Source organism: Antribacter soli (assembly GCF_021568775.1).
In the GTDB taxonomy this organism is placed as follows: Bacteria; Actinomycetota; Actinomycetes; order Actinomycetales; family Cellulomonadaceae; genus Antribacter; species Antribacter soli.
On record NZ_JAKGSG010000015.1, the window covers coordinates 1 to 43449 of the forward strand.

The 43449-nt window shown below is 73.4% G+C and carries 37 protein-coding genes; 34 read left to right on the forward strand and 3 right to left on the reverse strand.

Annotated features, from left to right (window positions below; translation table 11 throughout):
- Nucleotides 1-87: 87 nt before the first annotated feature.
- Nucleotides 88-1173, reverse strand: a complete 1086-nt coding sequence (locus L1785_RS04075) for a glycosyltransferase family 4 protein (RefSeq protein ID WP_236087863.1) — start codon at nucleotides 1171-1173, stop codon at nucleotides 88-90.
- Nucleotides 1170-2204 (reverse strand): alpha/beta fold hydrolase, encoded by a 1035-nt coding sequence (locus L1785_RS04080; protein ID WP_236087864.1) that lies wholly within the window; start codon nucleotides 2202-2204, stop codon nucleotides 1170-1172. Before L1785_RS04080 ends, L1785_RS04075 begins: the two co-directional genes overlap by 4 nt.
- Nucleotides 2205-2504: 300 nt before the next feature.
- On the opposite strand from L1785_RS04080, the gene L1785_RS04085 reads away from it, so the two are divergent.
- A complete protein-coding gene (locus tag L1785_RS04085) occupies nucleotides 2505-3488 on the forward strand; it encodes a DMT family protein (protein ID WP_236087865.1) in 984 nt (327 codons plus the stop codon).
- Entirely contained in the window at nucleotides 3485-4669 is a 1185-nt protein-coding gene (locus L1785_RS04090) for a glycosyltransferase (protein WP_236087866.1), read from the forward strand. The genes L1785_RS04085 and L1785_RS04090 overlap by 4 nt, the downstream gene beginning before the upstream one ends.
- Before the next feature lie 36 nt (nucleotides 4670-4705).
- On the opposite strand, the gene L1785_RS04095 is transcribed toward L1785_RS04090, so the two are convergent.
- Nucleotides 4706-5533 carry an RDD family protein gene (locus tag L1785_RS04095; protein ID WP_236087867.1) on the reverse strand — a complete coding sequence of 276 codons (828 nt, stop codon included), beginning with the start codon at nucleotides 5531-5533 and terminating at the stop codon, nucleotides 4706-4708.
- Between the two features lie 100 nt (nucleotides 5534-5633).
- Here L1785_RS04095 and L1785_RS04100 point away from each other — a divergent pair, with 100 nt between their 5' ends.
- From L1785_RS04100 to atpD, 32 genes are all read left to right on the forward strand, one after another.
- Nucleotides 5634-6623 (forward strand): stage II sporulation protein M, encoded by a 990-nt coding sequence (locus tag L1785_RS04100; protein ID WP_236087868.1) that lies wholly within the window; start codon nucleotides 5634-5636, stop codon nucleotides 6621-6623.
- Nucleotides 6624-6762: 139 nt separating this feature from the next.
- A complete protein-coding gene (locus L1785_RS04105; protein ID WP_236087869.1) occupies nucleotides 6763-8073 on the forward strand; it encodes a DUF7544 domain-containing protein in 1311 nt (436 codons plus the stop codon).
- A 16-nt stretch (nucleotides 8074-8089) separates the two neighbouring features.
- Complete coding sequence (locus L1785_RS04110) at nucleotides 8090-8842, forward strand: DUF4129 domain-containing protein (protein WP_236087870.1); 753 nt, start codon at nucleotides 8090-8092, stop codon at nucleotides 8840-8842.
- Nucleotides 8839-10035: a DUF4350 domain-containing protein gene (locus tag L1785_RS04115; protein ID WP_236087871.1), complete on the forward strand. Its 1197-nt coding sequence runs from the start codon at nucleotides 8839-8841 to the stop codon at nucleotides 10033-10035. Before L1785_RS04110 ends, L1785_RS04115 begins: the two co-directional genes overlap by 4 nt.
- Nucleotides 10032-11135, forward strand: coding sequence for an AAA family ATPase (locus L1785_RS04120; protein WP_308113252.1), 1104 nt, complete (start codon nucleotides 10032-10034; stop codon nucleotides 11133-11135). Before L1785_RS04115 ends, L1785_RS04120 begins: the two co-directional genes overlap by 4 nt.
- Before the next feature lie 10 nt (nucleotides 11136-11145).
- Nucleotides 11146-12516, forward strand: coding sequence for a DUF58 domain-containing protein (locus L1785_RS04125; RefSeq protein ID WP_236087872.1), 1371 nt, complete (start codon nucleotides 11146-11148; stop codon nucleotides 12514-12516).
- Between the two features lie 76 nt (nucleotides 12517-12592).
- The gene (mtrA, locus tag L1785_RS04130) at nucleotides 12593-13273 is read left to right on the forward strand and encodes an MtrAB system response regulator MtrA (RefSeq protein WP_236087873.1); all 681 of its coding nucleotides are present in this window, start codon (nucleotides 12593-12595) and stop codon (nucleotides 13271-13273) included.
- Between the two features lie 92 nt (nucleotides 13274-13365).
- Nucleotides 13366-15054, forward strand: a complete 1689-nt coding sequence (gene mtrB / locus L1785_RS04135) for an MtrAB system histidine kinase MtrB (protein WP_236087874.1) — start codon at nucleotides 13366-13368, stop codon at nucleotides 15052-15054.
- Nucleotides 15054-16823 carry an LpqB family beta-propeller domain-containing protein gene (locus L1785_RS04140; RefSeq protein ID WP_236087875.1) on the forward strand — a complete coding sequence of 590 codons (1770 nt, stop codon included), beginning with the start codon at nucleotides 15054-15056 and terminating at the stop codon, nucleotides 16821-16823. Before mtrB ends, L1785_RS04140 begins: the two co-directional genes overlap by 1 nt.
- 96 nt (nucleotides 16824-16919) lie before the next feature.
- Complete coding sequence (locus L1785_RS04145) at nucleotides 16920-17711, forward strand: ComF family protein (RefSeq protein ID WP_236087876.1); 792 nt, start codon at nucleotides 16920-16922, stop codon at nucleotides 17709-17711.
- A 262-nt stretch (nucleotides 17712-17973) separates the two neighbouring features.
- A complete protein-coding gene (gene hpf / locus L1785_RS04150) occupies nucleotides 17974-18627 on the forward strand; it encodes a ribosome hibernation-promoting factor, HPF/YfiA family (protein ID WP_236087877.1) in 654 nt (217 codons plus the stop codon).
- 51 nt (nucleotides 18628-18678) lie between these two features.
- Complete coding sequence (locus L1785_RS04155) at nucleotides 18679-19911, forward strand: winged helix-turn-helix domain-containing protein (protein ID WP_236087878.1); 1233 nt, start codon at nucleotides 18679-18681, stop codon at nucleotides 19909-19911.
- Between the two features lie 8 nt (nucleotides 19912-19919).
- On the forward strand, nucleotides 19920-21620 hold the full coding sequence (locus L1785_RS04160) for a cation:proton antiporter domain-containing protein (protein WP_236087879.1): 1701 nt from the start codon (nucleotides 19920-19922) through the stop codon (nucleotides 21618-21620).
- An 80-nt stretch (nucleotides 21621-21700) separates the two neighbouring features.
- Entirely contained in the window at nucleotides 21701-24673 is a 2973-nt protein-coding gene (gene secA / locus L1785_RS04165) for a preprotein translocase subunit SecA (RefSeq protein WP_236087880.1), read from the forward strand.
- A gap of 157 nt (nucleotides 24674-24830) precedes the next feature.
- Nucleotides 24831-25496, forward strand: coding sequence for a biliverdin-producing heme oxygenase (locus L1785_RS04170; RefSeq protein WP_236087881.1), 666 nt, complete (start codon nucleotides 24831-24833; stop codon nucleotides 25494-25496).
- Nucleotides 25497-25679: 183 nt separating this feature from the next.
- Nucleotides 25680-26981, forward strand: a complete 1302-nt coding sequence (locus L1785_RS04175) for a homoserine dehydrogenase (RefSeq protein WP_236087882.1) — start codon at nucleotides 25680-25682, stop codon at nucleotides 26979-26981.
- A 5-nt stretch (nucleotides 26982-26986) separates the two neighbouring features.
- Nucleotides 26987-28096 carry a threonine synthase gene (thrC, locus tag L1785_RS04180; RefSeq protein WP_236087883.1) on the forward strand — a complete coding sequence of 370 codons (1110 nt, stop codon included), beginning with the start codon at nucleotides 26987-26989 and terminating at the stop codon, nucleotides 28094-28096.
- A gap of 28 nt (nucleotides 28097-28124) precedes the next feature.
- A complete protein-coding gene (gene thrB, locus L1785_RS04185) occupies nucleotides 28125-29180 on the forward strand; it encodes a homoserine kinase (protein WP_236087884.1) in 1056 nt (351 codons plus the stop codon).
- A gap of 225 nt (nucleotides 29181-29405) precedes the next feature.
- On the forward strand, nucleotides 29406-31445 hold the full coding sequence (gene rho / locus L1785_RS04190; RefSeq protein ID WP_236087885.1) for a transcription termination factor Rho: 2040 nt from the start codon (nucleotides 29406-29408) through the stop codon (nucleotides 31443-31445).
- Between the two features lie 141 nt (nucleotides 31446-31586).
- Nucleotides 31587-31802 (forward strand): 50S ribosomal protein L31, encoded by a 216-nt coding sequence (gene rpmE, locus L1785_RS04195; protein ID WP_236087886.1) that lies wholly within the window; start codon nucleotides 31587-31589, stop codon nucleotides 31800-31802.
- A 115-nt stretch (nucleotides 31803-31917) separates the two neighbouring features.
- Complete coding sequence (gene prfA / locus L1785_RS04200; RefSeq protein WP_236087887.1) at nucleotides 31918-33006, forward strand: peptide chain release factor 1; 1089 nt, start codon at nucleotides 31918-31920, stop codon at nucleotides 33004-33006.
- Entirely contained in the window at nucleotides 32999-34000 is a 1002-nt protein-coding gene (locus L1785_RS04205; RefSeq protein WP_236087888.1) for a N5-glutamine methyltransferase family protein, read from the forward strand. Before prfA ends, L1785_RS04205 begins: the two co-directional genes overlap by 8 nt.
- Before the next feature lie 37 nt (nucleotides 34001-34037).
- Entirely contained in the window at nucleotides 34038-34703 is a 666-nt protein-coding gene (locus L1785_RS04210) for an L-threonylcarbamoyladenylate synthase (protein ID WP_236087889.1), read from the forward strand.
- Nucleotides 34700-35890 carry an MraY family glycosyltransferase gene (locus tag L1785_RS04215; protein WP_236087890.1) on the forward strand — a complete coding sequence of 397 codons (1191 nt, stop codon included), beginning with the start codon at nucleotides 34700-34702 and terminating at the stop codon, nucleotides 35888-35890. The genes L1785_RS04210 and L1785_RS04215 overlap by 4 nt, the downstream gene beginning before the upstream one ends.
- Nucleotides 35887-36348 carry a Cg1360 family ATP-synthase-associated protein gene (locus tag L1785_RS04220; protein ID WP_236087891.1) on the forward strand — a complete coding sequence of 154 codons (462 nt, stop codon included), beginning with the start codon at nucleotides 35887-35889 and terminating at the stop codon, nucleotides 36346-36348. The genes L1785_RS04215 and L1785_RS04220 overlap by 4 nt, the downstream gene beginning before the upstream one ends.
- 186 nt (nucleotides 36349-36534) lie before the next feature.
- A complete protein-coding gene (gene atpB / locus L1785_RS04225) occupies nucleotides 36535-37398 on the forward strand; it encodes a F0F1 ATP synthase subunit A (protein ID WP_236087892.1) in 864 nt (287 codons plus the stop codon).
- A 111-nt stretch (nucleotides 37399-37509) separates the two neighbouring features.
- Nucleotides 37510-37743: an ATP synthase F0 subunit C gene (locus tag L1785_RS04230; protein WP_236087893.1), complete on the forward strand. Its 234-nt coding sequence runs from the start codon at nucleotides 37510-37512 to the stop codon at nucleotides 37741-37743.
- On the forward strand, nucleotides 37743-38333 hold the full coding sequence (locus tag L1785_RS04235) for a F0F1 ATP synthase subunit B (protein ID WP_236087899.1): 591 nt from the start codon (nucleotides 37743-37745) through the stop codon (nucleotides 38331-38333). Before L1785_RS04230 ends, L1785_RS04235 begins: the two co-directional genes overlap by 1 nt.
- Nucleotides 38333-39148 carry a F0F1 ATP synthase subunit delta gene (locus tag L1785_RS04240; protein ID WP_236087894.1) on the forward strand — a complete coding sequence of 272 codons (816 nt, stop codon included), beginning with the start codon at nucleotides 38333-38335 and terminating at the stop codon, nucleotides 39146-39148. The genes L1785_RS04235 and L1785_RS04240 overlap by 1 nt, the downstream gene beginning before the upstream one ends.
- A gap of 58 nt (nucleotides 39149-39206) precedes the next feature.
- Nucleotides 39207-40832 carry a F0F1 ATP synthase subunit alpha gene (gene atpA, locus L1785_RS04245; RefSeq protein ID WP_236087895.1) on the forward strand — a complete coding sequence of 542 codons (1626 nt, stop codon included), beginning with the start codon at nucleotides 39207-39209 and terminating at the stop codon, nucleotides 40830-40832.
- Nucleotides 40833-40895: 63 nt separating this feature from the next.
- Nucleotides 40896-41801 (forward strand): F0F1 ATP synthase subunit gamma, encoded by a 906-nt coding sequence (locus tag L1785_RS04250; protein ID WP_236087896.1) that lies wholly within the window; start codon nucleotides 40896-40898, stop codon nucleotides 41799-41801.
- A gap of 77 nt (nucleotides 41802-41878) precedes the next feature.
- On the forward strand, nucleotides 41879-43363 hold the full coding sequence (gene atpD / locus L1785_RS04255; protein WP_236087897.1) for a F0F1 ATP synthase subunit beta: 1485 nt from the start codon (nucleotides 41879-41881) through the stop codon (nucleotides 43361-43363).
- Nucleotides 43364-43449: the final 86 nt, after the last annotated feature.

Consider the following 43449-nt stretch of genomic DNA (forward strand, 5'->3'; position numbering starts at 1 on the left):
CCCCCCCCCCCCCCACACCCCCCCCCCCCCCCCCCCCGGGGGGGGGGCGCCCCCCCCCCCCCCCCCCCCCCCGCCGCCGGCGGGGCGTCACCTCGGGGTCTGGGCGACCTCGACCAGGAGGTCCGCGAGCACGCGGGCCGAGGCGGCCCAGTCGAACTCCTTGGCCCGGGTGCGGGCCGCGGCCGAGCGGACCTCCCAGGTGACCGGGTCGTCGAGCTCGCGCACCGCGCGGGCGAACCCCTCGGCGTCGTCCGGGCCGACGTACGCGCCGGCGTCGCCCCCGACCTCGCGGAACACCGGGATGTCGCTGACCACCACGGGCGTGCCCAGGGTCATCGCCTCGACGAGCGGGATGCCGAAGCCCTCGTCGCGCGAGGCGGACACCAGGGCCGTCGCGCCGCGCAGCACCCGCCGGTACTCCTCGTCGGTCGCGCCGTCGTGGAAGACGAGGCTGCCCGGCGCGAGCGCGGTGAGGCGGGCGCGGTCGGCGGGCGTGACCCGGCTCATCAGGTGCAGCTCGTGGCCCGGCAGCAGCGCGGTCGCGCGCGCCAGGGTCTCGACGTTCTTGTAGGGCATGAACGAGCCCATGTAGACGAGGGACCGCGTGCCGGTGCCTGTCGGACCAGTGCGGGGCAGGTCGGCCTCCTCCTCCGGGAGCGGCTCGGGGGCGTTCGGCACGACCGTCACCGGACGGCGCGTGAGGCGGTGCCTGGCGATGAGGTCGCGCGTGGTAGCAGAGACCGTCACGACGGCGTCCGCGCGGTCCAGCAGCAGGCGCTGCGGCCACCACGCCAGGTGGAAGAGGCGCCACAGCAGCCTGACCGGTGCCGGGAGGTCCCGCGGCGGGGTCGGGTTCCGGTAGTAGATGAGGTCGTGCAGCGTGAGCAGGAGGCCGTAGTCGCGGCCCGCGCTGCCCATGGTCTGCATCGGGCTGAACACCACGTCGGGCCGCAGGCGGCGCACCTGGCGGGCGACGAACGGCTCGCGCCAGCTCGTCGGGGAGCTGATGAGGTGCCACGGCAGGTCCGGCAGGTGGGCGAGCTGACGCTCGTCGCTCACGAGGAGCTCCACAGGCAGCAGACGCGCCAGCTCGCTGACGAGGCCGGCCGTGTACCGGCTGATGCCGTCGTGTCGTCCCACGCGCACGTACCGGCAGTCGACGAGGACCTTCACGCGGCCCCCTCCGGGGTCGCCACCAGGTCGCCGGGGGCCACCAGGCCACAGGTTGGCACGCCGAGGAAGTCGCGCAGCGCCTCCGCCACCGCAGTCGGCGCCTCGTAGTGCGTGAGGTGCCCGACGCCGGGCAGCACCACGAGCCGCGCATCCCTGAAGACCGCCGCGAGGTCGTGCTGCGCGGCCAGGGGCGCGAGGTCGTCGCTGTCCCCGCCGACGAGCAGCGTCGGGACCGGTACCCGGGCCGCCCAGGTCGCCACGGTCCCCGTGACGGACGCGCCGAACGACTCCAGCAGGGTGCGCCGGTCGGCGAACCCGGCGAAGTACCGGTCGTGCTCCTCGTGGATCCAGCGGCGCAGCGTGCGGTCGCGCGTGGTCACCATGGCGACGCTGGCGACACGCGTCAGCAGCGGGTGCCGCAGCAGGCAGGTGCCCGCGCGCTCCGGCAGCGCGCCCGCCAGCCGGTGCAGCACGACCGTGCCGCGTGTCGCCAGGGCGTTCGGTCCGGTCAGTGCCGGCACGGGGATGGGGTTGACCAGCATGAGGGCGCGCACCGGAGGCGCGGCGTCCGTCGTCGGGCCGACGGCGGTGCCCAGCGGCCCGACGGCGGTGCCCGCGAGGGCCGCTGCCGCGACGATCGAGCCGAACGAGTGGCCGGCGAGCACCGCGTCGCCGTCGGGCGCCACCGCGGCGAGGAGGTCCCGCGTCCACCGGGCATAGCCCGCGACGTCGTGCGGGCCGTCGCCGAACCGCGGCGAGGCGCCGAAGCCGGGCAGGTCGGGGACGACCACCTGGATGTCCGCGCCGTCGCCGCTCGTGCCCGACCTGTTCGCGAGGTTCGCGACGATCGGCTCCAGCCCGTGGTGGTCCCCGCGGAACCCGTGCAGGAAGACGACGCGGTGCGCCGCGTCGGGCGCGCCGTACACCCAGACGCGGGTGGGGGCGCCGCGGAGCACGACCTCGTCGACGCGGACCGGCGTGCGCGCCACGAGGGTCGCGAACGGGGACGGGAGGGGGGACTGGATCGGCATCGCCGCCGAGCCTAGCGGCCCGGGCGCGGCCTGCCGTCATCCCCTGGTCGGATCCCGGGACCCACCCCAGGAGGGGAACGTAGGGGACGAAGTGGGGGGACTTCCCGATGTCCACGAGGGTGGTCGACCTGGCACGGTAAGGGTCATGCCGACGAGCCCTGCGCCCGCACGACCATCGCACGACACTTCCGTCACCTGCGATTCACCTCTGGGACATCCTCCTGACCATGGTGTTCCGGTAATGTCCGCCGGCATGAGGACCGCCGCGAAAGTCGTGCCGACCCTCGCGCAGGGCAGCTAGTGGGCGACGCGATCCTCGGCCACGGGGTGGCGATCGGCCTCGCCCTCCTCGGCGCCGTCTGCTTCGCCGGCGCCTCCGCGTTGCAGCACCACGCGGTGCGGTCCGGCGACCCCCGGAACCCGCCGACCGGCGACGGACCGGGTGAAATCCCGGGTGATGTTCCGGCCGACCGACCCGACGGCGCGCTGTCGCTGCGCCGCCTCGCCGAGATCGTGCGCCACCCGCGCTGGATCGCAGGCCTCGGCCTCGCCGGCGCCGGGTCGCTGACCCACGCGATCGCGCTGCTCCTCGCGCCGCTGCGGATCGTGCAGCCCGTCGGCGTGCTCGCCGTGCCGATCGCCGTGCTGCTGTCCTCCGCCCGCTCGCGCCGCCGCCCGGCGACCGGCGTGCTCGCGGGTGCGGTACTGAGCATCACCGGTGTCGCCGTGTTCGTCGCGGCCTCCGCGGGCACGGCGGCGAGCCACTCCCCGCCCGGCGCCGCGACGCTCGTCGCGGGCGTCGCCGTCACCGGCGTCGTCGCCGTGTTCGCCGCTGTCGGGCTGGCCCGGTCGGGCTGGTCCCGGTGCGTGGCGCTCGCGACCGCGGGGGCCACCGCGTTCGGGCTTGTGTCCGCGCTCGTCCGCGCGGTGTCCCAGTCGGTCGCCGCGGGAGACGTCGGGCTGCTCGACCCGCCCGTGGCGGGGGCCGCGGCCGGCGTCGTCGCCGCATTCCTCGTGGGCGGCTGGCTGGTGCAGCAGGCGTACGCGGCCGGCGCGCCCGAGGTCGTCATCGCCTGCCTCACCGTCGTCGACCCGATCGTCGCCGTGCTGCTCGGCGCGGTCCTCCTCGGCGAGGGCGCGGCCACGCCCCTGCTGACCTGGGTCCTGCTGGGCGGTGCGGCCCTCGCCGCGACCGCCGGCGTCCTGATCCTGGCCCATCACCATCCCGACGCTGTGGCCGCCCGCGCGGCCCGTCCCCCAGTCCTGAGAGGGAAGACCCTGTGAACTCGCTGCGCATCCTGGTCGGTGCCGAGACCTATCCGCCGGACGTCAACGGAGCCGCGCGCTTCGCCGGCCGGCTCGCGACCGGACTCGCCGCCCGCGGCCACGACGTGCACGTCGTGGCCCCGTCGCCCACCGGCAGGCCCGGGGTCGAGGTGCTGGACGGCGTCACGGTCCACCGGGTCACCTCGCGCCGGTACCAGCCGCTGGAGGCGTTGCGGCTCTGCACCCCGTGGGAGGCGGCGTGGGAGACGTCGGCGATCATGGCGCGGGTCGACCCCGACGTCGTGCACACGAACGGGCACCTGTCGCTCGGGCGCGGCGTCGTGAACGCCGCCCGCCGCAGCGGGCGGCCCCTGGTGGCGACGAACCACCTCATGCCCGAGAACATCGTGGACTACCTGCCGCTCCCGGCAGGGCTGCGCAGCGTCTTCGCCGGGTGGATGTGGCAGGACCTCGGGCGCGTGTACTCCCGTGCTCAGATCGTCACCGCGCCCACGCCGCGGGCCGTGGACCTGCTCACCGAGCGGGCCGGGCTGACCAGCGCGTTCGCCGTCTCGAACGGCATCGACACCGAGCGGTACCACCCGCGGGCCGCGGGGGAGGCCCGGGCCGGCGACGGCACGCCGACGATCCTCTTCGTGGGGCGGCTGGACCCGGAGAAGCGGGTGGAAGAGCTGATCCGGGCCGTCGCGCTCCTGCCGCGGGACCTGCCGGCCCGGCTGGAGGTCGTCGGCGACGGCGCCCGCCGCGCGGCGTGGACGGCGCTCGCCGACGAGCTGGGTGTCGCGGACCGCGTGCGGTTCCGCGGCCACGTCACGGACGACGAGCTGCTCGAGGCCTACGCGGGCGCGGACGTCTTCTGCATGCCGGGCGTGGCCGAGCTGCAGAGCCTCGTGACGCTCGAGGCGATGGCGGCGGGCCTGCCGGTCGTCGCGGCCGACGCGATGGCGCTGCCGCACCTCGTCCGTCCGGGCGCCAACGGCGAGCTCTTCCAGCCCGGCGACGTCGAAGAGCTGGCCGGGCACCTGGCCCGGCTCCTCGGTGACGCGGCGCTGCGCGAGCGGATGGGCGCGGCGAGCCGCGAGATCGTCGCGGTACACGCGATCGACGCGACGCTCGGCACCTTCGAGGCGCTCTACGAGAAGGTGCTCGACCGGGAGCCGGTGCTCGCGGAGAGCTGACGCAGCCGGGCGGGCGGACCCCCGACGCCGGGCGGGTCAGTCCCTCGGGTCGGGCACCGAGTAGGGCAGGCGGTGCAGCAGGGCCGCCTGCTCGCGCGCGCGGGACTGCTCGCGCTGGGCCGCGGCCCACTCGCGGTCCCGGCGCTCGGCGAGGACGGCGTGCAGGAACAGCTCCGGGTGGGTGCCGGGCGGCGGGCCGGGGGCCACGTAGCGCTCGACGCGCGCCGCGAGGTCGTCGGCCAGCCGCGCGCGCGAGGCTGGGGCGAGGCGGTCGGCGCGTCCGAGCAGGCGACGCGCGGCGAGCGCGAGCCCGTCCGGCAGGCGCCGCATGTCGGCGGTGTGGGCCCAGCCCGCCAGCGTGGGCGGCATGACGACCGGAGCCGACTCCTGCCGCCCGCCGCGCACCCGGATCGCGTAGGTGCCGGCGGCGAGGTCGCCGAGCCGCTTGCCCTTGGTGTTGCTCAGCGACACGATCGCGGCGATGCCCCCGGTGGTGCCCCAGAGCTCGATCACGCCCACCAGGGCACGCACGAACGCGTGGCGGAAGCGGACGGGTCCGCCGTCGTCCCGGACGATGCGGATGCCGGTGGCGAGCTTGCCGAGGGACCGGCCGCGCGACAGGGTCTCGACCGTCGTGGGGATGCCCACGGTGACGACGACGGTCACCACCACGAACGTGATGGCGGAAGCCGCGTCGCCCGTGAAGAGGCCGGGAACCAACCACTGCGCCGTGGCCGCGATCAGGGCCCACAGCAGGATCGCGATCACGACGAGGTCGAGCACCCAGCTCAGCGCGCGCGTCACGAACGAGGCGGGCCGTGCGTCGAGCACCACGCCCTCGCCGATGAGGATCCCGTCCTGCACGTACGCCTCCCGCCGGTCGCCCTCGCGGCCCGGCGACGTCCCGCCCGGCCTGGAGGATCATCCCACCACGGGCGGGCCCTCCTGTGGCAGGGTAGCGGCCGTGGACCTCGATGCCTTCGCCGCCGTGCACACCCCGGAGTGGGACCGCCTCGCGGCCCTGTCCCGGCGGCGCCGCCTGGACGGGGCGGAGGCCGACGAGCTCGTGCGGCTGTACCAGGCCGTCGCGACGCACCTGTCGACGGTGCGGTCCACGGCGCCGGACCCGGTGCTGGTCACGCGGCTGTCCGACCTGCTGAACACCGCCCGCACCCGGGTCGCGGGCTCGCACGAGCCGGCCTGGCGCGACGTGACGCGGTTCGCGGTCGTGTCGCTGCCCGCGGCGTTCTACCGGATCCGCTGGTGGATCCATGTCGTGACGTTGGCGTGCCTGGCCGTGGCGGTCGTCGCGGGCGTCTACGTCGCGACCGATCCTGACGCGCTCGCCGCGATGGGGCCGCCGAGCGCGCGCGAGGCGTACGTGGAGGAGGCCTTCGCGTCCTACTACGAGCCGGGCCCTGGGTTCGCCGGCGTCGTGTGGACGAACAACGCCTGGATCGCCGCGCAGTGCGTCGGCGGCGGGATCACCGGCGTCTACCCCCTGTACGTGCTGTACAACAACGCCGTGAGCATCGGCGCGACCGGCGGCATGATGGCGGCCTACGACGAGCTCGACCTGTTCCTCATGCTCATCTCGCCCCACGGGCTCCTGGAGCTGACGGCTGTGTTCGCCGCCGGCGCGGCGGGGCTCCGGCTCTTCTGGACCGTCGTCGACCCGGGGCACCGGCGTCGTGCCGTGGCGCTGGCCCAGGAGGGCCGCGCCCTCGTGACGACGGCGATCGGCCTCGCCGTGGCCCTTGGTGTGTCCGGGCTCGTCGAGGGTTTCGTGACCGGCTCGAACCTGCCCTGGGGCGTCAAGATCGCGATCGGCGTGCTCGTGCTGGCGGCCTTCTGGGCGTACGTGTACGTGCTGGGCCGCCGGGCGGTGGCCGCGGGCCACACCGGCGACCTCTCCGCCGACCAGGCGGGCGAGGTGGCCCCGGCCGCGGGCTGACCTGCGCCGATCCGGCGCCGGGCGCGCCCACGACCTGTCAGCCGCGTGTCAGCGGCACGTACTAGGGTTGCCGAGCACAGGGCACGGGCGCTGTGCGCGTGATGTCCTGGAAGCCAGTCACGATCACCGGAGCGAGCACATGACGACGCCCGAGACCGCACCCGACCAGCCCGTGGCACCTGAGCAGCCGACGGGTGGGTGGGGTGCACCGCCGCGCTACGGCCAGTACGCGCAGCCGCAGAGCGCGCCCGCGGACGGCGAGCAGCAGCCCTCCACGGAGCAGCCGGCGGCTCCGGGCGCCCCGGGCGCTCCCGCCCCGGCGGGCGCCCCCGCGGCTGCCGCCGGGCAGCCGCGCTACGGCCAGTACGCGCCCGCGCCCGGGCAGCCCCAGTACGGCCAGACGCAGTACGGGCAGGGCCAGTACGGGCAGGGCCAGCCGGGCCAGCCCCAGTACGGTCAGCCCCAGTACGGTCAGCCGCAGTACGGCGGCCTGCCCACCCCGTACGGCTCGGCAGTCTCCGTCGCGGACAAGCCCGGCATCGTCCCGCTGCGCCCGCTGACGCTCGGCGAGATCTACGACGGCGCCTTCAGCGCGATCCGGCACAACCCGCGCGTCGTGCTCGGCCTGAGCGCGATCGTCATCGCCGTGGCGACCGTCCTGGGCTTCGTCCTGGGCTACCCGTTCACGGGTGTCGTCGCGGACTTCTTCGGCTCGATGCCGGAGGCCGAGGACCTCATGGGCATGGAGGACATGCTCGGCTTCCTCTACACCAGCGGGATCGGCGCCACGCTCACGCTCAGCCTCGCGGCACCGCTCGTCAACGGCATCATCACGCTCTCGGTGGCGCAGTCGGTGATCGGGCGCAAGATCGCCGTCGGCGACGCGTGGCGCCAGGTCGGCCGCCGCGCCTGGTACCTCATCGGCTTCTCGCTGCTCGTCGCCCTGGCCTACGTCGTCGCCGTGGGCGTGATGATCGCGGTGATCGTCGGGGCCGCCGCGGTCGACGGCACCGCAGCGCTAGCGATCATCGCCGTCCTGGTCATGGGCCTGGGCCTGGTGGTGCTCTCCGTGTGGCTCGGTGTCCGCACCGGCCTGGTCCCGGCCGCCCTGGCGCTCGAGGGGCAGCCCTTCTGGGCCACCATCACCCGGGTGTGGAAGCTGACCCGCGGCCAGTTCTGGCGCCTGTTCGGCGTGTACCTGCTCGCGTACGTCATCGTCTACGTCATCGGGCAGATCATCGGCGGCGCGCTCGGCCTGCTCGCGGGCATCCTGTTCGCGGTCGGCAGCACCGGTGGTGGTGGTGCCGCCTACGGCATCGCGATCGTCGCGGCCTACGCCCTGCAGCTCCTCTTCCTCGGCGGCGTGGTCGCGCTCCAGTACATCGACCTGCGGATGCGCCGCGAGGGCCTCGACGTCGAGCTGGCGACCGCGGCCCAGGCCGAGCGGTGACGGGCGGTCGCGACGCATGAACCTCACGGCCGGAGCAGCGGGGCTGCTGCGCCTCGACGTGCCCGTCGAGCCCGACCGCGACACGGCGCGGGAGTGGTTGTTCGAGGAGCTCGCCAGGCCGGAGTACGCCTCCGACCGCACGCTGCTGCAGCGGATCGTGGACTGGTTCCTCGGGCTCTTCGACTTCCAGATGCCGGGCCTGACCGTGCCGCCGTTCCAGCTCGCGCTCGTCCTGGTCGGGATCGTCGCGGTGGTGGTGCTGATCGCCTGGTGGATCGCCGGCCCGGTACGGACCTCGCGGGCCCGGCGCCCCGTGGCGGCCGTCGTGGACGAGGACGACACGCGCACCGCCGTGCAGATGCGCGCCGCGGCCGACGCCGCGGCGCTCGCCGGCGACTGGTCCACGGCCGTAATCGAGCGATTCCGGGCCGTCGTCCGCTCGCTCGAGGAGCGCGTCGTGCTGGATCCCCGCCCGGGGCGCACCGCCCAGGAGGCGGCGGTCGACGCGGGCGTCCGGCTGCCCGCACTCGCGGCCGGCCTACGCCGCGGGGCAGGCCTGTTCGACGACGTCGAGTACGGCCAGCTGACCGCGCGCCCGCAGGACGACGTCGTGCTGCGGGAGCTCGACGCCGCGATCGCGTCCACGCGTCCCCTCGCGCCTGCCGGGACCGGCGCGGTCCTGGCGACGGTCGGTGCGCCCGTCGCCGCGCCGGACGCCCCGGCGGGGCCCGGAGGCACCCGCGGCGACGCGCCGGGGGCAGACCGATGACGACGACGACCGAGCCCCCCATGATCATCGGGGATGCGACGACGGCGGGCTCCCGCGCGCGCAGCCGCTGGCGCCGGGCGCGCTGGCCCCTGTCCGTGGTGGGCATCCTGATGCTCGCCGTGGTGTTCCTCGCGGTGTCCCGGCCGCCGAGCTCCGGCGTGCCCTACGCTCCCGACAACGCCGACGAGGACGGCGCGCGCGCCGTCGCCCGGGTGCTGGGTTCCCGGGGCGTGGACGTCACGTACGTCCGGTCCGTCGAGGACGCCGTGCGCGCGGCCGGGCCGGGCGACACCCTGCTCATCACGCCGAACCCCAGCGTCTTCGCCCCCGAGCAGGTCGACGCGCTGTCGGGCACGGAGGCCGACCTGGTGCTGCTCGCCCCGGAGTACGACCTCCTCTCCGCCGCGACCGACGCCGGCGTCGACAGCTACCCCTCGTGGGAGGACGGCGTGTACGAGCCGGCCTGCGACGCCGAGGTCGCCGAGGCCACCGGCCCGCTGGCCCTGCAGACGGGCCTGGAGACCTCCGCCGAGGGTGTCGTCCTGTGCTGGGTCAGCGCTGACGGCGTCGGAGCGTACGCGCGGGTGGAGCAGAACCGCCGATCGGTGACGGTGATCCACGACGGAACGCTCCTGCGCAACGACACGGTGCTCGAGGAGGGCAACGCGGCGCTCGCGCTGTGGTCGCTGGGCGAGAACGAGCGCCTCGTCTGGATGGTGCCCGACCCGTTCGACCTCAGCACCGGGCAGGAAGACCCCGAGCCCGCCACGCAGCTCTCGGTGGTGCTCCCGCCCGGCTCCGGCCCGGCCGCCGGGCTGCTCCTGCTCGTCGCCGCCTTCCTCGCCCTGTGGCGCGGCCGTCGGCTCGGTCCGCTCGTCACGGAGGACCTGCCGGTCCTCGTGCGCTCGGCCGAGACCACACGGGGCCGCGGCCGCCTGTACCGTGCCTCCCGGGCGCGCGGCCACGCCGCCGCCGGTCTGCGCGCGGCGGCGGCGGACCGCATGGCCAAGCGCCTGGGCCTCGCCCGCTCGTCCGACGCCGCCACCGTCGTGGACGCGGTCGTCGCCGCCACGAACCGGCCGACGGAGCAGGTCGCGTACCTGCTCTACGGCCCACCGCCCGCCGACGACGCCGCGCTCACCGAGCTCGCTCGTCACCTCGACACCCTGGAGAGCGAGGTCCACCGACCGTGACCGAACCGATCGAGACCCCGGCCGCACCCCCCGCGGGCGCCTCGGCGCCCGTGGCCGCCGCGGCCCCGCAGCAGGCGCCTGCCACGTCCGCCCCGCAGCCCGCCGCGGCCCCGAACGGGGCGCCCGCCGCGTCCGCCCCGCGGGCCCCGTCGCACGAGCTGCGCTCCGCGCTGGCGGCGGTCCGCACGGAGGTTGGCAAGGCCGTCGTCGGGCAGGACTCCGCCGTGACGAGCCTGCTCATCGCGCTGCTGTGCCGGGGTCATGTCCTCCTGGAGGGCGTGCCCGGCGTGGCGAAGACGCTCCTCGTGCGCACGCTGGCCGCGTCGCTGGACCTGGACACGAAGCGCGTCCAGTTCACGCCGGACCTCATGCCCGGCGACGTCACCGGCTCGCTGGTGTACGACGCGCGGACGGCGGAGTTCTCGTTCCGCGAGGGCCCGGTCTTCACGAACCTGCTGCTCGCGGACGAGATCAACCGCACGCCCCCGAAGACGCAGGCCTCGCTGCTGGAGGCGATGGAGGAGCGGCAGGTGTCGGTGGACGGCCTCCCGCGCCTGCTGCCCGACCCGTTCGTCGTCATCGCGACGCAGAACCCCGTCGAGTACGAGGGCACCTACCCGCTGCCCGAGGCCCAGCTCGACCGCTTCCTCCTCAAGCTCGTGCTGCCGCTGCCGGAGCGCGAGCAGGAGGTCGAGGTCCTCGCCCGGCACGCCGCGGGCTTCGACCCGCGCAACCTGCGGGCCGCCGGCGTGCGCCCTGTCGCGGACGCCGCGGTGCTGGAGGCCGCGCGTGCCGAGGTGGCCCGGGTGCAGGTCGCCCGGGAGGTCCTCGGCTACGCGGTCGACGTCTGCCGCGCGACGCGCTTCTCGCCGTCCCTGTCGCTCGGCGTCTCGCCGCGTGGCGCCACGGCGCTGCTCGCCGCGTCGCGGGCCTGGGCCTGGCTGTCCGGCCGTTCGTACGTGACGCCCGACGACATCAAGGCGCTCGCCCACCCGACGCTGCGGCACCGCGTGCAGCTGCGTGCCGAGGCCGAGCTCGAGGGCGTGACCCCCGAGGGCGTGCTGGACACGGTGCTCGCGTCCGTGCCCGTGCCCCGCTGAGGGGCGCCGCATGGTCGTGACCTGGCGGGCCGCCGCGCTCATGGCGGTGGGCATGGTCCCCGTCGTCGTCGTGCCGTCGCTCGGCACGGTTCTGCTCTGGTTCCTCGTCGTGCTCGCGGCGTGCGGCGCGGACGTCGCCCTCGCCGCGTCGCCGCGGCGCGTGGCGGTGCAGCGCCGGGTCCCGGCGTCGGTCCGCCTGCGCAGCCCTGCGCGGTCGGAGCTGGTCGTCACGAACGTCTCCGGCCGCCGGCTGCGGGCCGTCGTCCGGGACGCGTGGCCGCCGTCGGCGGGCGCCCAGCCGGCCCCGGCGGGCGCGGGCCGCGGGGCGACCGGTCCGGCGCCGGGCGGCGTGGGGCGCTACCGGGTGGACCTGCCCGACGGCGAGTCGGCGCGCCTGACCACCACTCTCGTGCCGACCCGGCGCGGCGACCGCGTCGCGGGCGGCGTGACGATCCGGACGTCCGGGCCGCTCGGCCTTGCCGGGCGGCAGGTCACGCTCCCCGTCCCGGGCCGGCTGCGCGTGCTGCCCGAGTTCGCGAGCCGCAAGCACCTGCCGTCGCGGCTCGCGCGCCTGCGCGAGATGGACGGCCGGGCGGCGGTGCAGATCCGGGGCGAGGGCACGGAGTTCGACTCGCTGCGCGAGTACGTCGTCGGCGACGACGTGCGGTCGATCGACTGGCGTGCCACCGCGCGCCGGCGCGACGTCGTGGTACGCACGTGGCGCCCCGAGCGCGACCGGCGGGTGCTGATCGTGCTGGACACGGGCCGCACCTCCGCCGCCCGCGTGGGCGGGACGGGCGAGGGGGCAGGCGGGATCGGCGCGCCGCGCCTCGACGCGAGCATCGAGGCGGCGCTGCTGCTCTCGGCCCTCGCCGGGCGGGCGGGCGACCGTGTAGAGCTGCTGGCCTTCGACCGCGCGGTGCGCTCGCGCGTCGCCGGGGCGGCCGGGCCGCGCCTCATGCCGGCCATGGCGGAGGCGCTCGCGACCGTCGACCCGGTGCTGCTCGAGACGGACTGGCCGGGCATCGTGGGGCAGGTGCGGGCCCGGATGTCGCAGCGGGCCCTGGTGGTGCTGCTCACCGCGCTGGACCCCGCCGTCGTCGAGGCGGGGCTCCTGCCGGTCGTGGACCAGCTCGCGCGCGACCACCAGGTCGTCGTGGCCTCGGTCGCGGACGAGGAGGTGGCGGCCCTGCGCGTGGGCCGGGACACCGTCGCGGAGGTCTACGACGCGGCCGCCGCCGCGCGCGGCGACCTGGAGCGCACCGCCGTCACGACGATGCTGCGCCGGTACGGCGCGGAGGTCGTGGAGGCCCTGCCCGACGACCTGGCGCCCCGCCTCGCCGACACGTACCTGGCGCTCAAGGCGGCGGGCAGGCTCTAGCGAGCCGCGGGTTCACCCGAACGCCCGCGTCGCGGCGCGCACCGAGGTCTCAGGGTCACCTGGCACACTGGGGGGCATGAAGGTTCGCGTCCTGGTCGTCGACGACGACACCGCACTGGCAGAGATGATCGGGATCGTGCTGCGCGGCGAGGGTCTGGAACCCGTGTTCTGCGCCGACGGCGACGCCGCTCTCGGCATGTTCCGCACCCACCAGCCGGATCTCGTCCTGCTCGACCTGATGCTGCCCGGCAAGGACGGCGTACAGGTCTGTCGCGAGATCCGCTCCGAGTCGGGCGTGCCGATCATCATGCTCACGGCCAAGTCCGACACGGTGGACGTCGTGCTCGGCCTGGAGTCCGGCGCCGACGACTACATCTCCAAGCCGTTCAAGCCCAAGGAGCTCGTCGCCCGCATCAAGGCGCGCCTGCGCCGCACGGACGACCCGGGCCCGGAGCGCCTCAAGGTGGGTGACGTCGAGATCGACGTGACCGGCCACACCGTGACCCGGGACGGCAAGCGCATCGCGCTCACGCCCCTCGAGTTCGACCTCCTCGTGGCCCTGGCGCGCAAGCCGTGGCAGGTGTTCACCCGCGAGGTCCTGCTGGAGCGCGTCTGGGGCTACCGCCACAGCGCCGACACGCGCCTGGTCAACGTCCACGTCCAGCGTCTGCGCTCGAAGATCGAGCGCGACCCGGAGAACCCCGAGATCGTCCTGACGGTGCGCGGCGTGGGCTACAAGGCCGGCGCACCGCAGTAATGCCCACGGCAGTGCCCTCACCGAGGCCTTCGGCAGCGCCCTCGCGGCGGCCCGGCACGAGAGCCGGGACGATCCTCACGGCGCGGCGCCTGGTGACCCGTGCGCACGTGTCGCTCGTGCGCGGGACCCGGCGCGTCGTCGACCGGTGGCGCTCCTCGATGCAGGTGCGGATCGTGACGACGGCGCTCGCCGTCGGCGTCGCTTCGATCGCCATGCTGGGGTTCTACCTGTCGTCGACGATCAGCAACGGGCTGTACGAGGACCGCGTGGACCAGGTCGAGCGGGAGAGCCTGGCCCTGACGCAGATGGTACGCACGACGTTCGCGGCGTCGTCGGCTCCCGAGCAGTCGGAGCTGATCGTGCTGGTGAACGGCATGCTCAGGCAGCTCCAGGCGAGCGGCAGCAGCGCCCAGGACTTCTTCCTCCTCCACGAGCCGGACATCACGACGCCGGTGATCGACCCGGTGTCCCGCGAGGAGTACCGGGACCTCATCACGCCCGAGCTGCGCGAGGCGAACCGGGCGTCGGACGTCCCCGTGCTGCAGCCGGTCGCGATCGCGGGGAGCGTGCCCGGCCAGGTGGCGCCGGGCGTGATGGTCGGTTCGACGGCCGAGGTGCCGACCCTCGGTACGTACGAGGTGTACTACCTGTACTCCCTCGAGGAGGAGCAGCAGACGCTCTCGTTCCTGCAGCAGGTGCTCCTGGCGGGGGCCGTGGTGATGCTCGTCCTCATCGGGGTCATCACGTGGCTGGTGACGCGGCAGGCCGTCCGGCCCGTGACGCGCGCCGCGATCGTCGCCGAGCGGCTCGCCGACGGGCACCTGTCCGAACGCATGCCGGGCGCGCGCGGCCGCGACGAGATGGCGACGCTCGCGCGGTCCTTCAACGAGATGGCGACGAGCCTGCAGGATCAGATCCGGCAGATGGAAGAGCTGTCGGCGATGCAGCGACGCTTCGTCTCCGACGTCTCGCACGAGCTGCGCACGCCGCTGACGACGATCCGCATGGCGAGCGAGGTGATCCACGAGTCGCGCGACGAGCTGGACCCGGCGGCGAAGCGGTCCGCCGAGCTGCTGCAGGAGCAGATCGACCGCTTCGAGTCGCTGCTCGCGGACCTGCTCGAGATCAGCCGGTTCGACGCCGGTGCGGCCGCCCTCGACGCCGAGACCCGTGACCTGCGGGACCTGGTGACGCTGGTGGTGGAGCAGGCGATGCCGCTCGCCGAGCGGAAGGAGGTGCCCGTGTCGGTGGAGCTGCCCGACGTTCCCGCGACCGCGGACATCGACCCGCGCCGCGTCGAGCGGGTCCTGCGCAACCTCGTGGTCAACGCGATCGAGCACGCGGAGGAGCGGCCGGTGGAGATCACGGTCGCCGAGGACCCGTGGTCGGTCGCCGTCGTGGTGCGCGACTACGGCGTCGGGATGACGAAGCAGGAGGTCGAGCACGTCTTCGACCGCTTCTGGCGGGCTGATCCGGCGCGCGCCCGGACCACGGGAGGGACGGGCCTCGGCCTCGCCATCGCGCTGGAGGACGCACGCCTGCACGCGGGCAGCCTCGACGCGTGGGGCAGGCCGGGCCAGGGCGCCAGCTTCCGTCTGACGCTGCCGCGTCGCGCGGGCATCGCGCTCCGGGAGCCGCCGGTCGCCGTCGTCCCGCCGTCGCACGGACCGCACGTGACGACCGGCCAGACCCCGGTGCTCCACCCGCCGACCGGCCCGAGCCCGACGACGATCCCCGACCTGGCCGTCGCCTTCGACCCCGACGACGCGGAGGTGCGCTGATGCTCAGGCCGGGCACTCTGGCAGCGCGCCGTCCCGCCGATGCCGGACGTGGGCGGCGCACCGCGCGACGGGTGGCCGCGGCCGTCGCCGCCCTGGTCGCCGTCGCGCCGGCGGCCCTTGCCGGCTGCTCGTCGATCCCCACGTCGGGTGACGTCCGGCTCGGCGAGGGCGGGGTGGTCGACGAGGGCGAGATCGTGAACCTGCCGTACGGGCCGCGCGACGGCGCCGACCCGCACGACGTCGTCGAGGGCTTCCTGACGGCCGCCCAGGCGGGCCCGAACAACCCTCAGCAGTTCACCACCGCGAAGGAGTTCCTCTTCGGGGACCAGGCGGCGGCGTGGGACCCGACGGCCACGGTCGCGGTGTACGAGGGCGACATCCTGGTCGAGGCCGACGCCGTGGACGAGAACGCGACCGTCGCGACGGTGCACGCCACCGTGTCGGTGGCGGCGACGCTGGACGCCCACGGCTTCTACACCGAGGAGGCGGTGCCGGTCCCGGTCGAGACCGAGTTCGGCCTCGTGCGGGAGGCCGGCGGGCAGTGGCGCATCAGCGCCCTCGACGACGGCATGTTCATCCTCGACGCCCTGTTCGCGACGTCGTTCCGTGAGACGCGCCTGTACTTCCCGACGACCGACCACAGGTTCTGGGTGCCGGACCAGCGCTGGTTCCCGAGGAACGGCTGGCGTACGGAGGCGGTGCGCGAGGTCCTGGCGGGCCCGCCGGCGTGGCTCCAGGGAGCCGCGGTCGGGACGGTGCCCGACGGTACGGCGCTCGACGTGAGCGCGGTGCCCGTCAACGAGGAGACGGGCCGGGCGGAGGTCCGGCTCACTGCGCCGTTCGCGCAGATGGAGACTGCGGATCGTGCCCTCTTCGCGGCGCAGCTCTCCGCGACGCTCGCCGACGGGCGGGCGACGCAGCCGGTCACCCTCTACGCGGACTCCGTCGAGCAGCCCGTCCCGGACGAGCCCGCGCCGAGAGCGGTACGCACCGAGGGCGAGCCGCTCGTCCTCCTGGACGGTGTCCTCCACACGGTCACCGACCGCAGGCTCGTGCCCTTCGAGCGGGACGTCACCTGGGACGGCGTCGCCGACCCGACGGCGCTCGCGGCCGGGCCTGCGGCCACGCCGATCGTCGTGCGGGACGGCACGAGCCGGATCGTCCGGCTGACCGACGGCGGAGGGGTGGTCACCACGGGCGCGAACCTCGTCGCGCCGTCCGTCGACCGGTTCGGCACGGTCTGGACGAGCGGCGAACCCGGCACCCTCCAGGCCGTCGACCCCGACGGGACGGTGCACGTGGTCACCGCGGACTGGCTCAGCGGTCGCGCCGTCACGGGCCTGCGGGTCTCACCGGAGGGAGCCCGGATAGCCATCGTGAGTGTCGGGCCGACCGGGCCGCAGATCGACGTGGCAGGAGTGGTCCGGGGGGTCGACGGCGTGCCGGGGCTGGGTGGTCCGGTCCGCGTCGCCAGGACGGTGCCCGACGCCCGCGAGGTCCAGTGGTCCGGCTCCACGAGCCTCCTGGTGCTCACCTGGGACGTGACGGGCAGGTCGGCGATCTGGTCGGTGGGTGTCGGCGGGCTGAGCACCTCCACCGGGCGCTCGCGCGAGCTGAGCGGCGTGGCGGGGCCGCAGCAGCTCGCGGCCGGCGTCAACGACCTCGGGATCTACGCGATCAACGAGGCGGGCACGCTCGTGGTCCGGCAGGTCTCCGGGCAGTGGGCCCGCATCCAGGACGGCGTGCGCCTGGTCGCGTTCCAGGGCTGAGCGGGCGACGGGCGCGCGGGGCGACCGGAGGGCGCGGCAGCCCGTCCCTGTGGACGGCTGCACCCACGGGCGCGCCCCGCACGGGACGCTGGTCCGGTGAACGCGCTGCGGGAGCTGTCCCGCCTCCTCCTGCCCGTCGCGTGCCCCTGTGGCCTACCGGACGTCCCGTGGTGCGCGGCCTGCGCGGCCGTGCTCGCCGGCCCGCCCGTCCGCGTCGAGGACGCAGCGCCGCGTCTCGACCGCCTCGACGGCGTCGCGCCCCTGCCTGTCTGGGCACAGGCGCGGTACGCCGGCCCGGTGCGGGACGTGGTGGTGCACTGGAAGGACCGCGGGCGGGCCGACCTCGACGGCTTGCTCGGCCGCGCGATCCGGCGGACGGCGGCCGCGTCGGCGGCTGCGCTGCCCGGGGGGCGGCTGCTCGTCGTCCCGGTCCCGTCGAGCGGGGCTGCGCGGCGCTCGCGCGGCCGGGAGCCCGTCCGTGTCCTCGCCCGGGAGGTCGCCGCGGGTCTGCGGTCCGCGGGAGCCGACGCGCGGCCGGTCGCCCTCCTGCACCGGCCGGGCCGGGCGCGGGACCAGGTAGGCCTGGGCACCCGCGCGCGGGGGCGCAACCTGGCGGCGGCGGTGCGGGTGACGCGCCGCGGGCGGGGCCTGCTGGACCCGGCGTCGCGCGCCGTGCGAGGTGGCGTTCCCGGGCGCCCTGGTGCGCCCGGGCGCGCGTCCGGCGCTCCGGTGCAGTGCCTCCTGGTGGACGACGTCCTGACGACCGGAGCGACTCTTGCGGCCGCCGAACGGGTGCTCGAACAGGCCGGCGCGGCGGTGCTCGGGGCAATTGTGCTGGCAGCGACGCCGCCGCCGGGACGGGCGTCGCGGGAGGGCCGGACGAGGTGACACCTTGGCGGATAGACGTCACGTCGTTTACCCGCCGCAGGGGGTGTCGTCCTCTCAGGTTCGGGGGTTAGCCTGATTGCTCGGCCGCGAGGAGCGCACAGCGCTCTTCCGACGATCGATGGGTGCTCAGTCGCAGGAGACGAGTCCCGGCGACGGGAGGTGGTAGGTGCCCGGCACCCGCAGGGGGTGTCCCAAGAAGATTCAGGGCGCGCGCCGGCCGGTCTGACCGGGTGGCGCACCACGATCGGAGCGGAGAACTCACATGGAGATCGTCGTCGTCGGCAGGCACACGGAGGTAGCGGACAGGTTCCGCCAGCACGTGGAGGACAAGCTCGCGAAGGTCGAGCTGCTGTCGCCCAGCGTGCAGCGAGTGGACGTCGAGGTCACGCACGAGAACAACCCGCGCCTCGCAGACCGCAGCGAGCGGGTCGAGCTCACGGTCCGGGCGAAGGGACCCGTGATCCGTGCGGAGGCCGCGGCGGACGACCGGTTCGGCGCCCTCGACCTCGCGATCGACAAGCTCAACGAGCGACTCCGCCGTGCCCGCGACCGGCGCAAGGACCACCGCAACAACTCCGTCCTCGCGCCCGTCGACGTCCGCCCCTACGAGGAGGTCGCCGAGCCGGCGCCCACGGCCACCAAGGCCGAGGTCAGCGCCCCGGCGGCCCTCGCTGAGGCGGGCGACACCGTGGAGACGACGCTCGGTGACTCGCCGGTGGTCATCCGGCAGAAGCTGCACCACGCCGAGCCCATGACGATCGACGACGCCGTCTACGAGATGGAGATGGTGGGGCACGACTTCTACCTCTTCATCGACAAGGAGACCGCGCGCCCGTCCGTGCTGTACCGCCGCAACGGCTGGACGTTCGGGGTCATCGCCCTCGACAGCCCGTGCACGGGGGCGCCACTCGGCTGATCCGAGCCCACGCGCCGGGTCTGTGTCAGTGGCAACGGGCACCATGTCCCCATGGAGTCCTTGTCCCTGTCGCAGGCCCGGCGCGTCGCTCTTGCCGCGCAGGGGCTGCACCGCGCCCGCCGTCCCGGCAACCCGCCCACGATGCGGCACGTCCAGGGGGTGATCGACCGCCTCGGTCTGCTGCAGATCGACTCGGTCAACGTGCTGGCCCGCGCCCACCTGCTGCCGGTGTTCTCGCGGCTCGGCGCGTACGACACGGCGCTCCTCGACCGCGCCGCGGGGCGCGCCCCGCGGCGCGTGGTCGAGACGTGGGCGCACGTCGCCTCCTTCGTGCCGCCGGAGACGTACCCCTTGCTGGAGTGGCGGCGGCGCGCGTTCCTCTCGCAGGCCTGGGGCGTGATCGCCGGCGTCCCGCTCGACCACACGGCCGAGGTGGACGAGGTGCGCCGCCTGGTCGCCGAGCGCGGGCCCGTCAGCGCCGCACAGATCCACGACTGGTTCGCGGAGAACGGCCGCGGCCACCAGCGCAGCCGCGAGGAGTGGGGCTGGAACTGGACGGTCGCCAAACGGGTCCTGGAGTTCCTCTTCTTCACGGGCGAGGTCACTTCCGCTCGCCGCAACGCGGCGTTCGAGCGGCTGTACGACCTGCCGCAGCGGGTGCTGCCGCCGCACGTGCTCGCGGCACCGCCGGTGCCGGACGACGTGGCGCTGCGCACGCTGGTCGAGATCGGGGCCCGCGCCCACGGGATCGGTACCGCGCGCTGCTTCAAGGACTACTTCCGGTTGCGCGGCAACGCGGCCGACCGGGCGGTCGCCGAGCTCGTGGAGGACGGGGTCCTGCTGCCGGTCCAGGTCGCGGGCTGGGACGAGCGCACGTATCTGCACCGGGACGCGCGGGTGCCGCGCCGGGCGGACGGGCAGGCGCTCCTGGCGCCGTTCGACCCGCTGGTCTTCGAGCGCACCCGCCTGGAGCGCCTCTTCGGCACCCTGTACCGCATCGAGATCTACGTGCCCGAGCCGAAGCGGGTGCACGGCTACTACGTGCTGCCCTTCCTCGAGGACGAGCGGATCACCGCACGGGTCGACCTCAAGGCCGACCGGCAGGCCGGCGTCCTGCGCGTCCAGTCCGCGCACCGCGAGCCGTGGGCGACGCCCGCCACATCGGCCCGGCTCGCCGCGGAGCTGCGCGAGATGGCGGGATGGCTCGGCCTGGAGGACGTGGTCGTCGCGGGTCGCGGCGAACTGGCGGCCGAACTCTCCGGCCACGCGCGCGCGACCGACTAGCATCAGGTATGGGGACAGCCGCCCTCTATCTGGGGGTCACGTTTGCCGCGGGCCTGGCAGCCGGTCTCGTCCGGCTCCCGCCACTGGTCGGCTTCCTCGTCGCGGGCTTCGTCCTCGGCGCCACGGGCGCGCCGGAGCTGCCGTACCTCGGGACCCTGGCGGACCTCGGCGTCACGCTGCTGCTCTTCGGGATCGGCCTGAAGTTCGACCCGCGCTCGCTGCTCCGCCGCGAGGTCTGGGCCACCACCGTGGTGCACATGGGGATCAGCGTCGCCGTCGCGGTCGGGTTCCTGGGCCTACTCATGGTCGCCGGCGTCGGCGTGCTCGCCGACGAGTCGCTCGGCAGCCTCGCGCTCGTCGGCTTCGCCCTGTCCTTCTCGTCCACCGTGTTCGTGGTGAAGCTCCTCGACGACCGCAGCGACGCGACGGCCCTGTACGGCCGCATCGCCATCGGCGTGCTCATCCTGCAGGACCTTGCCGCCGTCGTCTTCCTGTCGGTGTCGAAGGGCGAGCCGCCGAGCCCGTGGGCGGCGGCGCTGGTGCTGCTCGTCCCGGCCTCGTGGCTGCTGCGCCGGGCGCTGAGCCGAACCGGTCACGGCGAGCTGCGGGTCCTCTTCGGCGTGCTGATGGCGCTCGGTCCCGGCTACGCCCTGTTCGAGGCGGTCGGGGTCAAGGGCGACCTGGGCGCGCTCGTCATGGGTGCGCTGCTGGCCTCGCACCCGGCTGCCACCGAGCTGTCGCGGCACCTGTTCTCGCTCAAGGAGCTCCTGCTCGTCGGGTTCTTCGTCTCGATCGGGATGCATGGCACGCCCTCGCTCGGCGACGTGGGCGTCGCGGCGCTCCTGCTGCTCCTGCTGCCGGCGCAGGCCGTCGCGTACGGCGGGCTGCTGTGGCTGATGCGCCTGCGGTACCGCACGACGTTCCTCGCGTCGCTCGCGATGACCAACTACTCGGAGTTCGGGCTGATCGTCGTGGCCGTCGGCGCCTCGACCGGGCTCCTGACGGGGGACTGGGTGCCGACGGTGGCGCTCGCGGTTGCGGCGAGCTTCGTGCTCTGCGCGGCGGTGAACCGTCGAGGCGTCGAGATCGCCGCGTCGCTGGAGGAGAGCCTGCCGCTGCAGCGCCCCGAGCGCCTGATCCCGGACGACCGGCCCATCGACGTGGGCCGTGCGCAGGCCGTGGTGCTCGGGATGGGACGGGTGGGCCGGGCCGCGTTCGACCGGCTGCGCGGCGAGTACGGGCTGAAGGTGGCGGGTGTGGAGCACGACGGCGCGCGCGTGGGCGAGCTGCGCGCGGCGGGCGTGAACGTCGTGCGGGCGGACGCGACGGACCTCGACTTCTGGGAGCGGGTCTGTGCGGCGGGGACCGTGCGGGTGGCGGTGCTGGCGATGCCCGGCGAGAATGCGAACCTCCTCGCGATGGACCGGCTGCGCGAGGCCGGGTTCGCGGGCCGGGTCGTGGCTCTGGCACGGTACGCGGACGAGGTGGGCCACCTGCGGAAGGCGGGCGTCGACGAGGTGTTCCACCTCTACGGCACGGCGGGCGTCCAGCTCGCCGACTACGCGGCCGACCTCGCGCTGGGGGAGCGATGGTTGGAACCGGGTGAGGCGCGCGGTCGTTACCCCGAGAGCGAACCCGGCCCTCAGGTGCCGGGGGAGCGGGCCGACACCGGAGCCGGACGGCCTACGATGGACGACGGTGTGACCTGACCGAGCCCGTGCGGGGTGTCGCCTCGTAACGCCGAACCGACCGTCCCTTGACCGGGACGCTACCGACAACGGGAGAACGCGTGCCTTCCATCCTCGAGAAGGTCCTTCGCATCGGCGAAGGCCGGATCCTCAAGAAGCTGTCCTCGATCGCCGAACAGGTGAACAGCCTGGAGCCCAGCTTCGTCGAGCTCAGCGACGAGGAGCTGCGCGAGGAGACGGAGCGCTTCAAGGAGCGGCTCGCGCACGGCCAGTCGCTCGACGAGCTGCTGCCTGAGGCCTTCGCGACGGTGCGTGAGGCGTCACGGCGGACGCTGGGGCAGCGCCACTTCGACGTGCAGCTCATGGGCGGCGCCGCCCTGCACCTGGGCAACATCGCCGAGATGCGCACCGGTGAGGGCAAGACGCTGGTGGCCACGACGGCCGCCTACCTCAACGCCCTCGAGGGCCAGGGCGTGCACGTCGTCACCACGAACGACTACCTGGCGAAGTACCAGGGCGAGCTGATGGGCCGCGTCTTCCGGTTCCTGGGCATGTCGACGGGTGTCATCCTGTCCGGCCAGACGCCGGCGCAGCGCCGCGAGATGTACGCCGCCGACATCACCTACGGCACGAACAACGAGTTCGGCTTTGACTACCTGCGCGACAACATGGCGTGGAGCACGGACGACCTCGTCCAGCGGGGGCACCATTTCGCCATCGTCGACGAGGTGGACTCGATCCTCATCGACGAGGCGCGCACGCCGCTCATCATCTCGGGCCCGGCCTCCGGCGACGCCAACCGCTGGTACACCGAGTTCGCCAAGGTGGTGAACCGCCTGCGGGCGGAGGCCGACTACGAGGTCGACGAGAAGAAGCGCACGGTGGGCGTGCTCGAGCCGGGCATCGCCAAGATCGAGGACTACCTCGGCATCGACAACCTGTACGAGTCCCTGAACACGCCGCTGATCGGCTTCCTCAACAACGCCATCAAGGCGAAGGAGCTCTTCAAGCGCGACAAGGACTACGTCGTCCTCAACGGCGAGGTGATGATCGTCGACGAGCACACGGGCCGCATCCTCGCGGGACGTCGCTACAACGAGGGCATGCACCAGGCCATCGAGGCCAAGGAGGGCGTGGCGATCAAGGCGGAGAACCAGACGCTCGCCACGATCACGCTGCAGAACTACTTCCGCCTCTACGGGAAGCTCTCCGGCATGACCGGTACGGCCGAGACCGAGGCCGCCGAGTTCCAGGGCACGTACAAGCTGGGCGTGGTGCCGATCCCCACGAACAAGGCGCCGCAGCGCATGGACCAGGCGGACCTCGTCTACAAGAACGAGGACGGCAAGTTCGACGCGGTCGTCCAGGACATCGTGGAGCGCCACGCGTACGGCCAGCCGGTGCTCGTCGGCACCACGAGCGTCGAGAAGTCGGAGCTGCTGTCCGCCAAGCTGAAGAAGGCGGGCGTGCCGCACAACGTGCTCAACGCCAAGGAGCACGAGCGCGAGGCCGCGATCATCGCGATGGCGGGACGCAAGGGCGCCGTCACGGTGGCCACGAACATGGCCGGCCGCGGTACCGACATCATGCTCGGCGGCAACGCCGAGCACCTGGCGGTGAGCGACCTGGCGTCGCGCGGCCTGGACCCGGTCGAGACGCCCGAGGAGTACGAGGCCGCGTGGCCCGACGCCCTCGAGAAGGCGAAGGCCGCGGTGGCGACGGAGCACGACGAGGTCGTGTCGCTGGGCGGCCTGTACGTCCTGGGCACGGAGCGGCACGAGTCGCGCCGCATCGACAACCAGCTCCGTGGCCGGTCCGGCCGTCAGGGCGACCCGGGCGAGTCGCGGTTCTACCTGTCGATGCAGGACGACCTGATGCGCCTGTTCAACTCGGGTCTCGCCGAGGCGATGATGAACCGGGCGGGCTTCCCGGACGACATGCCGCTGGAGTCCAAGATGGTGACGCGCGGCATCCAGTCCGCGCAGGGCCAGGTCGAGGCCCGCAACTTCGAGATCCGCAAGAACGTCCTGAAGTACGACGACGTCCTGTCGCGCCAGCGTGCCGTCATCTATGCGGAGCGCCGCCGGGTGCTCGAGGGCGAGGACCTGCACGAGCAGGTGCAGCACTTCCTCACCGACGTCGTCACGGAGTACGTCACGAACGCGACCGCCGAGGGATCGGGCGAGACGTGGGACCTGGACGCCCTGTGGACCGCGCTGCGCGCCGTGTACCCGGTGTCGATCACGGTCGACGACGTCGTCGCCGAGGCCGACGGCGCGGACCGCCTCACGGGCGAGATGCTGCTCGAGGAGATCCTGTCCGACGCCCGCGTGGCCTACGAGGCCCGTGAGGAGACCCTGGGCTCGCCGGCGATGCGCCAGCTCGAGCGCCGCGTGGTGCTGTCCGTCCTGGACCGCAAGTGGCGCGAGCACCTCTACGAGATGGACTACCTCAAGGAGGGCATCGGCCTGCGCGCGATGGCCCAGCGCGACCCGCTGGTCGAGTACCAGCGCGAGGGCTTCCAGCTCTTCCAGGCGATGACCGACGCCATCAAGGAGGAGTCGGTCGGCTTCCTCTTCAACCTCGAGGTCACGGTGCAGCAGCCCGGCGCGGACGCGCCCGAGGGCGGCGTCGTGGCGGTCCCCGGCGGCGTCGCGACGCCCGACGGCTCGACGGTGGACGGGGCGCCCGTCGTACCGGTGGTCGCCCCGGCCGCGCCCGCCGCGCCGAAGGCCCCGGTGGCCGTCCCGGCGAGCGCGCCGCGCCAGGCGGCCCCGCCCACGCAGCCGATCCTGCTGGCCAAGGGTCTGGACGCCCCGGCCCGTCAGGTCCCGCTGACGTACTCGGCCCCGAGCGACGACGGGACCGGCTCGGCGTTCAGCTCCCGCGGCGGCGCAGGCTCCACCGCGCTCTCCGGGGGTGACGCCGCCAAGCGCGCGCGGCGCGACCTGCACGGCGAGGCGGGTGCGCCGGAGAGCGACGGCCGCACGTTCCCGGGCACGCCGCGCAACGCGCAGTGCCCGTGCGGCTCGGGCAAGAAGTACAAGCTCTGCCACGGCCTGAACGAGGCCTGAGCACCACCGCGTCCGACGGCGACCGCCCCCTCCGGGGCGGTCGCCGTTCTGCGTCGGAGGTGCGGACGGACGAGGTTAGGTTTGCCTAATATCGGTCTGCTAGGCTCGGCGCGATCTGACGATCTGTCAGGTCCTGAGCGCCTCCTGAGGAGCAACCGTGGCTGCTGCCGCCGACGTCCCCTTCCCGACCCCGCTGTCCGTCCTGCTCCGCGAGGGCACCCGGGCCGAGCATCGCGAGGCGGAGACGGAGTCGTTCGTCGAGCGGCTCCTCGCCGGCGAGCTGGACGTCAGCGCCTACGCCGACCTCGCCGCGCAGCAGCTCGAGATCTACACCGCGGTGGAAGAGGCGAGCGAGAGCCACCGCGGCGACCGGCGCGGCGGTGCCCTGGTGTTCGACGAGCTCACCCGCGTGCCGTCGATCGAGCGGGACCTGGCGCACCTGTACGGCGCCGGCTGGCGCACGCAGATCGACGTGCTGCCGGCCACGCGCTCCTATGCGGCGCGCATCCGCTCCGTCTGTGGCCGTCTCCCGGAGTACGCCGCGCACGCCTACACGCGCTACCTCGGCGACCTGTCCGGCGGCCAGGTGATCCGGCGCATGCTCGAGCGGCACTACGGGCTGTCCGGCGACGGGCTCGCCTTCTACACCTTCCCGGACATCCCGAAGGCCAAGCCGTTCAAGGACGTGTACCGCGAGCGCCTCGACGGCCTCGAGCTGGACGCGGCCGAGGTGGAGGTCGCCGTGGCGGAGGCGCAGGAGGCGTTCCGCAGCAACCGGGCGATGTTCACCGAGCTGGGGGAGCGGCACCGCCCGCGCGCGTGACGGGGCCGGGCGTCCTGCCGGCGACGGCGACGGCGGCGCCACGGGGTCCGGCGGGGCGAGCGGGGCGGGGTCGAAGGATGGACCGCTCCGCCGCGTGTCGGACCTCGCGGCTATCCTGAGCGCGTCCGCCCCGACGGGGCGCGCCCACCACCGGATAACCCCTGACCGGAAAGCAGGACACCCGTGCCCGGACCCAGCGTCACCCCCCTCCGCGTCGCGCTGCTCGGTTGCGGAGTGGTCGGAACGCAGGTCGCGCGCCTGCTCCTCGAGCACGGCGAGGACCTGGCCGCGCGGGCCGGGGCGCCGCTCGAGCTGGTCGGCATCGCGGTGCGGAACGCCGCCGTGCAGCGCGACAGTGCGATCCCGCGGGAGCTCCTCACCGAGGACGCGGAGACGCTGGTGTCGGGCGCGGACATCGTGATCGAGGTGATGGGCGGCCTGGAGCCGGCGCGCACCCTGCTGCTGCGGGCCATCGACGGCGGCGCCGCCGTCGTGACGGCGAACAAGGCGCTGCTGGCGGAAGACGGGCCCACGCTCTACAAGGCGGCGGACGCCGCGGGCGTCGACATCTACTTCGAGGCCGCGGTGGCGGGCGCGATCCCGATCGTGCGCCCGGTGCGCGAGTCGCTCGCGGGCGACCACGTGCGCCGCGTGCTCGGCATCGTCAACGGCACCACGAACTACGTCCTGGACCAGATGGCGAGCGGTGGCCTGTCGTTCGAGGAGGCCGTGAAGCAGGCGCAGGATCTCGGCTACGCGGAGGCAGACCCGACGGCGGACGTCGAGGGCTTCGACGCCGCGGCCAAGGCGGCCATCCTGGCGAGCCTCGCGTTCCACACGCGGGTGTCGGCGGACGACGTGGCCCGCGAGGGCATCACGCACGTGACGGCCGACGACGTGGCCTGGGCGGAGCGCACGGGCCACCGGGTCAAGCTGCTGGCGATCGCGGAGCAGACGGAGGAGGGTGTGTCGGTGCGGGTGCACCCTGCCCTCGTGCCGCTGGAGCACCCGCTGGCGAACGTGCGAGGTGCGTTCAACGCGGTCTTCGTCGAGGCCGACGCGGCCGGGCCGCTCATGTTCTACGGTCAGGGCGCCGGCGGCCGGCCGACGGCCTCGGCGGTCCTGGGCGACGTCGTCTCGGCCGCGCGGCATCGCGTGCTCGGCGGCAAGGGTCCCCAGGAGTCCGTCTACGCGGCGCTGCGCATCCTGCCGCCCGACGCCGCCGTGACCCGGTACCAGGTGCGCATGGTCGTCGCCGACCGGCCGGGCGTCCTCGCCCAGGTGGCGGGCGCGCTGGCCGATCACGGCGTCTCGATCGACACGGTGCGTCAGGCCGGTGCGGAGCCGGGGGACGAGACCGGCACGGCGAGCCTGCTGCTCACGACCCACGCGGCGCGCGAGGCCTCGCTGGCGGCGACGGTCGCCGCCGTGCGGGAGCTCGAGCCCGTCCACGAGATCACGTCCGTCCTGAGAGTCGAAGGTTGAGCCGCATGACCACCGCCCCAACGACCGCACCGGCCACCCACCAGTGGCGCGGGGTCATCGCCGAGTACGCCGACCGCCTGCCCGCGCACGTGCAGCAGACGATCGTGACGCTGGGCGAGGGCGGCACGCCGCTCGTCCCCGCGCCGGCGATCGGCGACCGCATCGGTGCCGAGGTCTTCGTCAAGGTCGAGGGGATGAACCCGACCGGGTCGTTCAAGGACCGCGGCATGACGACGGCGATCTCGGCCGCCGCGGCGCGCGGGGCCCGCGCCGTCGTGTGCGCGTCGACCGGCAACACGTCCGCCTCGGCGGCCGCGTACGCGACCCGTGCCGGGATGGTCTGCGCGGTGCTGGTGCCCGACGGCAAGATCGCGATGGGAAAGCTGAGCCAGGCGGTCGCGCACGGCGCACGCCTGCTGCAGGTCGACGGCAACTTCGACGACTGCCTGGTCGCGGCGCGCAAGCTGGCCGAGGCGCACCCCGTCGAGCTCGTGAACTCGGTGAACCCGGACCGCATCGAGGGCCAGAAGACGGCGGCGTTCGAGGTCGTGGACGTCCTCGGCGACGCGCCGGACATCCACGTGCTGCCCGTCGGCAACGCGGGGAACATCACGGCCTACTGGAAGGGCTACACCGAGTACGCCGACCTGGCGGCCGGCCCGGTGCGCGCGAGCCGGACCCCGGTCATGTGGGGCTTCCAGGCCGCGGGCGCGGCGCCGATCGTGCTGGGTCACCCCGTCGACGAGCCGGAGACGATCGCGACGGCGATCCGCATCGGCAACCCGGCGTCCTGGCGGCAGGCGGAGGAGGCCCGTGACGCGTCGGGCGGCGTCATCGAGGCGGTGACGGACGAGCAGATCCTCGCCGCCCACCGCCTGCTCGCGGCCGAGGTCGGTGTCTTCGTGGAGCCGGCGTCGGCGGCGGGCGTGGCGGGGGTCCTGTCCCGTGCCGAGCGCGGCCTGGTGCCCCCGGGCGCCCGCATCGTCATCACCGTGACGGGTCACGGTCTGAAGGACCCGGGGTGGGCGCTGCGCACCCCTGACGGCGGCGAGGTGGTCCCCACGAGGGTGACCGCCGACGTCGTCTCGATCGCCGACGCGCTCGGGCTGTACTGAGCAGCGTCCGGCAAGGAGAGGCAGGACCATGCAGCTCGGCGCCGACCATGTGCGCGTGCGGGTGCCCGCGACCAGCGCCAACCTCGGACCCGGTTTCGACGCCCTGGGGCTGGCCCTCGCACTGCACGACGAGGTCGAGGTGCGGCTCCTCGCACGCGACGAGGTCGTGGTCGAGGTCCAGGGCGAGGGTGCGGGAGAGGTGCCGGACGGGGAGGAGCACCTCATCGTGCGCGCGCTGCGCCGCACCATGGAGTACGCGGGTGCTCCGCCCACCGGACTTCACCTGACCTGCGTGAACGTGATCCCGCACGGGCGGGGACTGGGCTCGTCGGCCGCCGCAGTGGTGGCGGGCATCGTCGCGGCGCGGGCCCTGCTGGCGGACCCGCGGGCGCTCGACGCGGCGGCGGTGCTCCGCCTCGCGACCGAGTTCGAAGGGCACCCGGACAACGCTGCGCCGGCGATCCAGGGCGGGGCGACCGTCGCGTGGACGGGCGAGAACGGCCCGCGGGCGGTCGGGCTCGACGTCGACCCTTCGATCGAGGCGACGGTGCTCGTCCCCGAGCACCGGCTGGCCACGGCCCGCGCCCGGGCGGCCCTGCCGGCCAGGGTGGCCCACGCGGACGCGGCGTTCACCGCCGGCCGGGCGGCGCTGCTCGTGGAAGCCCTCGCCCGCCGCCCGGAGCTGCTGTTCGACGCCACGGAGGACCGCCTGCACCAGTCGTACCGCGCCGCGGTCCTCGGAGCGTCGAGCGAGCTGCTGCGCGGGCTGCGCGACGAGGGGCTCGCCGCGACGGTCTCCGGCGCCGGCCCCACGGTCCTGCTGCTGACCACGCCGGACCAGGCGGCGCGCCGTGATGCCGTTCTCGCCGACCTCATCGGCCCGACGAGCGCCTCCCGCGAGGGTCCTGGCGGGCCTGGGCAGGGCGAAGCCGAGAGTTCACCGACATCGGGATGGCGTACGCTGCGGCCCGGAATCGACCTGGTGGGCGCCCGAGCGCGGCGCGTGGCCGCCGGGTCGGAGCCGTCAGGCGCGCAGCGCGTCGTCTCCGGTCCGTCGGTGGTACGAGGTGGTAGGATGCAGTGAGCCTTTTGGGATGCGCGGCCCTTTTCATGGGACCTTGCAGTCATCCCCGGGCCGCCTCACGGGCGGCCGGCATCTCGCGAGAAGGCGGACAGCAACCCCCGTCAGCCGACGTCGTCGTACCACTGATGCGAGGTTTCCAGCGCCACGGCCGGATTGTGCCGGGCGCACACCACTGCGCGGCCCCCATCACCCACGCGGCCGCAGATCGAGGGGGAAGGGTCCTTCGTGACAGACACCACCGAATCAGCCCAGAGCACAGCAGGCCGCAGCCGCGGCACGGCGGGTGCACTGGGCGCCATGCGTCTCGCCGAGCTGCAGGCCCTTGCCACCGAGCTGGGCGTCAAGGGCACCTCGAAGATGCGCAAGAGCGATCTCGTCGACACGATCAGCGCCCGGACCGGCGACGGCGGCCCCGCCCGCAGCGGCGAGAACGGCAGTGCCCGGACGGCCGACAGCGGCCCCGCCCGTACCGGCGAGGCCGGAACGCGGACGACCGGCGCAACGACGCGCCGTGACGACGCGCCTGCCGAGACGCTCGACCGACCGGACACCGAGGCCAGCGTGCGCCGCGAGCGTCGGACGACCGAGGCTCCGGCCACCGCGAACGTGCCCGTCGCCGCCGCGACGACCACCACGGCCACGGCCGTCCGCGCCGGCACCGGCACCGGGGACGCGGACCGCGCCGCGCGCCTGGCCGAGCTGGCCGAGGCCGTCGCCGCGCCGCGTGAGCGCAGCTCGCGTCGCGCAGGCCGCGGCCAGGGCGCCCCGGAGGCGGGCGCCCCTGAGCAGAACGGCGAGGCGCGCCGTCAGCGCGACGGCCAGGGCCGCGACGGCCAGGGTCAGGGCGACCGCCCCGCGCGCGACGGTGGCCAGCAGAACCGCAACCAGCAGAGCCAGCAGGGCGCCCAGCAGGACCGCCGCCAGCAGGGCGGCACGACGTTCGCGGACGACGACGACGAGCGCGGCTCGCGGCGCCGTCGGGGCCGGGAGCGCAGCCGCGACCGCAAGCGCGGCAGCACCCGCACCGGCCGCGTCCAGGGTCCGGACGTGCAGGGCCTCGACGACGTCGAGGTGCGCGAGGACGACATCCTGCTGCCGGTCGCCGGTATCCTGGACATCCTTGACAACTACGCGTTCGTGCGCACGAGCGGCTACCTGCCCGGCCCGAACGACGTGTACGTGAGCCTGAACCAGGTCAAGAAGTCGGGCCTGCGCCGCGGCGACGCGATCGTCGGCGCGGTGCGCCAGCCCCGCGAGGGCGAGCAGCCGCAGCAGGGCAACAGCCCGCGCGCCAAGTTCAACGCGCTCGTCCGCCTGGACGCGGTCAACGGCATGGCGCCAGAGGAGGCGCTCGGGCGCCCCGAGTTCGGCAAGCTCACGCCGCTGTACCCGCAGGAGCGCCTGCGCCTGGAGAACCCGGCCGCGACCCGCCTCACCCCGCGTGTCATCGACATCGTCGCGCCGATCGGCAAGGGCCAGCGCGGCCTCATCGTCTCGCCGCCCAAGGCCGGCAAGACGATCATCATGCAGCAGATCGCCAACGCGATCACCGCGAACAACCCCGAGGTCCACCTCATGGTTGTGCTCGTCGACGAGCGGCCCGAAGAGGTCACGGACATGGAGCGGACGGTGAAGGGCGAGGTCATCGCCTCGACGTTCGACCGTCCGGCCTCGGACCACACGATCGTCGCCGAGCTGGCCATCGAGCGGGCGAAGCGCCTCGTGGAGCTGGGCCAGGACGTCGTCGTGCTGCTCGACTCGATCACCCGCCTGTCGCGTGCGTACAACCTCGCCGCGCCGGCGTCGGGCCGAATCCTCTCCGGTGGTGTCGACGCAGCGGCGCTCTACCCGCCGAAGAAGTTCTTCGGTGCCGCGCGCAACATCGAGAACGGCGGCTCGCTGACCATCCTCGGCTCGGCGCTCGTCGAGACCGGCTCGAAGATGGACGACATCATCTTCGAGGAGTTCAAGGGAACCGGAAACATGGAGCTGCGGCTCTCCCGGTCCCTCGCCGACAAGCGCATCTTCCCGGCGGTGGACGTCAACGCGTCCGGCACCCGCCGCGAGGAGATCCTCATGTCGGGCGACGAGCTCAAGATCGTCTACAAGCTGCGCCGCGTGCTCGGGGCGCTCGACCAGCAGCAGGCCATCGAGCTGCTGCTGGGCAAGCTCAAGGAGCACAAGACCAACGTCGAGTTCCTGCTGCAGGTGCAGAAGACGACGCCGGGCGCGTTCGTGGACGACAACGTCGGCCAGACGGTCTGAGCCGCATCCGTCAGCACGTCTGACATCACATCCGTCGGGACCCCGGCAGCGCCGGGGGTCTGGCACAATGGTCTGTCGGCCAGCCGGTTCACGGCTCGCGATGTGCGAGTCGACCCGGGGGCACCTCACCAAGGAGAAATCATGAAGGCCGGTATCCACCCCGAGTACGTGGTCACCGAGGTGACCTGCACGTGTGGCAACACGTTCGTGACGCGCAGCACCGAGAAGTCGGGCAAGATCAGCGCCGACGTGTGCAGCGCGTGCCACCCGTTCTACACGGGCAAGCAGAAGCTCCTCGACACCGGTGGCCGCGTGGCCCGGTTCGAGGCTCGCTACGGCAAGAAGGCTGCCAAGTAGCTTCCTCGCAGCGCCGGCGGTCCGGCCCGACAACCTCTCCAGGGGCAGTCGGGCGCGGGACCGCCGGCGCTGTCGCTTTGTCCCGCCTTTCTTCCCGTTGAGCTAGGAGCTCCTCATGACCGACTCGTTCTCCGGCGTCGGGCCGCTGCTCGACGAGCACGCCGAGATCGAGCGCGCGCTCGCCGACCCGGCCGTGCATGCCGACGCGGGCCGCGCCCGCACGCTCGGGCGCCGCTACGCGGAGCTGAACCAGGTCGTCGGTGCCTACCGGACGTGGGAGGCGGCGCGGGACGACGCCGCGGCGGCGGCCGAGCTCGCCGAGCTGGACGAGGGCTTCGCGGCCGAGCTGCCGGCCCTGCGCGCGGCCGAGGCGGAGGCCGCCGAGCGGCTGCGCCGCGTGCTCGTGCCGCGCGACCCGGACGACGGCCGCGACGCCATCCTGGAGATCAAGGCGGGCGAGGGCGGCGAGGAGTCGGCGCTGTTCGCGGGCGACCTGCTGCGCATGTACCTGCGGTACGCGGAGCGCCGGGGCTGGTCGACGCAGGTGCTGGAGGCCACGGAGTCCGACCTGGGCGGCTACAAGGACGTGCAGGTCGCGATCAAGGCCAGGTCCGTCCAGAGTCCCGAGGACGGGGTCTGGGCCAGCCTCAAGTACGAGGGCGGCGTGCACCGCGTGCAGCGGGTCCCGGTCACGGAGAGCCAGGGCCGCATCCACACGTCTGCGGCCGGCGTGCTGGTGTTCCCCGAGGTGGACGACCCGGGCGAGGTCGAGATCGACCCGAACGACCTGCGCATCGACGTGTTCCGCTCGTCCGGCCCGGGCGGCCAGTCCGTCAACACGACGGACTCAGCGGTGCGCATCACGCACCTGCCGACCGGCATCGTGGTCTCGATGCAGAACGAGAAGTCGCAGCTGCAGAACCGCGAGCAGGCGATGCGCGTGCTGCGGGCCCGCCTGCTCGCCGCGCAGCAGGAGGCGGCAGCGGCCGAGGCCGCCGACCTGCGCCGCTCCCAGGTGCGCACCGTCGACCGCTCCGAGCGCATCCGCACGTACAACTTCCCGGAGAACCGGATCGCGGACCATCGCACGGGGTACAAGGCGTACAACCTCGACCAGCTGCTCGACGGCGACCTGGAGCCGGTCGTCCGCTCCGCGATCGACGCCGACGAGGCCGCGCGCCTGGCTGCGGCGACCCATGCCTGAGCTCGAGGACGCTGTGCCCACCACGACGGACGGAGCCGTGCGGTGGGGGGCCGCAGCCCTCGCCGACGCCGGCGTCGCGACCCCGCGCGTGGACGCCGAGCTCCTGCTCGCGCACGTCCTGGGCGCGGACCGCGGCGAGGTCGTGCGCCTCGCCCTCCTCGGGACCCCGCTGCCCGACGACGTCCGGGCCGCGTTCGCTGACCACGTCACCCGCCGCGCGGCCCGGGTCCCGCTGCAGCACCTGACGGGGCTGGCGCCGTTCCGGCACCTGGAGCTGGTTGTGGGCCCCGGCGTGTTCGTCCCCCGGCCGGAGACCGAGTCGGTGGCCCAGGTCGCCGTCGACGAGGCGGCGCGCGTCGTCGCGGAGCGGGGGAGCGCCGTCGTCGTCGACCTGTGCACCGGGTCCGGCGCCATCGCCCTGGCCGTCGCGACCGAGGTGCCGGGCGCGGCGGTGCACGCCGTCGAGCTCGACGCCGCGGCCCACGCCTGGGCGGAGCGCAACGTCGCCGCCCTTCTCCTCGTGGGCGCAGAGAGTGCCGCCCCGGGCGGCCCGCAGGCGGCACCCTCTCCGCCCGCGGCGGGAACGCGGGTGCGGCTCGTGCGGGGTGACGCCAGGACCGCGTTGCGAGAGCTCGACGGCACCGTCGACGTCGTCGTCTCCAACCCGCCGTACGTGCCGCCGGGCGCGGTGCCGGTGGACCCGGAGGTCGCCGAGCACGACCCCGCCGTCGCGCTGTACGGGCTGGGCGCGGACGGGCTCGAGGTGCCGCGCGGCGTCACCGCCGCGGCAGCGCGCCTGCTGCGCCCGGGCGGCCTGTACGTGATGGAGCACGCCGAGGTGCAGGCCGCCGCGGCCCGCGCGATGGTGGACGCGACACCCGGCCCGGAGCCGGTTGCTGCGCCGGACGCGGCGCCCGGCCCGGCCTTCACGCCGGCCGAGACGCGTGAGGACCTGACGGGCCGGCCCCGCATGGTGGTCGCGAGGCGACGGTGAGGCGGGACATGTCCGGCGGACGTGGAAGACTGAGCGCGTGAGTGTGCCTGTACGTCCTGTCCTCGACGCGACGGACCCGCTGACCTGGGGGCCGTCGATCGACGAAGCCGTGAACGCGATCTCGCGCGGTGCCCTCGTGGTGCTGCCCACCGACACCGTGTACGGCCTCGGCGCCGACGCCTTCGACGCGACGGCGGTCGCCGCGCTGCTCGCCGCGAAGGGCCGCGGGCGCCAGATGCCGCCACCGGTCCTCGTGCCCGACGTCATGACCCTCGACGGTCTCGCCACGGACGTGCCGGACGACGCGCGGCGGCTCGTCGAGGCGTTCTGGCCCGGCGGCTTCACGATCATCCTGCCCGCCCAGCCGTCGCTGCAGTGGGACCTGGGGGAGACGCACGGCACCGTCGCGCTCCGCATGCCCGACCACCCGGCCGCGCTCGCGCTGCTGCGCCGGACCGGCCCGCTGGCCGTGTCCAGCGCCAACCTCTCCGGCAAGCCGGCCGCGACCGACGTGCAGGACGCGGTGGCGCAGCTCGGCGAGTCCGTCGCCGTGTACCTCGACGGCGGCACGGCCCCCGGCGGGGTGTCCTCGACCATCGTCGACGCGACGGGCCCCGTCCTCCGCGTCGTGCGCGAGGGTGCCGTCAGCCTCGACGACCTGCGCAGTGTGGCGCCCGTCGTCGCGCTGGGGGAAGACGCGTGAGGGTGTACCTGCTGCTGATGCTCGTGGCCGCCGCGGTCACGTTCCTGACCACGCCCTTCGCCCGGTGGGCCGCCCTGAAGACCTCGGCGATCTCCGCGGTCCGGGCACGTGACGTGCACGTCCTGCCGACGCCGCGCCTCGGTGGCCTGGCGATGATGTTCGGCATCGTCGTCGCGGTCCTGCTCGCCTCCCGGATGCCCTTCCTCGAGGGTATGTTCCGGGACGGGCAGGTGTGGGGCATCCTCGGCGGCGCGGGCCTCGTGTGCCTGCTCGGCTGGGCCGACGACAAGTGGGACCTCGACTGGCTCACCAAGCTCGCCGGGCAGGTCCTGGCGGCCGGCGTCATGGCGTTCCAGGGGGTCCAGCTCTACACGGTGCCCTGGCCCAGCGGGTTGACGATCCTGCCGGGGCAGGCCACGGTCGCGATCACGATCTTCGTCGTCGTGCTCGCCATGAACGCCGTGAACTTCGTGGACGGCCTCGACGGCCTGGCCGCGGGCATCATCGCCATCGGCGGCTCGGCGTTCTTCTTCTACACCTACGGCCTCACGCAGGTCGTCAGTGCGGACGACTACGCGAGCGTCGCGACGCTCCTGATGGCCGTGCTGGTCGGCGTGTGCGTCGGCTTCCTGCCGCACAACTTCTTCCCCTCGCGCATCTTCATGGGCGACGCCGGGTCGATGGTGCTCGGCCTCGTCATGGCGGGCGCCGCCATCTCGGTCACGGGCCGCATCCAGCCGGACATCCAGCCCGTCGAGGTGCTGTCCGGCGCCCAGTCGCTGCCGGCGTTCCTGCCGCTGCTGCTGCCCGTCGCGGTGCTGCTGCTGCCCCTGCTCGACATGGGCCTGGCCGTGCTCCGGCGCCTCGCCGCCGGCAAGTCGCCCATGGCGCCCGACCGCATGCACCTGCACCACCGGATGCTCGCCCTCGGCCACTCGCACCGCCGGGCCGTGGTCATCCTCTACGTGTGGACAGCCGTCTTCGCCTACACCGCCGCCGCCCTCGTGTGGCTGTCCTGGCAGGCGGTCCTGGTCTGGCTCGGTGTCGCGGTCGTGGTGGCGCTCGTGCTCACCCTCGGCCCGCTGCGGCACCGCGGGCGGTTCCTGGACGACGACGTCGCGCTGTCCGGCGCGATCCACAAGAGCCCGGTCACCGCCGGTGCTCCCCCCGAAGGAAGCGACCGATGACCGAGCCCACCCCTGTGTCCGAGACGAGCGGCTCGGCGGCGGCCGAACGCGCCGTGCTGCGTACTGCGCTGCGCGACGGGCTGATCCTGGTCGGCGCCCTCGCCGTTCTGGGGGCCGTGGTGGGTGCGCTGGTCGCAGGCGCGCCGGGCGTGTGGGGCGCGCTCGTCGGCGCTGCCGTCGTCGCCTTCTTCTCGGGCGTCACCGTGTGGTCGATGCTGTTCACGATCGGCAAGAGCGCCGCGACGACCGGTGCGGTCGTCATGGGCAGCTGGCTCGCCAAGATGATCGTGCTCATCATCGTGCTCGCCGTGCTGACCCGGACCGGGACCGAGTGGCTCACGCCCGGGGTCCGCGGGATCCTGTTCGGCGTCGTCGCCCTCGGGACGATCGGCTCCGCCCTGCTCGACTACCGCGCGGTGCACAAGGGCCGGGTGCCCTACGTCTCGCCCGAGGCGTGAACCGGAGCGTGACCCGCGGCTTGCCTGGGCCTTTTGCCCGGTTGATCGTGATCTGACCCGGTGTCGCGACACGCGTCACACCGGGGCGATCTCACACCCCCGGGCGCGGCCCGGTGCGGAACATACGTTAGGCTAACGGCGAATCCATGACGGCCAGGCCCGAAGGCGCGCCCGCACCGGTGTGCGGTGGTACGTGCCCAGCCTCTGACCAACCGGGGAGTCCTCCTGTCCACGCTCGCGACCTCTCTGCTCGCCGCCTCCGAGGCCGCCGACGGCGGTGAGAGCGCCTTCCACGCGCCCACCGTCGCGGATTTCTTCCCACCGGTGATCTTCTTCGACGGCACGCCGTTCGAGATCAACCGCATCATCCTGGTGCGCTTCCTCGCCGCCGCGGTGGTCATCACCCTGTTCCTGGTTGCCGCCTACCGCGCCAAGGTCGTCCCGGGGCGCTTCCAGAACGCGATCGAGATGATCCTGGACTTCGTGCGCCGCGGGATCGCGGTCGAGGTCCTCGGCGAGAAGAACGGCGCGAAGTACTTCCCGCTGCTGGCCACGATCTTCTGCACCGTGCTGTTCATGAACCTCACCGGCGTGGTGCCGTTCCTGAACATCGCCGCCAGCTCGACCATCGGCCTGCCGCTCGTCCTCGCGGCGTGGGTGTACGTCATGTACCTCACGGCGGGCATCAAGGCGCAGGGCCTGGGTGGCTTCCTCACCAGCTCCCTGTTCCCGCCGGGTGTCCCGAAGTTCCTGTACCTGCTCCTGACGCCGATCGAGTTCCTCCAGGTCTTCGTCCTGCGTCCCGCGACGCTCGCGATCCGACTCCTGGCGAACATGGTCGCCGGTCACCTCATGCTGGCGATCTGCTTCGCCGCCACGCAGTTCTTCATCTTCAACGCCGACGGCGCCATGAAGCTCTTCGGCGCGGGAACGCTCGTCGCGGGCCTGGCGTTCACTCTCTTCGAGGTCTTCGTCGCGGCGCTGCAGGCGTACATCTTCGCGATCCTCACTGCCGCGTACATCAGCATGTCCGTCGAGGCCGAACACTGATCGGTCGACGGTGCCCGGCGTGTGCCGGGTGACATCAGCAGGACAACCCAGCACCACCATCACACGCGACGCCGGCGTATCGAGCACCGGCGCCCAACGGAAGGAAAGTCAGTGGACGTCACCACTCTCGCAGAGGTCTCCGGCAACATCGGCACCGTGGGTTACGGCCTCGCCGCCGTCGGCCCCGGCATCGGCCTCGGCATCCTGATCGGCAAGACCATCGAGGGCATCGCCCGCCAGCCCGAGGTCGCCGGTCAGCTCCGCACGACCATGTTCATCGGTGTCGCCTTTGTCGAGGTGCTCGCGCTCCTCGGCCTGGTGGCTGGCTTCATCGTCCCGGCGTGATGATGGCCCTCACCCTCGGCTCGGCCGCGGTGAGCGCCGCCGCCGAGTCCACCGAGTCCACCGAGAGCAACATCCTCCTTCCGGAGATGTACGACATCACCTGGTCGATCGTCATCGTGGCGATCATCGGGGTGGTCTTCTACCGCTTCGCCCTGCCCAGGTTCCAGGCGGTGCTCGACGAGCGCACCGCGCTGATCCAGGGCGGCATCGCGAAGGCGGAGGAGGCGCAGCAGGCCGCCGACGCCGCGCTGGCCGAGCAGCAGGTGCTGCTCGCCGAGGCGCGCGCCGACGCTGCCCGCGTGCGTGAGGACGCCCGTGACGAGGGCAAGGCGATCGTCGCCGACCACCGGACGAAGGCCGCCGAGGAGGCAGCCCGGATCACGGAGACCGCGCACCGCCAGATCGAGGCCGAGCGCCAGGCCGCGGCCGTGTCGCTGCGGTCCGATGTTGGCACGCTGGCCACCGAGCTCGCGTCGAAGATCGTCGGCGAGTCCCTCGCGGACTCCGCGCGCCAGTCGCGTGTCGTCGACCGCTTCCTCGACGAGCTCGAGGCCGCCCAGGGCGTCGTCTCGACGAGCAAGGGGGCGTGATGCGCGGGACGAGCGGAGCATCGCTGGCTGCGGCTCAGGAGCGGTTCGAGCCCGTGCTGCGTGCTGCGGGCGAGGGCGCGATGACGCTCGGTGAGCAGCTGTTCACCGTGGTGTCCGCGCTCGACGGCTCGGGCGCGCTGCGCCGCTCGCTCGCGGACCCCTCCCGGCCTGGTGCGGACAAGGCGCGTCTCGTGGCAGGGCTGCTCTCCGGCGGGTTCGACGAGCGCGTGGTGGACCTGGTCTCCGGGCTGGCGCGCTCCCGCTGGGCGAGCGACGCCGACTTCACGGACGCCGTCGAGCGGCTCGGGCTGGACGCCCTGCTCGCCTCGGCCGAGGCCCGTGGCACCTTGGAGAGCGTGGAGGACGAGCTCTTCCGGATCACCCGGGCGCTCGTCGGGCAGCGTGAGGCTCGCCAGGCGCTGTCCGACCGGACGACCGTCCCGGCGCGCCGCACGGCCCTCGTGGACGCGCTGGTCGCCGGCAAGGTCGACGCCGTGACGCAGGTCCTGGCGCGGCGGGCGACCACCGCGCTGCGGGGCCGTCGCTTCGTGCAGACGCTGATCTGGTACGGCGACGTCGCCGCCGAGCGGCGCCGCCGCCTGGTCGCCTCCGTGACCAGCGGAACGGTGCTCACGCAGGCTCAGGAGGAGCGCCTCGGCGCACTCCTGGAGCACGCGTACGGCCGCGCCGTGCAGCTCAACGTGACCGTCGACCCGCAGGTGATCGGCGGTCTGCGGATCCAGGTCGGCGCCGACGTCGTCGACTCCACCGTCCTGTCGCGCCTGGCTGACGCCCGTCGTCGGCTGGCCGGCTGAAACTCGTGAACAGATACCTTCCGCCGCGCCACCCTCGCGGCACGACAGGAGAAGAGCAATGGCTGAGCTGACGATCCGGCCGGAGGAGATCCGGGCCGCTCTGGACAGCTTCGTGAAGTCCTACGAGCCCGAGGGCGCGGTCACCGAAGAGGTGGGCCGTGTCACGCTCGCCGCCGACGGCATCGCGCGCGTCGAGGGCCTGCCGGGCGCGATGGCGAACGAGCTGCTGCGTTTCGAGGACGGGACGCTCGGCCTCGCGCTGAACCTGGACGTCCGCGAGATCGGCGTGGTCATCCTCGGTGAGTTCACCGGCATCGAGGAGGGCCAGGAGGTCCGCCGCACCGGCGAGGTGCTGTCCGTCCCCGTGGGCGAGGGCTACCTCGGTCGCGTGGTCGACCCGCTGGGCAACGCGATCGACGGCCTGGGCGACATCGCCACCGACGGCCGCCGTGCCCTCGAGCTGCAGGCGCCCGGCGTCATGCAGCGCAAGTCGGTGCACGAGCCGCTGCAGACCGGCATCAAGGCTATCGACTCGATGATCCCGATCGGGCGCGGACAGCGTCAGCTGATCATCGGCGACCGCCAGACCGGCAAGACGGCCATCGCGATCGACACGATCATCAACCAGAAGGCCAACTGGGAGTCGGGCGACCCGAAGAAGCAGGTTCGCTGCATCTACGTCGCCATCGGCCAGAAGGGCTCCACGATCGCGGCCGTGCGCGGCGCGCTCGAGGACGCCGGCGCCATGGAGTACACGACGATCGTCGCGGCCCCGGCGTCCGACCCGGCCGGCTTCAAGTACCTGGCGCCGTACACCGGCTCGGCCATCGGCCAGCACTGGATGTACGACGGCAAGCACGTCCTCATCATCTTCGACGACCTGTCGAAGCAGGCCGAGGCCTACCGTGCCGTGTCGCTGCTGCTGCGCCGCCCGCCGGGCCGCGAGGCCTACCCGGGTGACGTCTTCTACCTGCACTCCCGCCTGCTCGAGCGTTGCGCGAAGCTCTCGGACGAGCTGGGCGCGGGCTCGATGACCGGCCTGCCGGTCATCGAGACGAAGGCGAACGACGTCTCGGCGTACATCCCGACGAACGTCATCTCCATCACGGACGGCCAGATCTTCCTCCAGTCCGACCTGTTCAACGCCGACCAGCGCCCCGCCGTGGACGTCGGTATCTCCGTCTCCCGCGTGGGTGGCGACGCACAGGTCAAGGCCATGAAGAAGGTTTCCGGCACGCTGAAGCTCGAGCTGGCGCAGTTCCGCTCGCTCGAGGCGTTCGCGATGTTCGCCTCCGACCTGGACGCTGCCTCCCGCGGCCAGCTCGCTCGTGGCGCGGTGCTCATGGAGCTGCTCAAGCAGCCTCAGTACACGCCGTACCCGGTCGAGGAGCAGGTCGCCGCAATCTGGGCCGGCACGAAGGGCAAGCTGGACGACGTCCCGGTCGAGGACGTCAAGCGTTTCGAGTCCGAGCTGCTGGACCACCTGCGCCGCAAGACCGATGTCCTCACCGTCATCGCGGAGACGGGCAAGCTCGACGACGAGACCGAGGCGGCCCTGGCCGCCGGGGTCGAGGAGGTCCGGGCGGGCTTCGTCAAGTCCGACGCCACGCCGCTTGTCGGTGGTGTCGTCGAGGGCGAGGTCGACGTCGAGCAGGAGCAGATCGTCGTCAAGAAGAAGGCCTGACGCATGCTTCCCGCAGGGTCCAGGCAGAACACGGCCGGGCGCAAGCCCAGGAGGAGCTGACGGATGGCCGGAGGATCCCAGCGCGTCTACAAGCAGCGGATCAAGTCGACGCAGGCGCTGAAGAAGATGTTCCGCGCGCAGGAGCTGATCGCGGCCTCCCGCATCGGCAAGGCGCGGGCGCGCACCGCCGCGGCCGCACCGTACGCGCGAGCCATCACGCGGGCGGTGTCCGCCGTGGCGGCGCACACGACGGTCGCGCACCCGCTCACCACGGAACGCACGACGACCGGCGCGAGCCGGGCAGCGGTGCTCGTCATCTCGTCGGACCGCGGCATGGCGGGCGCCTACTCGGCGTCGGTCATCCGTGAGGCGGAGCGGCTCGTCCAGCAGCTCCAGTCCGAGGGCAGCCAGGTCGCGCTCTATGCGGCCGGCCGCCGGGCGGTGGCGTACTACTCGTTCCGCGGGCGCGAGCTCGCGGGCCAGTGGTCGTACGGCTCGGACGCGCCGACGGCCGACGCGTCGGACGAGATCGCGGACGCGCTGCTCGACGCCTTCCTGGCCCCGGCCGAGGAGGGTGGCGTCGACGAGCTGCACGTGGTCTCCACGCAGTTCGTCAACATGGTGACGCAGCGCACGCGGGTGGTCCGCATGCTGCCGCTCGAGATCGTCGAGGGCGTGTCCGCCCCCGACGAGCACGAGGTGTTCCCGCTGTACGACTTCGAGCCGTCGCCCGAGGCCGTCCTGGACACCCTGCTGCCGCGGTACATCCGCAGCCGGATCTACGCGTTCCTGCTCGACGCCGCGGCGTCCGAGCTGGCAGCGCGCCAGCGCGCGATGCACACGGCCACGGACAACGCCGAGGACCTGATCCGCACGTACACGCGGCTGGCCAACCAGGCCCGCCAGGCCGACATCACCCAGGAGATCAGCGAGATCGTCTCGGGTGCCGACGCCCTGGCGTCCGCCTGACGGCCGCCGCCGCACAGCCCGTAGACAGCACAGACCCCCCGCCGGAGGACCCTCCGGCCCACCGAAGCGAGGCAAGAATGACCGCCACCACCGTGGAAGCGCCGGGCGGCGCGGCCCCGACCGAGCCCGGGACTGGCCGGGTCGCCCGGGTGATCGGCCCCGTCGTCGACATCGAGTTCCCCGAGGACGCGATCCCCGACATCTACAACGCGCTGACCGTCGAGATCGACCTGTCGTCGCAGGGGGAGGCCGGCAAGCCCCTCACCCTCACGCTCGAGGTCGCACAGCACCTCGGCGACTCGCTGATCCGCGCCATCGCGCTCAAGCCGACCGATGGCCTGGTCCGCGGCGCCCTGGTCACCGACACCGGCATCCCGATCAGCGTCCCGGTCGGCGACATCACCAAGGGCCACGTGTTCAACGTGACCGGTGACGTCCTCAACCTCAAGGAGGGCGAGAAGTTCGAGGTCACCGAGCGCTGGCCGATCCACCGCAAGGCGCCGGCCTTCGACCAGCTCGAGTCGAAGACCACGATGTTCGAGACCGGCATCAAGTCCATCGACCTGCTCACCCCGTACGTGCAGGGTGGCAAGATCGGCCTCTTCGGTGGTGCGGGCGTCGGCAAGACGGTCCTCATCCAGGAGATGATCCAGCGCGTCGCGCAGGACCACGGCGGCGTGTCCGTGTTCGCCGGTGTCGGCGAGCGCACGCGTGAGGGCAACGACCTCATCCACGAGATGGAAGAGGCGGGCGTCTTCGACAAGACGGCTCTCGTCTTCGGCCAGATGGACGAGCCGCCGGGCACGCGCCTGCGCGTCGCCCTGTCCGCCCTGACGATGGCGGAGTACTTCCGCGACGTGCAGAAGCAGGACGTGCTGCTCTTCATCGACAACATCTTCCGCTTCACGCAGGCGGGCTCCGAGGTGTCCACGCTGCTGGGCCGCATGCCGTCCGCGGTGGGCTACCAGCCGAACCTCGCCGACGAGATGGGCCTCCTCCAGGAGCGCATCACCTCGACGCGTGGCCACTCGATCACCTCGCTGCAGGCGATCTACGTGCCCGCGGACGACTACACCGACCCTGCGCCGGCGACGACGTTCGCCCACCTGGACGCGACGACCGAACTCTCCCGCGAGATCGCGTCGAAGGGTCTGTACCCGGCCATCGACCCGCTGGCGTCGACGTCCCGCATCCTCGACCCGCGCTACGTGGGCCAGGACCACTACGAGGTCGCGACCCGCGTGAAGTCGATCCTGCAGCGCAACAAGGAGCTCCAGGACATCATCGCGATCCTGGGCGTGGACGAGCTCTCGGAGGAGGACAAGACGGTCGTCGCGCGTGCGCGCCGCATCCAGCAGTTCCTCTCCCAGAACACGTACATGGCTGAGAAGTTCACCGGTGTGGTGGGTTCGACGGTCCCGCTGACCGAGACGATCGAGGCGTTCAAGATGATCGCCGACGGCGAGTTCGACCACATCGCCGAGCAGGCCTTCTACAACATCGGTGGCCTCGAGATGCTCGAGGCGAACTGGGCCCGCATCCAGAAGGAGTACGGGGCCTGACGGTCACCGTCGCGGGGGGGGGGGGGGGGCCCCCCGCCGCCCCCCCCCCCCCGCACAAACAGAGGCGGCGGGCCGGCGGTCGCGCG

Coding starts and splice junctions, on each gene's coding strand:
- L1785_RS04110 (WP_236087870.1), top strand. CDS start 8,090: ATGAACCTCACGGCCGGAGCAGCGGGGCTGCTGCGCCTCGACGTGCCC.
- L1785_RS04105 (WP_236087869.1), top strand. CDS start 6,763: ATGACGACGCCCGAGACCGCACCCGACCAGCCCGTGGCACCTGAGCAG.
- L1785_RS04080 (WP_236087864.1), bottom strand. CDS start 2,204: ATGCCGATCCAGTCCCCCCTCCCGTCCCCGTTCGCGACCCTCGTGGCG.
- L1785_RS04220 (WP_236087891.1), top strand. CDS start 35,887: ATGACCGAGCCCACCCCTGTGTCCGAGACGAGCGGCTCGGCGGCGGCC.
- thrB (WP_236087884.1), top strand. CDS start 28,125: ATGCAGCTCGGCGCCGACCATGTGCGCGTGCGGGTGCCCGCGACCAGC.
- rpmE (WP_236087886.1), top strand. CDS start 31,587: ATGAAGGCCGGTATCCACCCCGAGTACGTGGTCACCGAGGTGACCTGC.
- L1785_RS04155 (WP_236087878.1), top strand. CDS start 18,679: ATGGAGTCCTTGTCCCTGTCGCAGGCCCGGCGCGTCGCTCTTGCCGCG.
- mtrA (WP_236087873.1), top strand. CDS start 12,593: ATGAAGGTTCGCGTCCTGGTCGTCGACGACGACACCGCACTGGCAGAG.
- thrC (WP_236087883.1), top strand. CDS start 26,987: ATGACCACCGCCCCAACGACCGCACCGGCCACCCACCAGTGGCGCGGG.
- L1785_RS04250 (WP_236087896.1), top strand. CDS start 40,896: ATGGCCGGAGGATCCCAGCGCGTCTACAAGCAGCGGATCAAGTCGACG.
- prfA (WP_236087887.1), top strand. CDS start 31,918: ATGACCGACTCGTTCTCCGGCGTCGGGCCGCTGCTCGACGAGCACGCC.
- L1785_RS04240 (WP_236087894.1), top strand. CDS start 38,333: ATGCGCGGGACGAGCGGAGCATCGCTGGCTGCGGCTCAGGAGCGGTTC.
- L1785_RS04140 (WP_236087875.1), top strand. CDS start 15,054: ATGCTCAGGCCGGGCACTCTGGCAGCGCGCCGTCCCGCCGATGCCGGA.
- hpf (WP_236087877.1), top strand. CDS start 17,974: ATGGAGATCGTCGTCGTCGGCAGGCACACGGAGGTAGCGGACAGGTTC.
- L1785_RS04205 (WP_236087888.1), top strand. CDS start 32,999: ATGCCTGAGCTCGAGGACGCTGTGCCCACCACGACGGACGGAGCCGTG.
- L1785_RS04115 (WP_236087871.1), top strand. CDS start 8,839: ATGACGACGACGACCGAGCCCCCCATGATCATCGGGGATGCGACGACG.
- atpD (WP_236087897.1), top strand. CDS start 41,879: ATGACCGCCACCACCGTGGAAGCGCCGGGCGGCGCGGCCCCGACCGAG.
- atpA (WP_236087895.1), top strand. CDS start 39,207: ATGGCTGAGCTGACGATCCGGCCGGAGGAGATCCGGGCCGCTCTGGAC.
- L1785_RS04160 (WP_236087879.1), top strand. CDS start 19,920: ATGGGGACAGCCGCCCTCTATCTGGGGGTCACGTTTGCCGCGGGCCTG.
- L1785_RS04235 (WP_236087899.1), top strand. CDS start 37,743: ATGATGGCCCTCACCCTCGGCTCGGCCGCGGTGAGCGCCGCCGCCGAG.
- L1785_RS04125 (WP_236087872.1), top strand. CDS start 11,146: ATGGTCGTGACCTGGCGGGCCGCCGCGCTCATGGCGGTGGGCATGGTC.